Below are 42,943 nucleotides of genomic sequence, written 5' to 3' on the forward strand. Positions count from 1 at the left end.
ATTTTTCACCGCACTTTTTCTAACAAGGAATATTAATCTTCATCTTTTTCCCATTCTAATGCACGTTTCACGGCTTTTTTCCAGCCTTTGTAACGTTTAATGCGTTTGGCTTCATCGTCATCAGGTAGGAAAGTGCGTTCAACATCGGCTTTATCACGCAATTCGTCTAAATCTTTCCAGAATCCGGTGGCAAGCCCAGCGAGATAAGCTGCGCCTAGTGCGGTAACTTCTTTCACCACGGGGCGTTCAACTGGGGTGTTGAGAATATCGGCTTGGAATTGCATTAGGAAATTATTAGCTGTTGCGCCGCCGTCCACGCGTAAGGATTTAAGTTTTTCCCCTGAATCAGATTGCATTGCTTCTAACACATCACGAGTTTGATAGGCAATAGATTCAAGGGTAGCGCGCACAATGTGGTTGCGGTTTGCGCCACGGGATAAGCCTAAAATTGCGCCACGGGCGTAAGGATCCCAATAAGGTGCGCCTAAACCTGTAAAGGCGGGAACAACATAAACACCGTTACAATCAGGCACTTTCTGTGCGAAATATTCACTGTCGAAACTATCGTGGACAATTTTGAGTTCATCACGCAGCCATTGAATTGATGCGCCCCCCATAAAAATTGAGCCTTCTAAGGCATATTCAGGTTCACCTTTGGCATTGCAAGCAATGGTGGTGAGCAAGCCGTTTTGCGATTGTACGGCTTTATCGCCTGTGTGCATTAACATAAAGCAACCTGTACCATAGGTATTTTTAGCTTGCCCTGCGTGAACGCAAAGATGTCCATAAAGGGCGGCTTGCTGGTCGCCTGCAATACCCGCTACTGGAATACGCACTCCGCCTTTTCCGCCGATATTGGTTTGTCCGTAGATTTCCGAAGAATTACGCACTTCAGGTAGCATTGATTTTGGAATGTCCAAAATTTCGAGCATTTTGTCATCCCATTGTTTGGTATGAATGTTAAATAACATTGTGCGAGAAGCATTGGTATAATCCGTAACGTGTACACGTCCTTGGGTGAGTTTCCACACAAGCCAAGTATCCACCGTACCAAAAAGCAATTCGCCACGTTCAGCTTTTTCTCTTGCGCCTTCTACATTATCCAAAATCCATTTCACTTTAGTGCCAGAAAAGTAAGGATCTACCACCAATCCAGTGGTCTTACGAATATAATCTTCGTGGCCGTCTGCTTTAAGTTTATCGGTAATATCCGCAGTACGGCGGCATTGCCACACAATGGCATTATAAACTGGTTTGCCACTTTCTTTTTCCCATACGATAGTAGTTTCGCGTTGATTCGTGATCCCTATCGCGGCAATGCTATCAGAAGAAATGCCGGCTTTCGCCACCACTTCGTTTAAGGTGGAACTTTGTGTTGCCCAAATTTCCATTGGATTATGCTCTACCCAGCCTGCTTGTGGGTAAATTTGGGTAAATTCACGCTGCGCAATTTCAACAACATTGGCATTATGATCGAGCAATACCGCTCTAGAACTGGTTGTGCCTTGATCTAAAGCGATGATATATTTTTTCTCTGTCATAATCGATCCTCTTTTGTTTGTTAGATAAGTAAAATATTGCACCTTTTTACTCACGAGAACATTAATTTTGAGCTAAAACGAAAGAATTACTTAAAAGAAAATAATCGAAAACGCTCAAATTTAAAATGAGCAATATTCAAATTTTTGATCCACTTCACAAAATATTTTTACCGCCCCCTATTATGGGTTATTTACTATATTTCAATAATAATCAATAAATTAAAAATGTGATCCAGTTAGCAAATTGGAGAAAAAGTAGATAAATCCTTACAAAAAGTATTGCTTTATAAGATTTTCTATTAATAATGAAATACGCACCAATAATATTCAAAAGAACACTTTTTGGATCTAAACGAAAGAAAATTACAGATCTCATAAAATGGATTAAAAAGGAGTGCATTATGAATGCTTATCTGGCTGAATTTATTGGTACGGCATTACTAATTTTAATGGGGAATGGTGTCGTTGCAAATGTCTGCTTAAATAAAACCAAAGGGCAAAGTTCAGGGTGGATTGTGATCACCACCGCTTGGGCGTTTGCGGTTTATGTGGCGGTGGTCGTAACAGGGCCTTATAGTGGCGCACATCTTAACCCAGCGGTAACCCTTGGCTTAGCGGTCATTGGCAGTTTCGACCCTTCAATGATTTTAGGCTATATTGCAGCGCAAATTGCAGGAGGAATGTTCGGCGCGCTACTAGTGTATATTTTCTATAAAGATCATTTTGCAGCTACTGAAGATCAAGGCGCAAAACGCGCGTGTTTCTGTACAGAACCAGCCATTCGCAACTATGCTAGCAATTTTATTAGCGAAGTGATTGGCACCTTTGTTTTATTATTCGTGATTTTCTACATCACTGGCGCAAGCCTGAATTTTCCAGAAGGAAGCCCAACCCCAATTGGTTTAGGTTCGCTTGGTGCATTACCAGTGGCGATCTTAGTGTGGGCAATCGGCTTGAGCTTAGGCGGTACAACAGGTTATGCCATCAATCCTGCCCGTGATCTTGGCCCTCGTCTAACCCTTGGTTTACTAGGTAAAACCTTAAATACAGGTGCAGATTGGCAATACAGCTGGGTGCCTGTATTAGGCCCAGTTACAGGGGCTGTGTTGGCAGGTTTGCTGTACAACGCCTTAATGTAAGAATGGATAGGAAAAAGGAAAGCGTTCAAAGTGGGGATATTTGAACGCTTTTTTATGTGGGCTAGCCCTATTCTTCTGCAATCTCAATCACCTCCACCCACTCATCATTTTCCACCCACCACCGAACATTAAATTCATACAATTTCATTCCATAAATACGATCAGATGTTTTTCCTTGTTGATAAGCAGGGCGGGGATCTTGTTGCAGCACTTCTGTGATAAAACGCTGAAAATTTGGATATTTTGCACCGCACTTGATTAATTGCCCTTGAGCCTGTGGGGAAAAGCGCACTTGTAGCTTTGCTTCGGGTGGCTGTTGGGCAAAGCCTGAATTGGCATTGGGTTCGCTGTCGGCATAGGCAATATAGGGTTTGATGTCAAAAATAGGGGTGCCGTCCACCAAATCGACCGAGCCTAAATGCAACAACACTTCACCTTGATTGATTTCAATGCGTTTCAATTCTACTTTGGAAAGCCCTAAGGGATTGGGGCGATGTGTGGCGCGTGAAGCAAATACGCCAATGCGTTGATTACCGCCAAGGCGTGGCGGACGCACGGTAGGCTGCCATTTGCCTGTGGGGATTTTATCAAACTGGAAAATAAGCCATAAGTGAGAAAATTGATCCAAGCCACGCACAGCTTCAGGTTGGTTATAAGGCGCGAGTAAGCGGATTGTGCCAATGCCGTCTTGCACTAAGTTGGGCTGGCGTGGCACGGAAAATTTCTCTTTATAAGGCGTGTGAATAATCCCGATGGGGGAAAGGGTTAAATTAAGTTGCGACATATTTTCCTTAAACAGTTAAAATGGCGAAAATAAATGAGTACAATAGCCCATTCTTTGGGATATTTTACGCCAAAATCAGGATTTAGAAAGATAAGTGAAAAATATGGATAAACAAGTTGTTAAAATGTGGGTGGAAACCGCAAGACCAAAAACCCTGCCTTTAGCCGCCGCTTCGATTGTTATGGGGGCAGCACTTGCCTATTGGGATCATAAATTTAGCTGGCAAATCAGTCTGTTATGTTTGATTACCACCTTGTTGCTACAAATTCTTTCGAACTTTGCCAATGATTATGGCGATCATCAAAAAGGCAGTGATACTGCAGAGCGTATTGGCCCATTGCGTGGCATTCAGCACGGCGTGATTAGTGCGCAGCAGCTGAAAAAAGGGCTTATTGCGGTGATCTTAGCAAGTTTATTTTTCGGTTTCCTGTTAATTGGCATTGCGTATCAAAGTTATGCGGATCTCTTGGCATTTTCTCTTTTAGGCGGGCTTGCCATTATTGCCGCGATTACTTATACCGTAGGCGCAAAGCCCTATGGTTATATGGGATTAGGCGATATTTCCGTGCTGCTGTTTTTTGGTATTTTGGGCGTATGCGGTACGTATTATTTGCAAACTCACCAACTAAATTTAATGATTTTTTTACCCGCACTTGCAACCGGGCTTTTTGCTACTGCGGTATTAAATATCAATAATTTACGCGATATTGAGCAAGATAGAAAAGCAGGTAAAAATACCCTTGCCGTTCGTCTTGGGGCGAAAAATGGGCGAATTTATCACTGCACTTTATTAGCTGTAGGGGCGTTGTGTTATGTGATTTTTGCCTTAGCGAATTTCCACCATTTATTGAGCTTTATTTTTCTTTTGGCGTATCCTTTATTGGTGAAGCACGCCTTGTATGTTTATCGCAGCCAAGATCCCCTGTTATTGCGTCCAATGCTCGGGCAAATGTCAATGTTAGCGCTTTTAACCAACTTACTTTTTAGTTTCGGCTTGCTAGTGGGCTAGCAATAGGCATATACTAGAACAATCATTTTCAGCGTAAAAAGGTGAACTTATGTGTATTGATACTTCCACATTGTGCGATGTTTATTTAGATCAAGTTGATGTTGTTGAACCGATCTTTTCTAATTTTGGTGGATTGACCTCATTTTACGGCAAGGTTACCACGGTAAAATGCTTTGAAAGCAATGGCTTAATTGCCGAGATTTTAGAAGAAAACGGTGAAGGTCGCGTATTATTAGTTGATGGTGGTGGTGCAGTGCGCCAAGCCTTGATTGATGCGGATCTTGCTCAGCTTGCCCTAGATAATGGCTGGGAAGGAATTATTGTTTACGGTGCAGTTCGCCAAATTCAACAATTAGAAAATTTAGATATTGGTATTCAAGCTCTTGCGCCAATTCCAGTGGGCGCAAGTGATGATACGCAAGGGGAAGTTGATGTGCCAGTGAATTTTGGTGGCGTTACTTTCTACCCAGAAGACTATGTGTATGCAGATTTAACTGGCATTATTCTTTCGCAAGAGCCGTTAGAGTTAGAAGATGTCGAAGAAGAATAATTTGATTAAGGATTAACATAATGGCAAGGTTTTCTTGCCATTATTTTTTTCTCCTTGTTTTTCCTTTTCTTATCCCTTTGTACGATTTCCCCAATTATTTTTCTGACCTGCCTCACAAAACCACAAATTTTTTGTTGCTTTTTATTAACAAGTTGATAACGTTAGCTTGTCTTTATGACTAACCCAAAAAAGTTAGTATCCACGTCTTCATAAAGAGGGATTATTATGAACGCAGCAACAAACAATTCTACATCACATCGCAATGGAATTATTCTCCTTGTGGATATGGTGCTTTTCTTTGTTTTATTACATTTTTTACCTTTTGATGCTAAAGCGAACAAAGGCTTAGCGATGCTGGCATTTATCGCTGTGTTATGGCTCACCGAAGCTTTGCACGTTACCATCACTGCGCTTTTAGTGCCGCTATTGGCCATTGTGTTGGATTTGGTTACCACCAAGCAGGCGCTGGTGGCCTTTGCTGATCCAAATATCTTCCTATTCTTTGGGGGATTTGCGCTTGCCACAGCCTTACACCAACAAAATATTGACCGTATGATTGCCAACAAAATTATGGCATTAGCCGGCGGGCGTTTATTGGTGGCGGTGCTTTATCTCTTCACCATTACCGCATTTTTATCAATGTGGATGAGTAACACCGCAACCGCGGCAATGATGTTACCATTAGCAATGGGAATTTTAAGCCAAATGGATAAAGAGCGTGAGCATAATACCTATGTTTTCGTACTATTAGGGATTGCTTATAGTGCAAGTATCGGCGGTATGGGAACGCTCGTAGGTAGCCCACCAAATAACATTGTGGCAACTCAACTTAAACTCACTTTCTCCGATTGGTTAAGTTACGGTTTACCGGTGATGATTCTATTAATGCCAATTATGATTGGTACGCTATATATGGTATTCCGCCCGAAACTAAACCTCCATTTCAAACAAGATTTTGAAAAAATTGAGTTTAATTCTAAACGCATTATTACCCTTGCGATTTTCGTTTTAATCGCGCTATGCTGGGTGTTCAGCAGCAAAATTAACCCAATGCTTTCTTCTTTGCTAGGGCTTGAGAAAAAAATTGCCAGCTTTGATAGCGTGATTGCGCTCTTCGCTGCCGTGGTGATTTGTGCCACAGGCGTTGCTTCTTGGAAACAATTACAAAACAACACGGACTGGGGTGTGTTAATGCTGTTTGGTGGTGGTTTAACCCTAAGTTCCGTATTGCGTGATTCAGGCGCGAGCCGCATTTTGGCTGATGGTATCGTATTCTTAATTGAAGGCGGACATTTCTATCTCATCGGCTTGTTGGTGGCAGCATTTATCATCTTCTTAACGGAATTTACTTCCAACACCGCAAGTGCGGCCTTATTAGTACCGATTTTTATCTCCATTGCACAATCTTTAGGAATGCCAGAGCTTGGCCTTGCATTAATCATCGGTTTAGGGGCATCTTGTGCCTTTATGTTACCAGTCGCCACACCGCCAAACGCGATTGTATTTGGTACTGGCGAAGTGAAACAACGTGAAATGATCCGCGCAGGTATCTTGCTCAATCTCATTAGCGTATTTGTGATTGGTACAGTGGCTTATTTATTATGGTTTTAAAATGATAAGATGAAAGCAAGCTTTCGCCCTTATTTTCTTTTTCACATCGAATAAAAATAGCGGAGAAATCCGCTATTTTTTGTTATCCTAAGTAACATTCAGATTATTTTCGGACAAGGTTATGACTTCCCACAACAATACCCACAAAAAACAGCAAGAAAATGCACCGCACTTTGCGCAAACTGACGTAGAACAGTCTAACGCAGTTCCTATTGATAACGAGCAAGAAACCACCCATTTTGGCTTCCAAACCGTGGCGAAAGCAGAAAAACAAAAGCTCGTAGCCAACGTATTCCATTCTGTGGCAGGCAAATATGATTTGATGAATGATTTGCTTTCTTTTGGCATTCACCGTGTTTGGAAACGCTTTACCATTGATTGCAGCGGCGTACGCAAAGGGCAGAAAGTGCTTGATCTGGCAGGGGGAACAGGGGATTTCAGCGCCAAGTTTTCTCGTATTGTGGGGGAAACTGGGCAAGTGATTTTGGCGGATATTAATTCTTCTATGCTCAATGTAGGGCGAGAAAAATTGCGTAACCTTGGCGTGATTGGCAACATCAATTATGTGCAAGCCAATGCGGAAACCTTGCCTTTTGCCGATAACACCTTTGATTGCGTGATTATCAGTTTTGGGTTGCGTAATGTTACAGACAAAGACAAAGCATTGCGTTCAATGTTTCGCGTGCTAAAACCCGGTGGACGTTTGTTAGTGTTGGAATTTTCCAAACCGATTTTAGATCCGTTAAGCAAAATCTATAATTTTTATTCTTTCAATATTTTGCCGAAAATCGGCGAAGTGGTGGTGAATGACGGCGATAGTTACCGTTATTTAGCCGAATCGATCCGAATGCACCCGAAACAAGAAGATCTTAAAACAATGATGGAGCAAGCGCGGTTCGAGCAAGTGAGTTACTACAATCTCAGCGCGGGCATTGTGGCGTTGCACCGTGGCTATAAATTTTAAGCGAGTAAAAAATGAACTTTCTGCAACAATTAATGCTGCCACAATGGCTCAACGGGGCGCTGGAATCCTTGCTAAATTATTTGTTAAAACGCACCGCACATAGCGAAATTTATTTACGCAAACTTAACGGCAAAGTGCTAAAAATCAATGTGCAACAAATTGATTTTCCGATTTATTTTGTGTTCTCGCCACAGCGCATTGATCTGCTCAATCAATATGAGGGTGAAGTGGATTGTGCGGTGAATCTCAAAGCACAGCTATTGTTACAAATGCCGAGCAAGCATCAATTATCCGCCCATTTAAACGATCAATCCATTCAGCTACAAGGGGATTTGCAAGTCTTGCAAGATTTCACTGCCTTGTTGGAGTTTTTAGAAAAAGATCCTGCCGAATTGCTTTCCCCTTTTGTGGGTGATGTGGTGGCACAAAGTGCGGTGAATTTTTTGCGTAATTTTGCCCAAATGGCAAAAAGAAAATTGCAACAAAGCCAGCAATATTGGGGGGAGCGTTTAACGGAAGAATGGGCGGTAATTTCGCCAAGCCTTGCCATTGCAGATTTTTGCGAACAAGTAAAAACGCTGGAAAAACACACCGCACTTGTGGAACAAAAATTAGCTCAACTTGAAAAGAACCGAATTTAATCTGATGACTTTTAAAGATTTCAAACGTTTATACAAAATTATCCGCACTTTTTTAATTTACGGCATTGATGAAGCCTTGCCCCACAACGCCTACACGCGACCTTTGCGCTGTTGGCGGAAAACCTTATTTTGGCTACGCAATCAGCATAAAGATCTCGCCTTTGGCTTGCGTTTACGCCTTGCGTTACAAGAACTTGGGCCAGTTTGGATCAAGCTCGGGCAAATGCTTTCCACCAGACGAGATTTATTCCCCCCTGATATTGCTGATGAATTGGCATTATTGCAAGATCAAGTTGAACCCTTTGATGGCAAGCTAGCGCGCGAACAAATTGAACAAGCTTTTGGCGGTAAATTAGAAACTTGGTTTGATGATTTTGATGAAACCGCGCTTGCTTCTGCGTCTATCGCACAAGTGCATACAGCAAAATTTAACGCTGCACAGCCCCTTGCAGGGAAAGAAGTGGTGCTGAAAGTGCTACGCCCGAATATTCAGCCACAAATTGAAGCAGATTTAAGCTGGATGTATAAACTCGCCAGTTGGATTCCACGTTTATCAAGTGAAGGGCATCGTCTGCGCGCGGTGGAAGTGATTCGCGAATATGAAAAAACCTTGCGTGATGAACTGGATTTACGCACCGAAATGGCCAATGCTATTAAGCTCAAAGCTAACTTTGCCGATAGCCCAATGTTGTATATTCCTGAAATGTATCAAGAATTTTGCTATCGCAATGTGATCACCATGGAGCGTATTTACGGCATTCCCGTTTCTGATGTGGAAACCCTAAAAGCCAACGGCACGGATATGAAATTACTGGCAGAACGTGGCGTGCAAGTGTTTTTTACCCAAGTGTTCCGCGATAGCTTTTTCCACGCGGATATGCACCCAGGGAATATTTTTGTTAATCCACAACACCCTGAAAACCCACAATATATTGGCATTGATTGTGGCATTGTTGGGCGTTTGAACGATAACGATAAACGCTATTTAGCGGAAAGTTTTGTCGCCTTTTTTAATCGTGATTATCGCAGAGTGGCGCAAATGCACGTTGATGCAGGTTGGACGCCGAAAGATACCAATATTGATGAATTTGAACAGGCTTTCCGTGAAGTGTGCGAGCCGATTTTCGCCAAGCCCTTATCGGAAATTTCCTTCGGGCAGGTATTGCTCAACTTATTCAATGTGGCGCGCGAATTTAATATGCAGGTGCAACCGCAGTTAGTGTTATTACAAAAAACCTTGCTTTACATTGAAGGATTGGGGCGTCAGCTTTATCCGCAGTTAGATTTATGGGACACCGCCAAACCTTTCTTACAAAATTGGTTGGACGAACAAATGGGCGTGAAAGCCTTGGCGAAAAATTTAAAGGCTAGCCTGCCTTATATTACCGAGCATTTACCGCAATTCCCCGCGACTTTGATGGACGCGTTAAAACAGCAAACGCAAATTCGCCAACAGTTACACGAGATCAATAAAAAGTTGGCAAAACAGCAACGCTGGCAGAAAAAAGCCCTTGCGCTGATAATGGGAACAGTGCTGTTTTTAGGGACATTATGGCAATTTTCCGCCTTGCCGTTATGGGCAAATATCGGTTTATTAACAGGCGGTGGGCTGCTTTGGCTTATGGCGTTGATAATGCCATAGCCTTTAGTTACAGGCAAAATGTGGCGATAAATCAATAAAATGTGAAATAATGCAAATTGTCTATTGTTCAAGATGAATAAAAAAGTTATATTTTGGCACGATTTCATTCAGTTAGTTATAGGAGTAAAAAAATGGGTTTAGGTGGCGTAAGTATTTGGCAATTACTCATTGTTTTGTTAATTGTATTAGTTTTCTTCGGCACAAAAAAATTGCGTAATGTGGGTTCAGATTTAGGAACTGCAGTGAAAGGCTTTAAAAACGCAATGAAAGATGATGAAACAGCAGAGCCGAAAAAAATTGCCGATGACGCACAACAAGCGAAAACGGAAACTGTAAAAGACAAAGAACAGGCATAATCCGTGTTTGATATAGGTTTTTCTGAATTACTGTTAATTTCTATTGTGGGCTTAGTGGTGCTAGGCCCTAAACGCTTGCCCGTGGCGATTCGTACCGTGATGGGCTGGGTTCGCACCATTCGCGGTTTAGCGGCGAATGTACAAAATGAATTAAGCCAAGAATTAAAATTGCAGGAATTACAGGAAAGCATCAAAAAAGCCGAACACCTTAATTTACAGCAACTTTCTCCTGAATTGAGCCAAACGGTGGAAGAGTTAAAGGCTTCTGCGGAAAAAATTAAAGCCAATTTAGAAGAAAAAGCGGCAAGCACGCAAACGTCCTTTGAGCATCAAGTGCAAGAATTAAAAAGTGCGGTGCAAAATTCTGAACAAATTTCTCCGCAAGAAACCGCACATCACGACAGCACTCAAAGTGATACATCGCCAGAAAACGCACTTTCCCCTGCGGATATGGCAGAGCTTGCCGAGCAAGATGAATCTCAACTGGAGCTGACCAGTGCGTACTATCCTGAAGATGATACCCTTGCTGATGTTGCCCCTTCAACAAAATCCCAATCAGAAAAAGCATAAAGGCATTTTATGACTGTTGAAGAAACCCAACCTTTAATTAGCCATTTACTTGAATTGCGTGATCGTTTGTTGCGTTGCGTGTTCGTGGTGGCGCTGGTCTTTTTAGGCTTGGTTTATTTTGCCAACGATATTTATAATTTTGTCGCCTCGCCATTACTCAGTGTAATGCCGTCAGGGGCGAGTATGATTGCAACTAATATCGCGACGCCTTTCTTTACCCCATTGAAATTAACGGGTGTTGTTGCGGTGTTTATTTCTGTACCGTTCTTGCTTTACCAAGTGTGGGCATTTATCGCGCCAGCACTGTATCAGCACGAAAAACGCTTAATTTATCCGCTGTTATTTTCTAGCACTGTGCTGTTTTATTTAGGCGTAGCGTTCGCCTATTATGTGGTGTTTCCACTCGTGTTTGGTTTTCTCACCAAAACCGCACCAGAAGGGGTTGCCATTGCCACGGATATTAGTAGTTACTTAGATTTCGTTCTTACCTTATTTCTTGCTTTTGGTGTGTGTTTTGAAGTGCCAGTAGCGATTATTTTGCTTTGTTGGTCTGGGGTTACCACTATTGACGATTTGAAGAAAAAACGCCCTTACATCATCGTTGCCGCCTTTGTGGTGGGAATGTTGCTTACACCGCCAGATATTTTTTCGCAAACCTTGCTTGCCATTCCAATGTGTCTATTGTTTGAAGTGGGGTTATTATTTGCGCGTTTTTATCGCCCGAAAGAAGATAATGACGACACGAGCAGCGACACCGACAGCAGCGAGAGTGAAGCACAACAACACAAAGAATAATTTCTTTCCAACCAGTTTTAGGGCGAACCAATGTGTTCGCCCCTTATCCTTATAACGAAAAGATTTTGGAGAATAATGATGACTCAACAAATTTTCACAGGCTTTCCTGCACGCCGTTTACGCCGTATGCGTAAGCACGATTTCAGCCGCCGCTTAATGGCAGAAAACAAGCTCACGGCAGATGATTTAATTTATCCGGTGTTTATTATTGAAGGTGAAAATTACCGCGAACCTGTGCCGTCAATGCCTAAAGTAGAGCGTTTAACCTTAGATCAGTTGCTTATTGAAGCGGGATTATTAGTGAAATATGGCGTGCCAGTGATCGCCTTGTTCCCTGTGATTGATCAGAGTAAAAAATCCCTGATGGCGGAAGAGGCCTACAATCCGAATGGCTTAGTACAACGTGCGGTCAAAGCGCTGAAAACGGCATATCCAGAATTGGGCGTGCTAACAGACGTGGCGCTCGATCCTTACACGGTACACGGACAAGATGGCATTATTGATGATGACGGCTATGTTCTCAATGACATCACCACGGAAGTGTTGGTAAAACAAGCCCTTTCCCACGCAGAAGCAGGGGCAGATATTGTCGCACCAAGTGATATGATGGACGGAAGAATTGGCAAAATTCGCACCGCACTTGAAGAGAAAGGCTTTATAAACACGCAAATTATGGCGTATTCTGCCAAATATGCCTCGAATTATTATGGCCCATTCCGTGATGCGGTAGGATCCTCAGCCAATCTGAAAGGCGGCGATAAGAAAACCTACCAGCTCGATCCCGCCAACAGCGATGAAGGTCTGCAAGAAGTGGCATTAGACATTCAAGAGGGCGCAGATATGGTGATGGTAAAACCGGGAATGCCTTATTTGGATATGGTGTACCGCGTGAAACAACACTTTGGCGTGCCAACTTTTGCTTACCAAGTATCGGGTGAATACGCAATGCATATGGCGGCTATTCAAAACGGCTGGTTGAAAGAAAAAGAATGTATTATGGAAAGTCTGCTGTGCTTTAAACGCGCAGGCGCAGACGGCATTCTCACCTATTTCGCCAAACAAGTGGCAGAGTGGATTTACTTAGAAAATCAAGCTAAATAGAAGTCTAAGCAAATAAAAACATAAAAATTCCCCCCATTCTTTTCGGTTTTAATTCTGAGTGGATAATTTTTATCATAATAGCTACATGCTATTGATAACGCATATAAAATGCAAATACGATTTAATTTTGCTTGACAAACTTATCCGTTATATAGAAAAATTTTGTCTTACTTGCTTAAATATGTTAATTACATACGCAAAGCATACAATTGTTGTATCTAGACAAAATCCAGAATGGCACTATTCAAAGTGCCATTTCTCTATTTAGATTTAAAAATTTACTTAGACCAATATTTATCAATTTCATTTCGGATAGCTTGCGCTGTAGCTTGACCTTTTTCTCCCACTAACGCACGCCCAGCAATAAAGGCTTTTGCGTTTTTGATATCTTTGAATAAATGAATATCCTCAGGCACAATCCCACCTGTAATGGAAAGTTGTAACCCTAAAGATTCTAGTGCTTTCATTTTTTCAATATCTTCCACTGTCCAGCCTTTACCTGCTAATTCGGCATCACGAGAACGGTGATAAATCGCTTGAGTGACACCAAGATCAACCCACTGTTTAGCGTCTTCAAGTGTCCAGTTGCCGTAAATCTCAATTTGAATTTCTTTTCTCACTTTGAGCTCTGGATGAGCTTGGTTAAATTCATCTGCCACTTTTTTACAAGCTGCTTTAGTTGCAGGATGCGCGGCAGCAGAAACTGTTAGCCAATCAGCCCCAGCTTCAAAAGACATTTTTGCTAAAATCGCTCCACCGTCTGTTGTTTTAAGATCACAGACTAGAATGTGATTGGGATGTAAGGCACGTAGTGTGCTAACAGCTTTCATTCCCTCAGCACAAGCGAGAATTGTGCCAATTTCAATAATATCCACTAAAGCTTCAGCTTGTTTAGCATCTGCAACAGCTTTTTCTAATGAAAGAGAATCTAACGCAATTTGTAGTAAAGGTTTTGACATAATTTCTTCCTTCTAATTAACAATTAATTTGATAATGCTTGATCAATAACGAGATAGATATCTTCGGCACGCTGACACTGAAGTATTTTTTCTAAATCAACACCTGTTTCACTATTTGGATCATTGTCTTCTAATACTTGAGTTATTTCCATAATCCCTTGCATATGCTGATCAGAGTCGCTTCCTGCGAGAGTAATTAATACACTAATTGGTTCTTCTTCTCCTTCAAATTGCACAGGCGTGTCCAATGTAACTAAAGCAAAGGCTGTGCGATTTACACCATCTTCGGGTCTTGCGTGCGGCATAGCTAAACCAGGTGATAAAATAATATAAGGCCCCATTTGTTTGATCATATTGATGATGGAATCATAGTAACGAGGCTCTATTGCGCCTGAAGCAACAAGCATATCTGTTCCAAGTTTAATCGCCTCTTCCCAATTTTCCGCTTTCTGATGTAACTTGATTGAATTATTTTCAATTAATGATTGCTTTAACATATAAAAATCTCCAAAATTCCTACCGCACTTAGATAAAATGGGGCAGGATACACGAATTACTGATACTTCTTAATTAACGCTTTTAATTCATCGCCAAAGGAATTTGGGTTAAGCATATTTTGTACGCCTAGTACGGAAACGCGCTCACCGCCATTGATTTCATCGGCAAGATGTTTAGAGCACACAATGATATCCACGCCATCTAATTTTCCTTTGTAATCAGTCACAGCGCAAGAATCCATAATATTGGCAATTCCTTGTTTATCTAAATAACCTTTAATTTTCATTTTCATCATCATTGATGAACCTTGCCCGGAGCCACATACCGCCAAAATGCGTACTGGATTTTCTCCCATTGAGCTTTCTGCTTGCACTTCTGCACCTAACTCTTGCTCAACCACATCATCATTGCCGTAGCCATCCATTTGTTCCAATGTTTTCCCTGCCGCAGCCGCTGCTGCTTCATCAGCTCGCAATTTACGAGAAGCAAAGAACATATAGACCATAGCAAGCGCAAGAATAACAAAGAAGAATCCTGGCACACTTACAATACCTTGTAAAATTGGTGGGAAAAATAATGCCCAGTCAGCCATTCCCATCCAACCATTAAACTCCGCACCTTGCGTAGCCAAAAGTTGGATTACCCACGCTGACCCCATTACCTCGACAATCCCCATCACAAAACAAATTTTCATCACTGCTTTCCAGCCACCAAATTGGTTTGCAAATACACCAATAGTCGCATTAGAGAAAAACATTGGAATAAAACCAGGAATAATTAAGATCGGAGAATTAAACCCAAGTAACAATCCAACTGCAACAAATTGACCAATCGCCCCCCAAATAAAACCAAATACCATCGCATTTGGCGAGAAGGCATAAATGGCAGCACAGTCAATCGCTAACACAGAATTAGGAATAAGACGTTCAGAAATTCCCTTGAAAGCCTCAGACAATTCAGCCACGAACATACGAACACCAGTTACAATAATTTGGATTGCAACAGCAAATTTTAGTCCCATTTCTAAAATATACATAGACCAATGGGTTTTGCCCGCCATTGCTTGCAAATTATCTAAACCAAAAGAGAGCAAGATAATCCCAAAGAATACCGTCATAACTAATGCTGTTGCAGAAATACTATCGTGGAAAATATGTAGCCATTTTGGCAACTTCATATTATCAACACTGTCAGTCTTATCCCCCAGTTTTGGCGCAACTTTGGTTGCGATCCAAGAAGCAATTTGTTGTTGATGTCCAATGGAAAAACCTGCTCCACCAGTAACTGCTTGAGTTGGTTTATACATAATATTTGACGAAATCCCCCAATATAACGCCATTAATACCGAAGTATAAATGACTGTCTCCCACATTGAAGCGCCAATGATCATATAAAATACCGCAACTAAACCAGCTTGTTGGAACATAATGTGTCCAGTTAGCATAATGGTGCGAATGCCCGTGAAACGTCTAAATACAACTAATAAGATGTTTAAAAATAATGCGCCAATAACAGCATAACCAACCCAACCATAATTGTCCGCCATAGTTTGAATGGTTGCCTGCATACTGGTATAAGGATCGATAACAGCCCCTGTCAGATTATGAAATTTAGAAAGTCCTTCAATTACAGGTTTGAAGTTTGTAACTAAGAACCCTGACCCCGCCTGCACGATCATAAAACCCACAATAGTTTTGATCGTACCTTTAATAACCGTAGTTGTATCTTTCTTTAAAAGAATATATCCCAAACACGCAACAATCCCTAACAAGAAAGGTGCCTTAGATAAGACTTGCGTATTAAAAATACCGAAATAGTGCATTATTGTATCCATAATTTATCCCCTTGAATAAACAATGATTATGAAAAGATGTTTTTATCTAACACGACAAAAATCGTGACTATAATACTCAATTACAATCGGATAAAAAGATTATTTTTGACAATATGTGAGTAAAGTCACAAAAATAATCATATAAAGTAAAATCACAACTAATAAAAATAAGGAAAGATATCCGTAAACAGAAGGATATAATTAGATAAAATGTGATCTATGTCACAATTCGATGAAAATCATCTTTATTTACCCTAGATGATTATTTATGATTAAAAAAGATTAAAGAAGATAACAAACCTTATAGGAGTCGATTATGCCAAATGTAAATGAAATCACCCGCGAAAGCTGGATCTTATCAACCTTTCCAGAATGGGGAACTTGGTTAAATGAAGAAATAGAGCAAGAAGTTGTCCCAGAAGGTAACTTTGCTATGTGGTGGCTAGGCTGCGTTGGCGTCTGGATTAAAACACCCGGTGGAGCAAATTTATGTATGGATTTATGGTGTAGCCGCGGTAAATCAACCAAAAAAGTAAAAGATATGGTTCGAGGTCACCAAATGGCAAATATGGCTGGCGTGCGTAAATTACAGCCCAATTTACGTGCAGCACCAATGGTTATTGATCCTTTTGCTATTAATGAAGTGGATTTTATTCTCGCCTCCCACTACCACAGCGATCATATTGATGTAAATGTGGCCGCCGCTATTGTGAACAATCCTAAATTAGACCATGTTAAATTTGTAGGTCCGTGGCATTGCACAGAATTATGGAAAAAATGGGGCGTACCAGAAGATCGTCTAATTACAGTAAAACCGGGAGACGTAGTGAAAATTAAGGATGTTGAAATTCACGCCTTAGATTCTTTTGATAGAACTTGCCTTGTTACCCTTCCAGTGGAAGGTGCTGAAGAACAGGGTGGAGAATTGAAAGGGCTATGTCCGAGTGATGAAGAAATGGGACGCAAAGCGGTTAACTATGTATTCAAAACTCCTGGTGGCACAATTTATCACGGTGCGGACTCCCACTTCTCTATCCAATTTGCTAAACATGGCAAAGAATTTGATATTGACGTTGCATTAAATAACTATGGCGAAAATCCTGTCGGTATTGCCGATAAAATGACATCCATTGATCTACTTAGAATGGCAGAAAGTCTTCGTTGTAAAGTCATCATCCCTGTCCATCATGATATCTGGACGAACTTTATGGCAAGCACAGATGAGATCATTGCCTTATGGAAAATGCGCAAAGAACGTTTACAATATACATTCCATCCGTTCATTTGGGAAGTTGGCGGAAAATATGTTTATCCAAGGGATAAAGACCTCATTGAATACCATCATCCTAGAGGTTTTGATGACTGCTTTGAGCAAGAGCCGAATATCCAATTTAAAGCCATGCTTTAAAATTGGTCATCCCCTGTGAAAGCAGGGGATTTCGCTCATTATTGCAGTAACTTCTAGTGATCATTAAGGAAATATAATGAACGAAAACTATCGACATAAAGCATTGCTCAATTTACTTGAAGAACGAAATGTACTGTCTACTGTTGAAATTATGCAATTATTAAATATCTCTCCAGCAACAGCGCGTAGAGATATTAGCAAACTCGATCAACAAGGCAAACTAAAAAAAATTCGTAATGGGGCAGAAGCAATCAAAGGAACCATTCCCCTTATTGAAAAAACAACTATCAATCACTTTGATGAAAAACAACGTATTGCGAAAGCAGCCGCGCAGCTATGTAAGAACGGGGAAAGTGTCATTTTAACCTGTGGTTCAACAATGCAATTATTAGGTAAGCAACTAAGTAGAAAAGATGTCCAAATCATAACGAACTACATTCCTCTAGCTAATTACCTAATTGAATGTCAACACTCTGATCTAGTGATTATGGGAGGACAATATAATAAGGAAAAAGCAATAACACTCTCTCTTAACCAACAAAATGAAACCAATTACTCTGCACATATTATGTTTACTAGCGGTAAAGGTTTTACGCGTGATGGTCTATTCAAAACAGATATGATTATTGCCAACTCAGAGCAACAACTTTCCTCAAAAGCAGAAAAATACGTTGTACTACTAGATAGCTCGAAATTAGGCAAACAAGTAGGGATGTTATTTACCCAATTACAAGATATAGATTTACTCATTACGGGTAAAGAAGCCGAACCACAAATTATTGAACAGCTAACCTTATTAGGCCTTGAAGTTATTCTTGCGTAATAAACATAAGTGCGGTCAAAATTTCACTAATTTTATTAGGAAAACAAAATGAGAAAACACAAATTAGGCATTTATGAAAAAGCCTTACCTAAACATATCAGCTGGCAAGATAGACTTTCCATCGCCAAAGCCTGTGGCTTTGATTTTGTGGAAATCTCCATTGATGAAAGCGATGAACGCCTCAGCCGCTTAGATTGGACAAAAGCACAGCGCCTTGAACTGGTGCAAGCTATCATCAATACCGGCGTGACGATTCCCTCCATGTGCCTTTCAGGGCATCGCCGCTTTCCCTTTGGCAGCCACGATGAAGCCACACGCCAAAAAGCCTATGAAATCATGGAAAAAGCCATTCAGCTGGCGGTAGATGTAGGCATTCGCACCATTCAACTGGCAGGCTATGATGTGTATTACGAAGAGCAAGATGAAAGTACGCTTGAGCGCTTTCAGCAAGGGATGGAATGGGCGGTTGAGTTGGCGGCAAGTAATCAAGTAACCCTCTCTATGGAAATTATGGATACGCAATTTATGAGCTCCATTACGCGTTGGAAAAAATGGGATGACATTATCCGCTCCCCTTGGTTTACCGTGTATCCAGACCTCGGCAACCTGTCTGCCTGGAACGACAATGTGGTAGAGGAATTGAAATTAAGCATCGACAAGATTTCTGCGATTCATTTGAAAGATACTTATAAAGTCACTGAAACCTGCGCAGGGCAATTTCGTGATGTGCCATTTGGTGAGGGCTGTGTGGATTTTGTGACCTGCTTTAAAACCCTTACTGAACTCAATTACCGAGGTGCTTTCTTGATTGAAATGTGGACAGAAAAAGCCCAAGAGCCGATTGAAGAAATTATTAAAGCACGCCGTTTTATTGAACAAAAAATGCAAGAAGGAGGGTTCTCATGCTAGCGGAATTACGCGAAAAAGTCTTACAAGCCAATTTGGCTTTACCAAAACACCACTTAGTCACCTTCACTTGGGGAAATGTCAGTGAAATTGACCGCACTTCTGGATTGGTAGCGATTAAACCTTCGGGCGTAGAGTATGAAACCATGACCGCCGATGATATTGTGATTGTGGATGTGAATACAGGCGAACGCGTGTGGGGAACGAAAAAACCGTCCTCTGATACGGCAACGCATTTGGAATTATATCGCCAATTTCCTGAAATTGGTGGCATTGTGCATACCCATTCACGCCACGCCACCATTTGGGCGCAAGCAGGGTTAGATTTAATTGCTGCGGGTACCACACATGCCGATTATTTCTATGGCAGTATTCCTTGTACAAGAAAAATGACGCCAGAAGAAATTGCTGGCGAGTATGAATTAGAAACTGGCAAGGTGATTGTTGAAACCTTCCGTAATCGCAAAATTGAGGCGAAAGATGTCCCTGCTGTATTAGTCCATTCCCATGGCCCTTTTGCTTGGGGAACTGATGCAGATAATGCCGTGCATAATGCGGTGGTGTTAGAAGAAATTGGTTATATGAATTTATTCAGCCGCCAACTCAACCCGAATTTAACGCCAATGCAGCAAGAATTATTGGATAAGCATTATCTCCGCAAACACGGTAAGAATGCGTATTATGGGCAATAATCAATCTAGTACAAGGAATACAATATGAACTACCAAGCAGTCGCTTTTGATTTAGATGGCACATTGCTCAATTCACAGGGGCAGATTCTTGCGGAAAATAAACAGGCGATCGCTAAGTTACAACAGCAAGGCATTAAAGTGTTGTTGGTAACAGGGCGACATCATACGGCGGTGATTCCTTATTATATGGAACTGGGTTTAACCACGCCGATTATTTGTTGCAACGGAACCTATGTTTATGATGTACAAAATGACAAGGTGCTGGCGGCCAATCCGCTTTCGCAACAACAAGCGCAGCAAATTTATGATACGGCAACCAAGCACCATTGCCATTTATTAATGTATTCTCGCAATGCGATGAATTATGCGGAGCTAAATCCGCATATGGAAAAATTTCTGAAATGGGTGGCCAGTTGTCCTGAAAATGTCCGTCCTTTAGTGCGAAAAGTAGAAAGTATTCAAGATGTGATCGATCACGACACACCAATTTGGAAATGCGTGATTAGCGCGCAAAACAAAGACATTATGAACCAAGTGGTGGCTGAATTGCCAATTGAGCAATTTAGCTGTGAATGGTCTTGGGTGGATCGTGTAGATATTGCCAACGCAGGCAATACCAAAGGGGCAAGATTGCTAGAAGTATTAAATCAATGGCAAATTGCACCGCAACAGGTGATTGCGTTTGGCGATAACCACAATGACATCAGTATGCTCACCGCCGTGGGATTAGGCGTGGCGATGGGCAATGCGGAAGATGAAGTAAAACAGCAAGCCAAGCTCACAACCACAAGCAATGATGAAGCTGGCATTGCTCAAGTATTAGCCGAATATTTCAAACGCTAAAACAAAACCGCTGAGAATGATCAGCGGTTTTCTTTTATTTACAGCTTTCTAACATCAACCCAAACCAATCCTGCATTATGCTGGTCATTGCGTTTAAGTCCAGTTGTGCTAATTCTTGTTCGCTTAGCACGCGTTGCCAGTATTTATCTTCTTGCTTAAAACCATAATCGTTACCGTAAATGCTTTCGTACAAGATGGCAAAGCATTTTTGTTGAATGGCTCCTTCATCATCTGTGCCTTTTTCATTTTTGAGTGCTTTGAAATAACGGCTCAGATTCGTTGTTAGCACTAAGCAAGGGGATTGTTGGGCTTGAACATAGGCTTCTAGATAACATTGTAATTGGGTAAGTGCGGTGCTTTTTTGCAGAATTTTAAACCGCACTTGTTCACCTTTAGCGTAACTATAAGCAGGAGCGACATTTTCTTGTGTTGCACATTGCACTAAATAATAGATCCAGTTTTCAATCAGATCTTTATCGCGGATTTTCCCACCCACACGCCAAGTAACTCTTTCCGCTGTGCCATCAAGCAAAGGATAAAGCTGATTGATTACGCCTGTTAAACACAAGGTTTGAGTTGGCAGGGTGAAATCTAGCTCCACCGCCACGCTTTGGCTTTCTTGTGTTAAATAGTCTGCCACCTCTTTTTTCAGATCACGAATATCTTGGCTAAGTTTTTGCCCTTGTACTTCGGCAAAAGCGCCCCTTGGCATTATGCCTTTGATTTGTAACTGGCGGAAAAATTGGCTAAATTCATCATCGTTGAGATAGAGCAGTTGCTGGTTAATGGCATAGCGTTCTAAATTATCGAAATCGAAATTTTCTGTATCCCTTAAGGCGCTTTCTTCATTTTGCAGGTGAATACCTAAAATCTGCTCTAGGAAAAATCGGATCGGGTGCTGCACAAAGGAGATAAGCTGGCTTAACGCCACTGTTTGCGCCCGATAATCATTATTCAATGGCTGAATAAATCCCTGTTCTTGCTGCGCGGTTTTATTCACTAATGGCAACCATTTGCGCGCAAAAGTGCGGTGGTTTTTACTGAAATTTTTCTCGCTAAAAGCGGTCATTGGGTGATGTATCACCAATTTTTTACGCCAATATTCATTCGGATTTTCGCCCTCATCATTCTCAGGCAATGGCAAGTTTTCTGCCACATAATCCAATAATTGATTTACCAGTACGGAGGGTTCTTTCGGCTCATCATCAATGATTGAATGCCCGACATAACTGAGATAGAAATAATCTTGTGCAGAAACGAGCGCTTCAAGGAAGAGATAGCGATCATCATCTCGTTTGAAACGATCGCCTTTTTGCTGATGATATTGCATAAGATCAAAGCTATTTGGTGTGCTTTGGCGTGGGTATTCTCCTTCATTCATTCCTAGCAAACACACCACGCGGAATGGGATTGAGCGCATTGGCAATAAGGTGCAAAAATTCACTTTCCCCGCCAAAAACCGTAAGTTATGCGGATTTTCTTGCAAATAGCCACTCATCACTTCCGCTACCACTTCTGCACCAAGTGGTTGTTCAAATTGCACATTGATTAAAGGCTCGGCAAAGGTTTCAATGCAATCATTAAGATACCATTGAGTTTCTTGGCTCGTTTCATCAAATTGGAAAAAGGTTTCCACCAGTTGGAATAAAGCTTGTTGCCATTGTTCAATAGAATGTTCGCCGCAAAGTGTTTGATACCATTGATAAAGTTGTTCAATAAATTCTGCTAAATAGCCTGCTAATTGCCCTTTTAAGCCGTAACTATTATCAAAACCTAGGCTGTCTTGCCAAATGCCATTTTCTTCACGCATTGCATAGCCGAGCAACATTCGTTCCAGCCCTGCTTTCCACGCATTATAATTTTCTTGCGCCACACCCTGATATTTTTCCAAGCCAAAGCGAATGCCTGAATGTTCAACCCAATGATGAATATAAGGCAGATCTTCAAGCTCAATATGAAAACGCGCACGAATACTTGGAATATCGAGAAAATCCAGCACATCTTGCGTGCTAAACAGACTTTCTTTCAGGTTTAACAATTTGATGAAAGCCGACACAATCACATCATTTTCCGACAATTTATTATCCGAAATGGAAAATGGAATGTAAGGCTTACCTTGCTCAAAAACAGCACGAATATAAGGGGTATATTTATCAATATCGGCCACCATTACCACCACATCTTTTGGCGTTAGGCTCGGATCTTGATTAAACAAATGCAGTAAATAATCCTGCAAGGCTTCCACTTCTCTCATTGCGCTATAACAGGCGTGAATGGAAAAAGACGGATCTTGCGGTGCAAAATGCAGCGGCTCAATGCCTGTTGGGGTAAGCGTTAAAATGCGTTGCTGAATTTGGTGTAATAGGCTGTCTTCTGCCAATTCTACATAGGCATTAATTTCATTACTTTGCAGATCGGTGAGCAGATAAAGGAAATCACGCCCTTGCTTGCCCCAAGAAGAAAGTAACGGATTGCCCACTTGCAACATTTCTTGCTCGGCGGTGCGCTCGTACTGCTCTTGTTCTAATCGTACAATTTGCTGATGAGAAAATAATGGGCTAGCTTGTTGGCTTTGTTGATCAGTGCGGGAACGCTGTTGTAATTTTTGCCAATATTGCTTATCGACAATATCGCCCCAATACTCACGGCAAGGATTGGTAAAAAATAAATGCACATCACAAAACTCGCTGATGCCGTTGAGAATTTCCAAATACACTTTTGGCAGGGCTGAAATACCAAACACAAAAATGCGTTTCGGCAGTTTTAATGGCGCTTTTTCGCCCAATAGCTGAAGAAATTGTTGGTGTAAATGCGCCCTGTGCCAAACTTCTTCACTGCCATTTTGCTGTTGAATTTCAGCCACTAACGCACGCCACAAAATACCTTGCCATTCAATATGGCGTGTAATTTGATCGGCTAACTGTTGTCTATCTTCACTTTTCTGTGCCGCAATTTGTTGTGCGATGCTGCTGTCTGCATTTTTTTCCCACGCACTAATCCAATCTGGACGATACACTAGATATTGGTCAAATAAATCTGCCACTTTTTCTGCTAATTGATACAATTTTTGCTGTGCCGATTGCGGCGCAGAATTGAGATAATCTCGCAATGGTGCAAAGGCAGGTTGTGCTAAATATTGCGGAATCAATCGCATTAAGCGCCATACAATCTGTTCTTTGGTAAATTGATTCTGCTGCGTTACATTAAACAAATTATCGCGATAGAGCTGCCAAATGAAGGTCGCTGGCATAGGAAATTGTAGATTCGCTGAGATTCCTTGCTTTTCTGCAATTTGCCATTGCAGCCACTGTGCCATTCCGGGGCTTTGTACCAAAATAATTTCCGACTGCAACGGATCGTCCAACGGCATTGTTTTCATTAAATACAGTAGGATCTCTTTTTGTGTTTCAAGCAAATTGGAATAATAAACGGTTAGCACAGAATTTCCTTTTATAAGCTGGTTTCCCCTGTGGGATAACGCACAGTAACTTTATTTTTATGACAATGAAGATGAAAAATAAGCTGATTTTGTTCAATTTGAGTTTGACAACTCAGCCCCATAAACAGGCGTTGCTGCTGATTATGCGCAATAGAAATGGCTTGTAAATCTTGATAAATTTTCACCGCACTTTGCCGCTGATGCGTGAGCCATTGATTAATGGACAGAAAAATACCACTAAATAGGGTTAAAGTCATTAGCAAAGAAAATAAATTCATTCCTTTGTATTTTAGCGGTCTATAAAGGCTCGAAATCATACCAACTCCTTTTTGCTAGCCGCCAAAAACGATAAGCCTGAACCACCTCTTGTAGCGTTTTCTTATTATAAACCAATTTCACATTTTCCCCTTGATGTAATAGCCCTTGCGTAATCACTGCGCCGCGAATTTCACCTTTGCCAGATAAAGTTAAATCACCTTCTGCTACAATCACCGCATAAATATTGCCGTTGATTTCCCAATGTTTCTCGCGTTCAGAAAACCAATAAAGGGGATATTGGCTGATATTTTCTTGCTGTAAAAATTTAGCAAACAAAAGTGTGATCGCAGGATCAAAATATTGCGAAAATTCCCCCGCACTTATGCCACGACTTGGCATTTTTTGAAATAGGCTTATTCGCTCACACCAAGCAAAATGCGCTGGCTCGTCAAAAGTGCGGTGTTTTTTTGTCGGATTTTTAAACTCAAGACGATAGACGGAATCGGCATAATCTAAGGGTAATTTTTCACATTCTTGCTGCAGATTTTGGCGGCTTATTGGCAAGAGCGCCACGTCATTTTCCGCATAATATTTTTGCTGCGCATTCATTGCACGATAAAAATGCAGTTCTTCTTGATTAAACAACATTGCGATCATCAATAATGAGCTAAGCAACAACAATAAGGTTAGGGTAACAATGCCTTTTTGTGCTTTCATTCTGCCCCGCCTTGATTGAGTAAAGGAATCACCGTTTCGCTTTCATATTCAATATGCGGTTGTTTGACGAGTTGCCCTTTTAACTGTGCTACAAGCAACAAAGGTTCTTTTAGCCACTGCAAAGCAAAATGGGTGATCGCAATTTCACGATCATCAAACAGATCCACCCAGCCGCCTTTCTCACAAGCAGGTTGCTGAATGTAAGTTTGGCATTCGTCTTTTGTGCATTTTTGCTTAACGGTGTTTTTGTAAGTTAAACGCGTTTCTAGCATTTTTTGCTTTAGGCGATAACCAAACAATTCACGTTCAATTTCTTTTGCTCGATTTTTACCATTTTCAACGCATAATCCTTTGGTGTAAGTAGAGCCAATACAACCTGAATTATCCAAATCATAGAAAAATAGCACACAGCTATTCGGCTTTTCTCCCGTGGCTTGGCTAACAACAAGACTTGTGCCTTGGCTGTCTTGCTCGAACAAGGCAAGATTATCCACTTTACGCTTTCCAACGGCTGCACGAAATCCCGTTCGGCGTAAATCTTTGCCGATTAATTGCAGGGTTCTTTCTATTTCGGCTTGTAAAAACAGCCGTGCATTCATTTGCTGAATTTGCCATTGGCTATGTTGATAAAATTTCACGATGGCGATTAATAACAAGCTAGATACTGACAAGGCGATCATCAAACCTAGCAAACTTTGCCCTTTTAAATAGCGGTTCATCTAAGACTCTCCGCACGCACTGAGCGAATTCGCCTGTTTTAGCTTTAGGCTACCCACATTAAAAAAGAAAATAAGGTTTTCGCTTGCCCCGCTTGCAATAAGAAACAGTCCGCTTGAATGGTGTTGCGGATACCGCTGAATCTAGCCATTTCTTGCGGAAAATAATGTTTACTGCTAATCATTGTTTGCGTTGGAAACAAGGGTTGATAAATATTCGCCATTAGCTCCTCTGCACATAAGTGCGGTTGTAAACAGTTGCATATTTTTTCACTTTTAACTTGAGCGGCAATGCACCATTTTTGACTTGTCAAATCACGATTTGCCACTAAAAACCATACTTGATTAGAATTTTCTACGCGCCGTTGAATGGTACGGAAAAATAAATATAAGCGCTGTTGCTCTTTGCTTAACACCCATTGTTCCTGATTCTGTTGCCATACGGGCAAGGCCGTAAGCAATAGCATACTGGAAATCAATAGCACAATAAGAAACTCTAATAGCGTGAAACCTTTCATTTTAGCCATAATAAAAACGCGGATTTTTCAACCGCACTTTTGCCTTTGTTTATCGGTGATTTTCTATACGCAAGCCTAACAAGTGCGGTGATTTTTTAGTAGGAAATGAAGAAAGTTTTGGAATCGAGATCGCAAAAATAATCAGAAAACGAGAATAAAACCTAAGAATGTAATAGATGAAAAATAATAAGGTGGAAGATAGATTATTATAAAAATTTAGGGATAAATTGATGATGGTGGGTCGTGAAGGATTCGAACCTTCGACCAACGGATTAAAAGTCCGCTGCTCTACCGACTGAGCTAACGACCCTAAGTATATTTAATGGCTTTGAAGTGGTGGGTCGTGAAGGATTCGAACCTTCGACCAACGGATTAAAAGTCCGCTGCTCTACCGACTGAGCTAACGACCCTAAATATATTTAGGCTGTTACGTTTGATTGGTGGGTCGTGAAGGATTCGAACCTTCGACCAACGGATTAAAAGTCCGCTGCTCTACCGACTGAGCTAACGACCCGAACAGGTATCATTGCGTAACGGAGGCTTATAATACTGTTTTTATTTTAATAATCAATAAAAATTTTCTATTTTTTGTTTGTTTGCACGAATAAACAACAACTACATCACCCTTTACCACGCAGATAAATAAAAAACCGAGCATTCAAGGCTCGGTTTTTTTGTTTCGTCAATAAGGCAGATTAGTATGCTAACACTGCACGACGGTTTTTAGAATATGCAGCTTCAGTGTGACCTAACTCAGCTGGTTTTTCTTCACCGTAAGAAACTGTTGAAAGCTGACCTGCTTGAACACCTTTAGCAGATAAGTAGTGCGCTACTGCGTCAGCACGGCGTTGACCTAATGCGATGTTGTACTCTGGCGTACCACGTTCGTCAGTGTTACCTTCAACAACCACTTTAGATGCTGGAGTTGCTGTTAAATATGCAGCGTGCGCATCTAAGATTTGTTGGTATTCACCTTCGATGTTGTATTTATCGAATGCGAAGTAAACAGTGTTATAACGTTGTTGTAAATCTTGAACTGAGTAACCGCCAAAAGTTTGGGCAGTTGTTGTTTCTGCAGCACTTTCATTTTTTGAAGAACTACAAGCTGCTAATACAGCTACTGAGCCAGCTACAACTAATAATTTTGCAAAGTTTTTCATTAACTTTCTCCTAGTTTTTAGTTAAATATGGGGACCAAGCTGGAAATTTAACTTGCCCATCACTTCCCGGTAGGCGTGCTTTAAAACGCCCATCAGCAGAAACCAATTGTAGCACCTTTCCTAACCCTTGTGTAGAGCTATAAATAATCATAATTCCATTTGGAGAGATGCTTGGACTTTCATCTAAGAAAGTCGAACTCAACATTTCTGTTTCACCTGTCGCAAGATCTTTTTTCATAATATGATCTGCGGCAATCATAATTAATGTACTACCATCAGTAGAAATTTGTCCGCTATAAGTACGACCACCAGAGCTTAGTAAGGTTGCGCCGCCACCGCTTGCGCTCATTTGATACACCTGCGGCGAACCTGCTCTATCAGAAGTAAAAATAATGGATTGACCATCTGGCGACCACGCAGGCTCAGTGTTGTTACCTGAACCGCTCGTTAATTGTGAAACGCTGCCGCTGGCTAAATTCATCACATAAATATTTAACACACCATCTTTTGATGAAGCAAAGGCTAATCTTGAACCATCAGGCGAAAACGCTGGTGCACCATTATGTCCTTTAAAAGAAGCGACCACGCGGCGCGCGCCTGAACGTAAATCTTGCACTACGAGCTGAGATTTACGGTTTTCAAAAGAAACATACGCAAGTTTATTACCATCTGGTGACCAAGCTGGCGACATTAATGGCTGTGCGCTTTGGGTAACGATAAATTGGTTATGTCCGTCATAATCAGCGACACGCACTTGATAAGGCTTTGAGCCACCATTTTTTTGCACCACATAGGCGATTTTTGTTCTAAATGCCCCACGAATGCCTGTGAGTTTTTCAAACACTTCATCACTTACCGTATGCGCGCCTAAGCGAATTGCGCTGGCTGGAACGGCATATTGATTTTGCGCTAATACCGCCCCTGCTGTGCCTGATGCACCAATGGTATCCACAAGTTGATAAGCAATGCTGTATCCATTGCCATTTGGTGTAACTTGCCCAACCACGATAGCATCAATACCTAAAGATGACCACGCATCAGCATTCACTTCTGAAGCTGAAGTAGGTTGTTGTGGCATTTTTGCTGGCGAAATGGGATTGAATTTACCGCTATTGCGTAAATCTGCAGAAATAATCTCTGCCACATCAGTTGGCATTGCACCGGCGCCATTCCATTTAAATGGCACAACGGCGATAGGGCGCGCGCTATCAACCCCTTCGTCAATCACAATACGAACTTCATCATCTGCTAGGGCGACATTTGCCAATAGCACCCATAGCATCGTTAAAAACTGTGTGATACGAATCATTACTTTCATAAAATTCACCTTAGATTGTTAAACCAATTACTTCAAATCAAAATCAATAACTGGTGATTTATATTTACTATAAATAGCATCTGATGGTGCTGCCGGCACTTTCTTCGTTCTTGCCACGGCACTCATTGCCGCAGAACAAATATCATCAGGGCCAGAAATTCTTTGATAACTTGAGATCGTGCCATCACGTTGCAATTGAATACGAATGCGACAGACTTTCCCTGCAAAGCTCGGATCTTTTAAGAAACGGCGTTGAATTTCTTTCTTAATGACGCCTGCATAGCGATCACCTTCTTTTTTGCCATCGCCTGCGCCTAAACCTGCGCCACTGCCTTGGCTGCCTGCTTTATTCGCATTACCGCCAACTTTGGCACTGCCGCCACCAATATCACCGCCATTGATGAAATTATCTAGTGCCGATTGCTGTGCGCGGCGTTTATCTGCTTCTGCCTTGGCTTTTGCTTCGGCTTTAGCTTTGTCTGCTTTTGCCTTGGCTTCAGCTTTCGCTTTAGCTTCTGCCTCTGCTTTGGCTTTTGCAGCAGCTTCCGCTTTTGCTTTTTCTGCTTGAGCTTTTTTCTCTGCGTCCGCTTTAGCCTTTGCTTCCGCCGCTGCTTTTTCGGCTTTTAACTTGGCTTCTTTTTCAGCTTGTTCTTTGGCTTTTTTTGCTTGCTCAGCGGCTTTTGCTTTAGCTTCTTCTTCGGCTTTTTTGGCCTGCGCGGCTAAACGTTTTGCTTCGGCTTCTGCTTTCAGCTTTGCCGCTTCCGCTTGTTGTTTCGCCTTTGCTTCTTGCAACTTCTGTTTTTCTAAGGCGATGCGAGCTTGTTCTTCACGCTGCCTTTGTTGCTCTGCCAACTGTTCTTGCTGTTTTTTCAGTTCAAACTGTTTTTGACGCTCTTGCTCACGCTGTTTTTCAAGCTGCTTTTGGCGTTCCAATTCTTGCTGACGTTTTTGTTCTTCTAACTGTGCTTGTTTTTGTTCTTGTGGATCGGGTTCTTTCTGCTGTGGTTGAGTAGGTTTATCCACCTGCCCTTTTTTCTGTTGTTGCAAACGTCCCCATTCCTGTGCGGCAGATCCTGTATCGACCATCACGGCGCTGATCACATCGCCATCACCTTCACCGCCGCCCATTATTTCTACTTTGTAATAAAGCGAGCCAAGAATTAACAAGCCAAATAGAATAATGTGCAGAATAATTGAAATGGCAAAGGCGCCAATTCCGTTATTTCGTTGATTATTACGCACAATAGACCTACTTACCTTAAATTGGGTTTGTCATTAATCCAACAGATTTTATTCCTGCTAGATGCAGTAAATTGAGTGCTTTAATCACTTCTTCATAAGGCACATCTTTCGCTCCGCCAACCAAGAACATTGTGTTGTTGTCTTTGTCATATTCTTGTTTAGCCATTTGCGTAACCATTTCTTCTGTGAGATTTTCACTGCGTTCGCCGCCAATGGAAAGGCTATATTGACCAATGCCTGAAACTTCTAAAATAACGGGCACTTTGTCTTCATTGGATACGGATTGGCTTTCCACCGCATCTGGTAATTCCACTTGCACACTTTGTGAAATGATCGGTGCGGTTGCCATAAAAATAAGCAATAGCACTAATAACACATCTAAAAATGGCACTATATTGATTTCAGATTTTATATCACGACGTTTACGACGATAAGACATTATTGCCTCTAAAAACTTTGCTAAAAATCACCGCACTTTGTGCGACATACTATTGATGACGACCGAAAACTTGACGATGCAAGATGGTGGTAAATTCATCAATAAAGTTACCATAATTTTGCTCAAGTTTATTGACGCGTAAACTTAAACGGTTATACGCCATTACCGCAGGAATTGCGGCAAATAGACCAATTGCTGTTGCGATCAAGGCTTCTGCGATCCCCGGAGCAACCATTTGCAAGGTGGCTTGTTTTGCCCCGCTTAGCGCCATAAAGGCGTGCATAATTCCCCAAACCGTACCGAATAAGCCGATATATGGGCTGATTGATGCAACCGTAGCTAGGAATGGTACTCGTGTTTCCACATCTTCAATTTCACGGTTCATTGCCAAATTCATTGCTCGCGTGCTGCCTTGAATAATCGCTTCTGGTGCATCTGGGTTGGCTTTTTTCAAGCGTGAGAACTCTTTAAAGCCGACATAGAAAATTTGTTCGCTACCTGTTAAGCCATCGCGGCGGTTAGATAGACCTTCGTATAATTTATTTAGTTCTTCTCCAGACCAAAAACGATCTTCAAACGCGGAGGAATCTTTTAAGGCTTTGGTTAATACGCGGCTGCGTTGGATAATGATCGCCCAAGACATAATGGAAAAGGCGATCAGGATTACAATTACAATTTGAACCACTACACTGGCTTTTAAAAACAGTTCCAAAAAGTTCAATTCACTGGTCATTACATAGCTCCAAAAAATAGGATAGTAAAATAGGTAAGTGCTTATTTACCCGTTAAATGCTGCTTTAATTTCTTGTGGAATAGCAACAGGTTTCATTTTTGTGAGATCCACACAGGCCACTTTTACTTCAGCCGTACAAATCAGCACATCATTACGTTTTATTTGCTGCGAAAACAAAATTGTTGCGCCTTTAATACCGCTTACTTCTGTTTCCACCGTTAATAAATCATCTAGCTTTGCGGCAAGACGATAATCAATCTGCATTGTTTTGACAACAAATGCGAGATTATGTTCATCAAGCAATGCTTGTTGAGAAAAGCCTAATTCACGCAGATAATCGGTTCTTGCTCGCTCAAAAAAATGCAGATAACGGGCGTGATAAACCACACCACCTGCATCGGTATCTTCATAATAAACTCGTATTGGTAGAGAAAATCTTTGCATAAATTATCAACCTTGAGTTTTTAATCGTTGTTTTTAGTACAGAAAATTGCCGTATTTTAGAGACCTTAATCAGGATTAGCAAGAAATAAAGTGCGGTGCTTTTTCTCAATGTTTTTGGCTTGCTTAGTTCAACCTGAATTTATCCTAAAAGATAAGTGAAAACGAGATTAATCCCTAATCCCCCCACAATTAACCAAATCCAAATGATCGCGCCTAATAATAACGGTTTTGTTCCTGCTTGTTTGAGAGAGTTAATATTGGTGGTAAGTCCTAATGCTGCCATTACCATCATTAATAAAATGCTATCAAGCTGAACCAAAAAACTCACCACAGCTTGTGGTAATAAATTGAAAGAATTAAAAATGGCTACGCCAATAAATAATAACGCAAAATAAGGAATCACGATTTTGCCTTGTTGCTCCCCGCTTTCTTTGCGTAAAAAATAGGACAACGCAAGCAAAAGCGGTGCGAGCATCATCACACGCAACATTTTAGAAATCACCGCAGTATCCGCCACTTGTGAGCCAATATTCGCACCCGCAGCATAAACTTGCGCCACTTCGTGAATTGTTGAGCCAATATAAATTCCAAACGCCTGATCAGGCAAATAGGCTTGCAAATAAGGATACAACACAGGGTAAAGAAACATACTCAGCGTGCCGAAAATCACGATCAACGCCACCGCCACAGAAACTTTATAAGATGGCGCTTTTACGATCGGCTCTGTCGCCATAATCGCCGCCGCCCCACAAATGCTACAACCTGACGCAGTGAGCTGTACGATTTGGCGATCGATCTTCAGCCATTTTATGCCCACCCAACAAGTAAGCAAAAAGGTTAAAATCAGCACGGTGGCATCGGCAAACAGCGCACTTAATCCCACTTGGCTAATATCCTGAAAGGTTAAACGAAAGCCAAACAACACAATACCGCAACGCAATAAAATCCCTTTCGCAAACAACACGCCAGCTTTCATTTGCGGCTCAATATAAGGGTAAAACGTATTACCGCCCAAAATCCCCAACACGATAGCTAAGGTCAAGGCGCTAATATGCCACTGCACCGCCAACTGAGTTTGCGTAACCCAGCTCGCCAGCACACTAATTAAAACAGTTAATAATAAACCGGGAATAAGGGAGAGGTTTTTCATAATCTCTAGTAATTTTAGAAAACAAAGTCTATACAATAACCAATTTTTAAAAGGAATAAAACTGTTAATTCTATCTACAAATACTTGCATAACTTTAAATAGGTTAGCTTGCAAAACGCTTTTCAATTCGTTAGGCTTTAGTGCAATTATTTATTCTGTTTGTAATCAATCCTATGCGTAAATATTCCTATTTAACCCTTTTTGTTGTTTATTGTTTTTCATCTTCGCTTTGGGCTGCAACAGAACGGCCTTTAACAGCAGAAGAAAAACAAATTAATAGCAGACAACAGCAACAACAAAGTGATCTCAATTCTGCGATTCAATCCCAACAAGTTTCGCAACCCAATGTCCGTTTAGAAAGCGATAAAATTGAACAACGAAGTTTCCCGCACAATGAAGAGCAATGTTTTCCTATTCAGCAAATTGTGCTAACTGATATTAATGCTAACGAAGAAAATCCTGAGTTTATTCAACCGAGTCAGTTTTCTTGGGCTTTAAACGCCGTTTATGCGCAAGGTGATTTTACCCTACCTGCTTGCATTGGTTCACAAGGGATTAATACGCTCTTACGCCGCATTCAAAATCGTTTAATTGATTTTGGCTATATCACCACACGTGTTGTTGTCCAACCGCAAGATTTGCGTTCTGGAATGTTGGTTTTGACTGTGATCCCCGGTAAAGTCGGGCATATTCAAATACAAGATCAAAGTGCAATTCCCTTTGCCACAAGAGGCACACTTTGGTTTGCAATGCCAATGGCACAAGGGGATATTTTGAATGTGAGAGATATTGAGCAAGGATTAGAAAACTTCAAACGTGTACCAAGCGCTGATGCGAATATTGAATTACAAGCGACAGAAAATCTCGGTGAATCAGATATTATCATCGCCTATAAACAAACGTTACCTTTTCATTTAACCTTAGGATTAGACGATTCAGGGACAAAAGCCACAGGGCGTTTACAGGGTTCTGCCACCTTTTCTTGGGATAATATGACCACACTGAATGATATGTTTTATTTCAGTGCAACAAGAAGTTTTAAGCGCCATAGTGATGATATGGAAGGGGATTATGGCAGTAAAAATTACAGCCTTTATTATTCAATTCCGTGGAAAAACTATTTATTAACATTATCAGGTTCAAAATACCAATATCACCAAAAGATTGCAGGAGCATTTGAGTCCTATGAATATTCGGGGGAAAGCCGCCAAATGCATGCTAATTTAAGTCGTTTGCTATGGCGCAATAGCCGCTCTAAAACTTATCTCAATGTTTCGCTATGGACAAGACAATCGTCCAACTATATTAACGATACAGAAATACAGGTACAACGCCGCCGTACCGCAGGCTGGGAAGCTGGAATTAACCACATTCACTATATCGGCAATGCCACACTACAACTTGAGGCGCATTATAAACGTGGTACAGGTGCCAATCGAGCCTTACCAGCCCCTGAGGAAAAATTTGATGAAGGCACCTCCAGAATGCAGATCATCACCGCCTCTATTGACCTAAATTATCCCTTTACCTTAGGTTCTCAACCTTTTCGTTTCAACACCCATTGGAATGCACAATGGAATCAAACGCCATTGGTTCAACAGGATAAATTAAGCATTGGTGGACGTTATACCGTACGAGGATTTGATGGTGAATTATCGCTTTCAGGTGAGCGTGGTTGGGTATGGCGTAATGAACTTGCTTGGAACATTGCCAATAAAGGACAAGAATTATATCTCGGCATTGATAGAGGCATTGTCAGATCCTCCCAAGAGGAATTACAACTCGGAGATAGCCTCACTGGCGGTGTACTGGGTTTACGAGGGAGTTTATGGGGACTAAACTATGATTATTTTATTGGCCTCCCGATTAGAAAACCTGAAGGATTTAGAACAAGCCATTTAACGACGGGCTTTTCTTTAAGTTATCGTTTTTAGAATGAGAAAGAGTAGTCATTAAAATATTTATAAAAATCGTTATTTAGAATAATAATCTAAGGAAGCAACAATGAATAAGAAATCTTACCGCGTCATTTTTAGTAAAACACTTAATCAACTTATAGTTGTATCCGAATTAGCGAGAACACAGGGTAAAGCCACAAGCGAAAATGTGGTTGCTGAAAAAATAGTTCAAAATCTCACCGCACTTTGTTCTCGATTTAACTGGGTAATGAAGCCTGTGCAATTTAGTATGATGGTAGCGTTGGGTTATGTCTATTTTGCAACCCCTGCTTTTGCCAACGAAATGGCAATTCGTGCCGATAAATCAGCGCCAGCTAATCAACAAGCAACCATTTTGAAAACTGCTAATGGTCTTCCACAAGTCAATATCCAAACACCAAGTCAAGCAGGCGTTTCTCGTAATACGTATTCTCAATTTGATGTCGCCGAGAAAGGCGCTGTACTGAATAATGCACGCAAAGCCACTTCAACTCAACTTGCAGGCTGGGTACAAGGCAACCCTAATTTAGCCACGGGTGAAGCCAAAGTCATTCTTAACGAAGTGAACTCCAACAATCCGAGCCACCTAAAAGGTTATATTGAAGTTGCAGGTAAAAAAGCCGATGTGGTGATCGCCAACCCTTCTGGTATTCATTGCGAAGGCTGTGGCGTAATTAATGCTGGGCGTTCAACATTCACCACAGGGAAACCCGAAATAGCCAATGGTGAACTCAAAGGCTATCAAGTTAAAGGCGGAAAAGTTCGCGTAAGCGGCAAAGGCTTAGATAATCGCCAAGCGGATTATACCGATATTATCGCTGAAAAAGTGCAGCTTGAGGGTGGCGTTTGGGCAAAACAACTTAAAGTAACCACAGGTAAAAATAAGGTAAATCGCACTAATGACGCCGTGGTTTATGTGGGCAATAAAAATAATGAAAAAAATGACCGCACTTTAGCTAATTCAGAATACCGTGTTGATGTGAGTGAACTGGGTGGAATGTATGCTGAACGTATTCAATTAGTGGACAACGGCTCAGGACTTGGTGTGCGAAATGCAGGGCATATTGGTGCTTCTGTTGGGGAAGTTCAAATTGATAGCCAAGGGCGTATCATCAATGCGGGGACCATCAGTGCAGCACAATCTGCTGGCATTAATGCACAGGATACCATTGAGAATAAGGGAAAAATTGAAACTAAACAAGGCGATATAAAACTTGCTTCTCAACGAAATATTACGCAACAAGGTGCAATGGTGGCACGCCAGGGAAATATTCAAGTTACCGCGAAAGAGGCTATAACTCAGAATGGTGAAACCCTTGCCAAAGGGCATATTCAGTATAAGTCAGCACGCGTTAATGCAAGTAAAAAGTCAATTATTGTAGCGGGTGCTCTGATCTCAGAGGAGAAAGGCAAAGAAGTTCGTACACTTGAAAAAAATGCTGAACAAGGTAGCTCAATTCAAATCACAAGCCGTGGAAAAACAACGCTACAAGGACAAAACCTTGCTGCGGGAAAGATTCAAATTGATGCCAGTGAAGTAGATATTAGCCACAGTCAAACTGCAGGACATACTCTTAATATTGATGCTAAACAGCAAGGTATTAATGCTGATTTTTCAACCATTACTGTAACAGAAGGTCTGCAATGGCATACGCCTGCTTTGCTTTCTACCGAACAAGCTAATGTGAAAGCCAATTGGATTAATACGCGTGCCATACAAATTAATAATCAGCAAGGACGTTGGGCAAGTTTAGGCTCGCGCTCAGTAAATCTGTTGCTCAATAAAGGCTTAAACAATCAATCAGGATTAATGTTGATTGGTGGGGATTTTAGCATTAATCAGCCATCGGCAGCGTTGAATAACCAACAAGGACGGTTATTAAGTGCAGGATCATTACAGATTGACGCACAGCAATTAGATAATCAAGCCGGTGTATTGAGTGCCGAAAAAGATATCACATTAACCATAAAAACAGCGCTCCAAAATCAGAAAATTGGCGAAACAGGTTCTGTAATTCAGGCTAAAAATAATTTAAGTGTGACTACAGCGTCTTTTGACAATACGAATACAAAACCTGCAGATAACGCAATGCCACAGCAAGGCGTGATTGCCAAAAATATTGTGTTGAACACGCAAACACTTAATAATCAGCAAGGCGGCATTTATAGTATAGAGAATACGACATTAAATCTCGCCCAACAGTTGCTCAACCAACAAGGTGAAATCCTCTCAATGGGGCATTTAGCTATTAATGGCGCAAATGCGACGATTGAAAATACGGCGGGAGTGATAGCAGCTTCTGCTACTTTAGCCATTGATGCAACGAGGTTATCCGGTGATGGTCATATTGAGGCAAATCATACCAACCTTAGCGTAAAACAAGATTTTCATGCCGAGCAGGATATTATAGGGCGTTCAAGCCTCAGTCTCTCAACATTAGGTCGTCTTACCAATCAGGCAGGACTTTATTCTGAAGGGGATACTGTTATTCAAGCGGAAAATATTGACAACCAAGTAAACGCAGAAATTCAAGGAAAATCCACCGCACTTAATATTTCGGCAAATTTAACTAATCGTGGTCTAATTAAAGGCCGTGAAGTCAATATGATAAAAGTAGGTCAAACCCTGAGTAATATTGGTACAGGGCGTATCTATGGTGGTCATACCGCACTGCAAACAAACAAAATCATAAATAGTGATGAATTACAAGCGGATGGCTCGATAAAATCTGCGGTGATTGCTGCTACTCAACGTTTAGACATTGCTGCGCCAGTGATTGAAAATACCAAAAATGTTTTTACGCAAGATTGGGCATTTAATGGCATAGGCGGTACATTAGCATCGGAGGGGAAAATTGCCTTCGGTAGAACCCTTGATGCCAATAATCAAGCCCAAGGTTTAAGCGATGTTTTGATCAACCGCGGTGGATTAATTGAGGGAAAAGGGATTCATTTTGGCATAAAACAACTGAAAAATGAAAATGCTCGCTTACGTACCAATCTTGAGGAAGTCAGTAATCAAGCTGTTAATGAACATTACTTAATTGTTGATGATCCTAAAGTTGGAGAACGGATTAATTTCGATCAGCTTCGTTGGCGTTCTTTCAGCCGAGCAGGTAGAGTGGTTTATAAAAATCAAAAATTCCGACCACGTCCTAAAGATGGCAGTATCGCAGGCTATGTATTGCCTGCGCCTAATGAAGAAGCCTGTGCGAATGAACAAACACGCACAGGCTGCGCGCCTGTCCCCCAAGGAATTTATACCCACCAAGATCCAGTTTGGGCGGCATTTAATATCACCCCGCCAGAAATGCCTGCGCCCGAATTACCTGATTTATCAGGGCTTGATCCAACCTTAAAAGAACCCATTGAGCCAATCAAACCTCGTAGACGTATTTTTAATCGCCAGCGTTATGCGCAGGAACTCAAAGAATATGAAGAGAAAATGGTGATATATCGCAAAGAGATGGCGGAATATGAAGCTAAACTCATCGCCTATTCTGCAGAGATGAAGCCTTATATTGACTGGGTCAATGCTAATGCTGAAAAATTTGAACAACTTGATGCCGCAATCCAAAAACATAATGCTGCCCTACTTGGACGAGAATTTGCGGATTTCTGGGACGTTTATGTAACTCAACGCATTGAGCGACAAACCAAAGTGAAAGAAACTCACCCAGGGAAAATACTCAGCAGTGGCGATATTGGTTTTTCTGGTGAGGTAGAAAATAATCGTAGCCAAATCATTGCGGCGAGAGCAATCCAAAACACCGAGAATCCTGCGAAACACATCAATAATATTGAAGAAGTGGGGATCACTCAAATTGATGATATTGGTAATCAAGAATGGACATATTCTCGTTGGCGTGGTGGATTTAAACGTTACCACCAAAGAGAATGGACTGGACGTCATGCTCATATGCGGCGAACAGAAACCCCACTTCCTTTAAATCAGGCAAGTGTGCAAGCCTATACAACATTTATTCCCGAAGCCGAAAGTGCCAATATCAGATTAACTCTTGCTTCGTTGGCTGATCATCAGCAAATTGGTAATGCGGCTCGACATACATCGCTTCAACAAAATGAGAATGAAATTCGACATATTCAAGCTAATACAAATCTGCCAACTTCAAGCCTTTATCGGATTAATCCAGAGGGGCACAACCCATTAATTGAAACGGATCCCCAATTTACCGATCGCAAAAAATGGCTGAGCTCAGATTATATGTTCAATGCACTACGCAGTGATTCGCAAAATATCTTCAAACGCTTAGGCGATGGATATTATGAACAGCGTTTAGTTCGTGATCAAATTAACCAACTCACAGGGAGAATGTTCTTGGGCAACCATCAAGATTTGGAAAATCAATATAAGGATTTGATGGATAAAGGGATTTCCTTTGCACAGCAATTTCACTTAACCCCAGGTATTGCCCTAAATGCGGAACAAGTTGCTGCGCTTACCTCAGATATTGTCTGGTTTGAACCGCAAACTGTAACCTTACCAAGCGGTAAAACTGTTGACGTGATCGCTCCTCGTGTTTACGTTGTTGCGAAAGAAGGGGATTTAAACGGTGAAGGAGCATTAATTTCCGGAAATGTCGTTGATTTACGCACATCACATTTAAACAACCTTGGCACCATTGCTGGGCGAAAAATTGCCTTGCTAAACAGTGATACTTTACACAATGAGGGAATTATTCAAGGGGAAAACGTTGGTATTAAAACCACAGGAAATTTTGACAATATTGGCGGAAAGGTAGAGGCTGAACGCCAGTTATTTATTGATGTGGGCAAGGATTTTACACATCAAAGTACGACCCATACTACAGAAGTAAACCTCTCTCATTTTAAACGCAATGAAACTGCACTTGCTCGTAAAGCGCTACTTCATGTCAAGGATAAAGAAGGGGTATTACACTTAAGTGCCAATAATATCTTGAGCCAAGGAGCAGATATTATTAACGAGGGACAAGGCGACACGATTGTTAAAGCAAAAAATGAACTAAATCTGACCGCACTTTCGGTAGGCTTTGATGAAAAGATGGGCAAAGACAATCATTACCGTAATGAAAAAGTGCAAGATGCTGTGGTAAGCACTATAAAAGGCAAAGGAAATGTACTGTTAAGTGGGCGAGATATTACCGCAGAAGGTGCTCAGCTAGAAAGCGAGGCAAAGCTTATGGCATTGGCAGAAAATAACATTGTGCTAAGCAGTGCAAATACAGCGCGAGAAGTTGAGGAATATCATAAAGTTCAGCGGCGAGGTGTTTTGTCATCAAAAGCTTCTGAGAAGTATTCCCATCATCTCGCAAATACACACAAAGTTACACATTTAGCAGCTGGGCAAATTGAGGTAAATGCCAATCACGATATTACATTCGAAGGTACACAAATAAATGCTGATCAATCTGTGATTGCTCGTGCTGGAAATGAACTGAATACAAATACCGTTACAGATACTTATGCTCATACCCAATGGGAAAAACACAAAAAATCAGGTATCACAGGCAGCCTTGAGGGAGGCATTGCGGCGGTGGGCTACCATAAAGAGAAAGTGCGTCAGCAGAATACGAGCTATGATGAAACGGTAAAAGGCGCAAGCATTAAAACCCAACAAGGTGATGTGATACTTAACGCTGGGGAACGTTTAACTGCCACGGCGGTAGAAATCCAAAGTGGTAAAGACACTACCCTACAAGCCAAACAAGTGGAGATTAATGCTGCAGATGAGCTGCATAGTGGTGAATCTGAATACGCTCGCAAAATGTCAGGTGTGGGGATTAATATGGTTTATGACCCATTAACCGTGGGACGTAATAAATACCAAAGCCGTAAAGATTCTGGCGTGGCGGATACCGTTGTAGGTGATGATATTTCTCGTGCTGAATCCATTGCCGACACCGCTGAAATGGTAGGGCGTGGTGTAAGCCCTTATCTCAAACATCAACAAAATGAGGCATATAAAAATACGCATCAAAAATTAGCGAAAACCGCTTCCATTAATACGGAAGGGAAATTGCAGGTTATTGCTAGCGAGGGGGATATTACCACACAAGGCAGTCAAATTAATGCGGAAAAAGGGGCGGAATTTATTGCCAGCGGTTCAGTGAATTTTGATGTGGCAACCGATACGTATTCCCAACGTGCAGACAAACGAGCTCATGGCTTTGAACTCAACGGCTTAAATAAATATGTTGCAGGTGTAGGGGTAAGCTTTGAAGACGGCAATCAAACGCGCAGCGAAGAGCGAGGTACGTTGATAACCACAGGGGCAGATACGCGTGTCATTGCGCAAGGTGGTGATATTACAGGCAAAGGCTTAACGCTGATTAATGAGGGCAATACCCAGTTTGCCGCCAAAGGTAATGTGGTGCTGGATACGGCAAAAACCATTTATAACCAGAGCCGAAAAGCAATGAGCCATTCCATTGGTGAAGTGGCCACCTCCGATACGGAGCGATTTTTTGGTTATCACCGTGAGCGTAACAATCAGTCAGGGGAAAATACCACGCATACAGGTAGCCGTATCGTGAGTTTGCAAGGCAACGTTGAGATTGAGGCAGGTAAGGATTACCACCAAACCAGCAGTGCGGTGTTAGCTAAAGACAAGCTACGAATTACAGCCCAAAACATTTATGCGGACGCGGCGTTAAATACCGACAATCAATCTCAAAGCCAAAGCGATTTAAAAATCGGACAATTTACCCGTGTTAAATCGCCGATTATTGATTTAATCCAAACCGTGGAGCGCACGGTTAAAAATAAAAATGCGTCAGACCGTGTAAATGCCGCCAATGCGGTTACCCTTGCCGCGCAAGGTTATCAGGTGGCAGATACCATTGCAAAAACGGTTACCCAGCAAGATGGCTTGGCGTATTTAATTCGCGCAGAATCAGGCACGGGAGTGGCACATAGTCGTCAGTCTCAAGAACGTCAAGCGCAAATCAGTCAAGGTAATATCTTTAATGCCAAACAGATTGACTTGACAGCTACAGGCACAGGGGAAACCCTCGCCAATGGAGAACAAAAGTTAGGTAATATTCATCTTGAGCACAGTGATTTAACCAGCCACGATGAACAAGGCAAACGCCTTGCCGATAGCCATATTAATTTGACGGCGTATGACACGCAATTACAAGCAGGTAAAAGCCATAGCAAAGAAAAAATGCGCGGTCAAAATGTGGGTGTTGAAGTGGGTATGTTCGCCCAAGCAGGGCCACAAACGGGTGTTGGGGTGTATGCGACCGTAGGTGGTGGCAGCCAAAAAATGGATGCGGAACGCACAATGTATCACAACAGCCATTTAGACAGTGCCCAGATAACCTTTAATAACCAAAACGACCTGACACTCAAAGGGGCAACGGCAAAAGCCAACCGTATTGATGCCAATGTGGGGGGTAAGTTACAGATTGAAAGTGTGCAAGATGAGCAAAAACTCAAAAGTAAAAGCAATCAAGCAGGCTTAAGTGTGAGTGTGAGCTTTGGTAATGCATGGGGTGGCAATATCGGCTTTAATGCAGACAGTGGCAGTGAAAATTATCGTCAGGTTACCGAACAATCGGGCTTGTTTGCGGAAGAAGGAGGCTATCACGTTAAGGCAAATCAAGTTCACTTAAAAGGCGCTGCGATTGCAAGCCAAAATGCCAATAACAGTGAACTTGCGACTAATCAACTGACTGTCGAGCATCTTCAAAACCATTCCTCAAGCCAAGCAATGAGTGGCGGATTAAGCTATGGCTTTAGTCATCAAGAGGGGCATTATGAAGAAAAAGGCACAGGCAAAGTGGTTGAGACACCAACCAATAGCGAAAGTGCAAATAACGGCAATAATTTAAGATGGGTGGATGAGAAAAATTCAAGTGGCTTTAACCCAAGTATGCCGATGTATGAAAGCCATCATGACAGCAGTGTTACCAAAGCCACGATTACGGCAGGCAAGATTACCTTAAATAAGGATAGTCAACCTGTTCATACCACGGTAGAGGCACTTGCAAAAACCTTACCGATTAGCACCGTACTTGATAATGCCAATCCACAGGTGGAAAAACCAAGGGATACCCAAGGGCAGCTAAAAGAGCAAAAAGTCGTGAGAGAAGCGGTAAGCCAGTTACAGTCAGCTGCTTCGACTTATGCAGCGAACCAAGCCAAAGCCGCACAGCTTGAAGCAGACCGCTTGCAACAAGAAATAGCCCAAGAGCAAAAC

The 42,943-nt window shown here is 41.6% G+C and carries 35 protein-coding genes and 3 tRNA genes; 18 read left to right on the top strand and 20 right to left on the bottom strand.

The genetic code is table 11. The annotated features are described in order from the left end of the window. Window positions 1-32 precede the first annotated feature (32 nt). The gene (glpK, locus tag C3007_RS08970) at window positions 33-1,541 is read right to left on the bottom strand and encodes a glycerol kinase GlpK (RefSeq protein WP_103854131.1); all 1,509 of its coding nucleotides are present in this window, start codon (window positions 1,539-1,541) and stop codon (window positions 33-35) included. Between the two features lie 401 nt (window positions 1,542-1,942). On the opposite strand from glpK, the gene C3007_RS08975 reads away from it, so the two are divergent. Next, window positions 1,943-2,680 carry an MIP/aquaporin family protein gene (locus C3007_RS08975; protein ID WP_103854132.1) on the top strand — a complete coding sequence of 246 codons (738 nt, stop codon included), beginning with the start codon at window positions 1,943-1,945 and terminating at the stop codon, window positions 2,678-2,680. A gap of 67 nt (window positions 2,681-2,747) precedes the next feature. On the opposite strand, the gene tsaA is transcribed toward C3007_RS08975, so the two are convergent. After that, window positions 2,748-3,464 carry a tRNA (N6-threonylcarbamoyladenosine(37)-N6)-methyltransferase TrmO gene (gene tsaA / locus C3007_RS08980; RefSeq protein WP_103854133.1) on the bottom strand — a complete coding sequence of 239 codons (717 nt, stop codon included), beginning with the start codon at window positions 3,462-3,464 and terminating at the stop codon, window positions 2,748-2,750. A 103-nt stretch (window positions 3,465-3,567) separates the two neighbouring features. Between tsaA and C3007_RS08985 the strand changes: the two genes are divergently transcribed. The 10 genes from C3007_RS08985 to hemB all read left to right on the top strand — a co-directional run bounded on the left by C3007_RS08985 (window position 3,568) and on the right by hemB (window position 12,703). Continuing rightward, entirely contained in the window at window positions 3,568-4,473 is a 906-nt protein-coding gene (locus C3007_RS08985; protein WP_103854134.1) for a 1,4-dihydroxy-2-naphthoate polyprenyltransferase, read from the top strand. A 49-nt stretch (window positions 4,474-4,522) separates the two neighbouring features. Further along, complete coding sequence (rraA, locus tag C3007_RS08990) at window positions 4,523-5,023, top strand: ribonuclease E activity regulator RraA (protein ID WP_103854135.1); 501 nt, start codon at window positions 4,523-4,525, stop codon at window positions 5,021-5,023. 225 nt (window positions 5,024-5,248) lie between these two features. Then, entirely contained in the window at window positions 5,249-6,634 is a 1,386-nt protein-coding gene (locus C3007_RS08995; protein WP_103854136.1) for a DASS family sodium-coupled anion symporter, read from the top strand. Window positions 6,635-6,755: 121 nt separating this feature from the next. Further along, entirely contained in the window at window positions 6,756-7,598 is an 843-nt protein-coding gene (gene ubiE, locus C3007_RS09000; protein WP_243397685.1) for a bifunctional demethylmenaquinone methyltransferase/2-methoxy-6-polyprenyl-1,4-benzoquinol methylase UbiE, read from the top strand. A gap of 11 nt (window positions 7,599-7,609) precedes the next feature. After that, window positions 7,610-8,239 (top strand): ubiquinone biosynthesis accessory factor UbiJ, encoded by a 630-nt coding sequence (locus tag C3007_RS09005; protein ID WP_103854137.1) that lies wholly within the window; start codon window positions 7,610-7,612, stop codon window positions 8,237-8,239. Window positions 8,240-8,243: 4 nt separating this feature from the next. Then, a complete protein-coding gene (gene ubiB, locus C3007_RS09010; RefSeq protein ID WP_103854138.1) occupies window positions 8,244-9,881 on the top strand; it encodes a ubiquinone biosynthesis regulatory protein kinase UbiB in 1,638 nt (545 codons plus the stop codon). 131 nt (window positions 9,882-10,012) lie between these two features. Beyond that, window positions 10,013-10,237 (top strand): Sec-independent protein translocase subunit TatA, encoded by a 225-nt coding sequence (gene tatA, locus C3007_RS09015; RefSeq protein ID WP_103854139.1) that lies wholly within the window; start codon window positions 10,013-10,015, stop codon window positions 10,235-10,237. 3 nt (window positions 10,238-10,240) lie between these two features. Next, entirely contained in the window at window positions 10,241-10,807 is a 567-nt protein-coding gene (gene tatB / locus C3007_RS09020; protein ID WP_103854140.1) for a Sec-independent protein translocase protein TatB, read from the top strand. 9 nt (window positions 10,808-10,816) lie between these two features. Beyond that, on the top strand, window positions 10,817-11,602 hold the full coding sequence (gene tatC / locus C3007_RS09025) for a twin-arginine translocase subunit TatC (protein ID WP_103854141.1): 786 nt from the start codon (window positions 10,817-10,819) through the stop codon (window positions 11,600-11,602). A gap of 78 nt (window positions 11,603-11,680) precedes the next feature. Continuing rightward, window positions 11,681-12,703 carry a porphobilinogen synthase gene (hemB, locus tag C3007_RS09030; RefSeq protein WP_103854142.1) on the top strand — a complete coding sequence of 341 codons (1,023 nt, stop codon included), beginning with the start codon at window positions 11,681-11,683 and terminating at the stop codon, window positions 12,701-12,703. 278 nt (window positions 12,704-12,981) lie between these two features. Here hemB and C3007_RS09035 read toward each other — a convergent pair whose 3' ends face one another. Genes C3007_RS09035 through C3007_RS09045 form a run of 3 tightly spaced genes read right to left on the bottom strand, consistent with a single transcriptional unit; the run spans window position 12,982 to window position 15,994 of the window. Continuing rightward, window positions 12,982-13,662, bottom strand: a complete 681-nt coding sequence (locus C3007_RS09035) for a 3-keto-L-gulonate-6-phosphate decarboxylase UlaD (protein ID WP_103854143.1) — start codon at window positions 13,660-13,662, stop codon at window positions 12,982-12,984. A gap of 23 nt (window positions 13,663-13,685) precedes the next feature. After that, entirely contained in the window at window positions 13,686-14,159 is a 474-nt protein-coding gene (locus tag C3007_RS09040) for a PTS sugar transporter subunit IIA (protein ID WP_103854144.1), read from the bottom strand. Between the two features lie 56 nt (window positions 14,160-14,215). Continuing rightward, entirely contained in the window at window positions 14,216-15,994 is a 1,779-nt protein-coding gene (locus C3007_RS09045) for a PTS ascorbate-specific subunit IIBC (RefSeq protein WP_103854145.1), read from the bottom strand. Between the two features lie 316 nt (window positions 15,995-16,310). Between C3007_RS09045 and ulaG the strand changes: the two genes are divergently transcribed. From ulaG to C3007_RS09070, 5 genes are all read left to right on the top strand, one after another. After that, window positions 16,311-17,402 (top strand): L-ascorbate 6-phosphate lactonase, encoded by a 1,092-nt coding sequence (ulaG, locus tag C3007_RS09050; protein ID WP_103854146.1) that lies wholly within the window; start codon window positions 16,311-16,313, stop codon window positions 17,400-17,402. 76 nt (window positions 17,403-17,478) lie between these two features. Then, complete coding sequence (gene ulaR / locus C3007_RS09055) at window positions 17,479-18,225, top strand: HTH-type transcriptional regulator UlaR (protein ID WP_103854147.1); 747 nt, start codon at window positions 17,479-17,481, stop codon at window positions 18,223-18,225. Window positions 18,226-18,273: 48 nt separating this feature from the next. Continuing rightward, window positions 18,274-19,134, top strand: a complete 861-nt coding sequence (locus tag C3007_RS09060) for an L-ribulose-5-phosphate 3-epimerase (RefSeq protein WP_103854148.1) — start codon at window positions 18,274-18,276, stop codon at window positions 19,132-19,134. Beyond that, the gene (araD, locus tag C3007_RS09065; RefSeq protein ID WP_103854149.1) at window positions 19,128-19,823 is read left to right on the top strand and encodes an L-ribulose-5-phosphate 4-epimerase; all 696 of its coding nucleotides are present in this window, start codon (window positions 19,128-19,130) and stop codon (window positions 19,821-19,823) included. The genes C3007_RS09060 and araD overlap by 7 nt, the downstream gene beginning before the upstream one ends. A gap of 24 nt (window positions 19,824-19,847) precedes the next feature. Then, window positions 19,848-20,666 (top strand): pyridoxal phosphatase, encoded by an 819-nt coding sequence (locus C3007_RS09070; RefSeq protein WP_103854150.1) that lies wholly within the window; start codon window positions 19,848-19,850, stop codon window positions 20,664-20,666. Between the two features lie 34 nt (window positions 20,667-20,700). Here the strand turns inward: C3007_RS09070 and recC are convergent, their stop codons facing one another. The 15 genes from recC to C3007_RS09145 form a co-directional block, all read right to left on the bottom strand. After that, a complete protein-coding gene (recC, locus tag C3007_RS09075) occupies window positions 20,701-24,105 on the bottom strand; it encodes an exodeoxyribonuclease V subunit gamma (RefSeq protein ID WP_103854151.1) in 3,405 nt (1,134 codons plus the stop codon). A gap of 11 nt (window positions 24,106-24,116) precedes the next feature. Beyond that, a complete protein-coding gene (locus C3007_RS09080; protein WP_103854152.1) occupies window positions 24,117-24,422 on the bottom strand; it encodes a DUF5374 domain-containing protein in 306 nt (101 codons plus the stop codon). After that, complete coding sequence (locus C3007_RS09085; protein WP_103854153.1) at window positions 24,403-25,080, bottom strand: DUF2572 family protein; 678 nt, start codon at window positions 25,078-25,080, stop codon at window positions 24,403-24,405. Before C3007_RS09085 ends, C3007_RS09080 begins: the two co-directional genes overlap by 20 nt. Then, window positions 25,077-25,799, bottom strand: a complete 723-nt coding sequence (locus C3007_RS09090; protein WP_103854154.1) for a PulJ/GspJ family protein — start codon at window positions 25,797-25,799, stop codon at window positions 25,077-25,079. The genes C3007_RS09085 and C3007_RS09090 overlap by 4 nt, the downstream gene beginning before the upstream one ends. Before the next feature lie 44 nt (window positions 25,800-25,843). Then, complete coding sequence (locus tag C3007_RS09095) at window positions 25,844-26,323, bottom strand: type II secretion system protein (protein WP_243397686.1); 480 nt, start codon at window positions 26,321-26,323, stop codon at window positions 25,844-25,846. Window positions 26,324-26,548: 225 nt separating this feature from the next. After that, window positions 26,549-26,624: transfer RNA gene (locus tag C3007_RS09100), tRNA-Lys, on the bottom strand. 24 nt (window positions 26,625-26,648) lie between these two features. Further along, window positions 26,649-26,724, bottom strand: a tRNA-Lys gene (locus C3007_RS09105). Between the two features lie 28 nt (window positions 26,725-26,752). Next, a tRNA-Lys gene (locus C3007_RS09110) sits at window positions 26,753-26,828 on the bottom strand. 181 nt (window positions 26,829-27,009) lie between these two features. Further along, complete coding sequence (gene pal / locus C3007_RS09115) at window positions 27,010-27,474, bottom strand: peptidoglycan-associated lipoprotein Pal (RefSeq protein WP_103854155.1); 465 nt, start codon at window positions 27,472-27,474, stop codon at window positions 27,010-27,012. 10 nt (window positions 27,475-27,484) lie between these two features. Beyond that, window positions 27,485-28,783 (bottom strand): Tol-Pal system beta propeller repeat protein TolB, encoded by a 1,299-nt coding sequence (tolB, locus tag C3007_RS09120; protein WP_370445393.1) that lies wholly within the window; start codon window positions 28,781-28,783, stop codon window positions 27,485-27,487. Window positions 28,784-28,819: 36 nt separating this feature from the next. Further along, the gene (tolA, locus tag C3007_RS09125) at window positions 28,820-30,034 is read right to left on the bottom strand and encodes a cell envelope integrity protein TolA (protein WP_103854157.1); all 1,215 of its coding nucleotides are present in this window, start codon (window positions 30,032-30,034) and stop codon (window positions 28,820-28,822) included. A gap of 16 nt (window positions 30,035-30,050) precedes the next feature. Next, complete coding sequence (tolR, locus tag C3007_RS09130) at window positions 30,051-30,473, bottom strand: colicin uptake protein TolR (RefSeq protein WP_103854158.1); 423 nt, start codon at window positions 30,471-30,473, stop codon at window positions 30,051-30,053. Between the two features lie 49 nt (window positions 30,474-30,522). Then, window positions 30,523-31,206, bottom strand: coding sequence for a protein TolQ (gene tolQ / locus C3007_RS09135; RefSeq protein WP_103854159.1), 684 nt, complete (start codon window positions 31,204-31,206; stop codon window positions 30,523-30,525). Between the two features lie 45 nt (window positions 31,207-31,251). After that, complete coding sequence (ybgC, locus tag C3007_RS09140) at window positions 31,252-31,650, bottom strand: tol-pal system-associated acyl-CoA thioesterase (protein WP_103854160.1); 399 nt, start codon at window positions 31,648-31,650, stop codon at window positions 31,252-31,254. Window positions 31,651-31,789: 139 nt separating this feature from the next. Continuing rightward, window positions 31,790-32,800, bottom strand: a complete 1,011-nt coding sequence (locus C3007_RS09145; RefSeq protein WP_103854161.1) for a YeiH family protein — start codon at window positions 32,798-32,800, stop codon at window positions 31,790-31,792. A 173-nt stretch (window positions 32,801-32,973) separates the two neighbouring features. On the opposite strand from C3007_RS09145, the gene C3007_RS09150 reads away from it, so the two are divergent. Both C3007_RS09150 and C3007_RS09155 read left to right on the top strand, forming a co-directional pair. Further along, entirely contained in the window at window positions 32,974-34,734 is a 1,761-nt protein-coding gene (locus C3007_RS09150) for a ShlB/FhaC/HecB family hemolysin secretion/activation protein (RefSeq protein ID WP_103854164.1), read from the top strand. Window positions 34,735-34,804: 70 nt separating this feature from the next. Beyond that, a partial coding sequence (locus tag C3007_RS09155) for a two-partner secretion domain-containing protein (RefSeq protein ID WP_103854162.1) occupies window positions 34,805-42,943 on the top strand: 8,139 nt, incomplete at its 3' end.

The sequence above is a fragment of the Avibacterium gallinarum genome (genome assembly GCF_002921135.1).
Classification (GTDB): domain Bacteria; phylum Pseudomonadota; class Gammaproteobacteria; order Enterobacterales; family Pasteurellaceae; genus Avibacterium; species Avibacterium gallinarum.

Excerpts from the sequence above, each read along its gene's own strand:
- glpK (WP_103854131.1), bottom strand. The coding sequence starts at position 1,541 with ATGACAGAGAAAAAATATATCATCGCTTTAGATCAAGGCACAACCAGT.
- C3007_RS08975 (WP_103854132.1), top strand. The coding sequence starts at position 1,943 with ATGAATGCTTATCTGGCTGAATTTATTGGTACGGCATTACTAATTTTA.
- tsaA (WP_103854133.1), bottom strand. The coding sequence starts at position 3,464 with ATGTCGCAACTTAATTTAACCCTTTCCCCCATCGGGATTATTCACACG.
- C3007_RS08985 (WP_103854134.1), top strand. The coding sequence starts at position 3,568 with ATGGATAAACAAGTTGTTAAAATGTGGGTGGAAACCGCAAGACCAAAA.
- rraA (WP_103854135.1), top strand. The coding sequence starts at position 4,523 with ATGTGTATTGATACTTCCACATTGTGCGATGTTTATTTAGATCAAGTT.
- C3007_RS08995 (WP_103854136.1), top strand. The coding sequence starts at position 5,249 with ATGAACGCAGCAACAAACAATTCTACATCACATCGCAATGGAATTATT.
- ubiE (WP_243397685.1), top strand. The coding sequence starts at position 6,756 with ATGACTTCCCACAACAATACCCACAAAAAACAGCAAGAAAATGCACCG.
- C3007_RS09005 (WP_103854137.1), top strand. The coding sequence starts at position 7,610 with ATGAACTTTCTGCAACAATTAATGCTGCCACAATGGCTCAACGGGGCG.
- ubiB (WP_103854138.1), top strand. The coding sequence starts at position 8,244 with ATGACTTTTAAAGATTTCAAACGTTTATACAAAATTATCCGCACTTTT.
- tatA (WP_103854139.1), top strand. The coding sequence starts at position 10,013 with ATGGGTTTAGGTGGCGTAAGTATTTGGCAATTACTCATTGTTTTGTTA.
- tatC (WP_103854141.1), top strand. The coding sequence starts at position 10,817 with ATGACTGTTGAAGAAACCCAACCTTTAATTAGCCATTTACTTGAATTG.
- hemB (WP_103854142.1), top strand. The coding sequence starts at position 11,681 with ATGACTCAACAAATTTTCACAGGCTTTCCTGCACGCCGTTTACGCCGT.
- C3007_RS09035 (WP_103854143.1), bottom strand. The coding sequence starts at position 13,662 with ATGTCAAAACCTTTACTACAAATTGCGTTAGATTCTCTTTCATTAGAA.
- C3007_RS09040 (WP_103854144.1), bottom strand. The coding sequence starts at position 14,159 with ATGTTAAAGCAATCATTAATTGAAAATAATTCAATCAAGTTACATCAG.
- C3007_RS09045 (WP_103854145.1), bottom strand. The coding sequence starts at position 15,994 with ATGGATACAATAATGCACTATTTCGGTATTTTTAATACGCAAGTCTTA.
- ulaG (WP_103854146.1), top strand. The coding sequence starts at position 16,311 with ATGCCAAATGTAAATGAAATCACCCGCGAAAGCTGGATCTTATCAACC.
- ulaR (WP_103854147.1), top strand. The coding sequence starts at position 17,479 with ATGAACGAAAACTATCGACATAAAGCATTGCTCAATTTACTTGAAGAA.
- C3007_RS09060 (WP_103854148.1), top strand. The coding sequence starts at position 18,274 with ATGAGAAAACACAAATTAGGCATTTATGAAAAAGCCTTACCTAAACAT.
- araD (WP_103854149.1), top strand. The coding sequence starts at position 19,128 with ATGCTAGCGGAATTACGCGAAAAAGTCTTACAAGCCAATTTGGCTTTA.
- C3007_RS09070 (WP_103854150.1), top strand. The coding sequence starts at position 19,848 with ATGAACTACCAAGCAGTCGCTTTTGATTTAGATGGCACATTGCTCAAT.
- C3007_RS09080 (WP_103854152.1), bottom strand. The coding sequence starts at position 24,422 with ATGATTTCGAGCCTTTATAGACCGCTAAAATACAAAGGAATGAATTTA.
- C3007_RS09085 (WP_103854153.1), bottom strand. The coding sequence starts at position 25,080 with ATGAAAGCACAAAAAGGCATTGTTACCCTAACCTTATTGTTGTTGCTT.
- C3007_RS09090 (WP_103854154.1), bottom strand. The coding sequence starts at position 25,799 with ATGAACCGCTATTTAAAAGGGCAAAGTTTGCTAGGTTTGATGATCGCC.
- C3007_RS09095 (WP_243397686.1), bottom strand. The coding sequence starts at position 26,323 with ATGGCTAAAATGAAAGGTTTCACGCTATTAGAGTTTCTTATTGTGCTA.
- pal (WP_103854155.1), bottom strand. The coding sequence starts at position 27,474 with ATGAAAAACTTTGCAAAATTATTAGTTGTAGCTGGCTCAGTAGCTGTA.
- tolB (WP_370445393.1), bottom strand. The coding sequence starts at position 28,783 with ATGATTCGTATCACACAGTTTTTAACGATGCTATGGGTGCTATTGGCA.
- tolR (WP_103854158.1), bottom strand. The coding sequence starts at position 30,473 with ATGTCTTATCGTCGTAAACGTCGTGATATAAAATCTGAAATCAATATA.
- tolQ (WP_103854159.1), bottom strand. The coding sequence starts at position 31,206 with ATGACCAGTGAATTGAACTTTTTGGAACTGTTTTTAAAAGCCAGTGTA.
- ybgC (WP_103854160.1), bottom strand. The coding sequence starts at position 31,650 with ATGCAAAGATTTTCTCTACCAATACGAGTTTATTATGAAGATACCGAT.
- C3007_RS09145 (WP_103854161.1), bottom strand. The coding sequence starts at position 32,800 with ATGAAAAACCTCTCCCTTATTCCCGGTTTATTATTAACTGTTTTAATT.
- C3007_RS09150 (WP_103854164.1), top strand. The coding sequence starts at position 32,974 with ATGCGTAAATATTCCTATTTAACCCTTTTTGTTGTTTATTGTTTTTCA.